At 65.9% G+C, this 57,671-nt stretch carries 41 protein-coding genes (1 of these 41 running past the window's edge); 17 read left to right on the plus strand and 24 right to left on the minus strand.

Features of this window, described 5'->3' with window-relative positions:
- Positions 1–95: 95 nt before the first annotated feature.
- The 4 genes from RMP10_RS11805 to RMP10_RS11820 all read right to left on the minus strand — a co-directional run bounded on the left by RMP10_RS11805 (position 96) and on the right by RMP10_RS11820 (position 4,892).
- A complete protein-coding gene (locus tag RMP10_RS11805; RefSeq protein WP_310570443.1) occupies positions 96–2,795 on the minus strand; it encodes a protein kinase in 2,700 nt (899 codons plus the stop codon).
- Between the two features lie 66 nt (positions 2,796–2,861).
- Positions 2,862–3,479: a peptide-methionine (S)-S-oxide reductase MsrA gene (msrA, locus tag RMP10_RS11810; protein ID WP_310570444.1), complete on the minus strand. Its 618-nt coding sequence runs from the start codon at positions 3,477–3,479 to the stop codon at positions 2,862–2,864.
- A gap of 112 nt (positions 3,480–3,591) precedes the next feature.
- A complete protein-coding gene (locus RMP10_RS11815; protein ID WP_310570445.1) occupies positions 3,592–4,173 on the minus strand; it encodes a hypothetical protein in 582 nt (193 codons plus the stop codon).
- A 110-nt stretch (positions 4,174–4,283) separates the two neighbouring features.
- Positions 4,284–4,892 (minus strand): hypothetical protein, encoded by a 609-nt coding sequence (locus tag RMP10_RS11820; protein ID WP_310570446.1) that lies wholly within the window; start codon positions 4,890–4,892, stop codon positions 4,284–4,286.
- Positions 4,893–5,007: 115 nt separating this feature from the next.
- On the opposite strand from RMP10_RS11820, the gene RMP10_RS11825 reads away from it, so the two are divergent.
- The gene (locus RMP10_RS11825; RefSeq protein ID WP_310570447.1) at positions 5,008–6,936 is read left to right on the plus strand and encodes a propionyl-CoA synthetase; all 1,929 of its coding nucleotides are present in this window, start codon (positions 5,008–5,010) and stop codon (positions 6,934–6,936) included.
- A 171-nt stretch (positions 6,937–7,107) separates the two neighbouring features.
- Here the strand turns inward: RMP10_RS11825 and RMP10_RS11830 are convergent, their stop codons facing one another.
- Positions 7,108–8,142, minus strand: coding sequence for a class 1 fructose-bisphosphatase (locus RMP10_RS11830; RefSeq protein WP_309671262.1), 1,035 nt, complete (start codon positions 8,140–8,142; stop codon positions 7,108–7,110).
- An 18-nt stretch (positions 8,143–8,160) separates the two neighbouring features.
- Here RMP10_RS11830 and RMP10_RS11835 point away from each other — a divergent pair, with 18 nt between their 5' ends.
- Positions 8,161–8,706, plus strand: a complete 546-nt coding sequence (locus tag RMP10_RS11835; RefSeq protein WP_310570448.1) for a hypothetical protein — start codon at positions 8,161–8,163, stop codon at positions 8,704–8,706.
- Here RMP10_RS11835 and ilvD read toward each other — a convergent pair.
- Genes ilvD through RMP10_RS11850 form a run of 3 tightly spaced genes read right to left on the minus strand, consistent with a single transcriptional unit; the run spans position 8,703 to position 12,161 of the window.
- On the minus strand, positions 8,703–10,406 hold the full coding sequence (gene ilvD, locus RMP10_RS11840; RefSeq protein ID WP_310570449.1) for a dihydroxy-acid dehydratase: 1,704 nt from the start codon (positions 10,404–10,406) through the stop codon (positions 8,703–8,705). The two genes, RMP10_RS11835 and ilvD, sit on opposite strands and share 4 nt — an antisense overlap.
- Positions 10,403–11,320 carry an NAD(P)-dependent oxidoreductase gene (locus RMP10_RS11845; protein WP_310570450.1) on the minus strand — a complete coding sequence of 306 codons (918 nt, stop codon included), beginning with the start codon at positions 11,318–11,320 and terminating at the stop codon, positions 10,403–10,405. Before RMP10_RS11845 ends, ilvD begins: the two co-directional genes overlap by 4 nt.
- Positions 11,313–12,161 (minus strand): SDR family oxidoreductase, encoded by an 849-nt coding sequence (locus RMP10_RS11850; protein ID WP_310570451.1) that lies wholly within the window; start codon positions 12,159–12,161, stop codon positions 11,313–11,315. The genes RMP10_RS11845 and RMP10_RS11850 overlap by 8 nt, the downstream gene beginning before the upstream one ends.
- Between RMP10_RS11850 and RMP10_RS11855 the strand changes: the two genes are divergently transcribed.
- Positions 12,160–13,410, plus strand: a complete 1,251-nt coding sequence (locus RMP10_RS11855; protein ID WP_310570452.1) for a hypothetical protein — start codon at positions 12,160–12,162, stop codon at positions 13,408–13,410. The two genes, RMP10_RS11850 and RMP10_RS11855, sit on opposite strands and share 2 nt — an antisense overlap.
- On the plus strand, positions 13,410–14,273 hold the full coding sequence (locus RMP10_RS11860; RefSeq protein ID WP_310570453.1) for an alpha/beta hydrolase: 864 nt from the start codon (positions 13,410–13,412) through the stop codon (positions 14,271–14,273). The genes RMP10_RS11855 and RMP10_RS11860 overlap by 1 nt, the downstream gene beginning before the upstream one ends.
- A gap of 89 nt (positions 14,274–14,362) precedes the next feature.
- On the opposite strand, the gene RMP10_RS11865 is transcribed toward RMP10_RS11860, so the two are convergent.
- The 7 genes from RMP10_RS11865 to RMP10_RS11895 form a co-directional block, all read right to left on the minus strand.
- On the minus strand, positions 14,363–14,512 hold the full coding sequence (locus RMP10_RS11865) for a hypothetical protein (protein ID WP_310570454.1): 150 nt from the start codon (positions 14,510–14,512) through the stop codon (positions 14,363–14,365).
- A gap of 28 nt (positions 14,513–14,540) precedes the next feature.
- Positions 14,541–15,647, minus strand: coding sequence for a proton-conducting transporter membrane subunit (locus tag RMP10_RS11870; protein ID WP_310570455.1), 1,107 nt, complete (start codon positions 15,645–15,647; stop codon positions 14,541–14,543).
- On the minus strand, positions 15,644–16,957 hold the full coding sequence (locus RMP10_RS11875; RefSeq protein ID WP_310570456.1) for a proton-conducting transporter membrane subunit: 1,314 nt from the start codon (positions 16,955–16,957) through the stop codon (positions 15,644–15,646). Before RMP10_RS11875 ends, RMP10_RS11870 begins: the two co-directional genes overlap by 4 nt.
- Complete coding sequence (locus RMP10_RS11880; protein WP_310570457.1) at positions 16,954–19,866, minus strand: DUF2309 domain-containing protein; 2,913 nt, start codon at positions 19,864–19,866, stop codon at positions 16,954–16,956. Before RMP10_RS11880 ends, RMP10_RS11875 begins: the two co-directional genes overlap by 4 nt.
- 2 nt (positions 19,867–19,868) lie before the next feature.
- Positions 19,869–21,338 carry a SulP family inorganic anion transporter gene (locus RMP10_RS11885; protein ID WP_309671251.1) on the minus strand — a complete coding sequence of 490 codons (1,470 nt, stop codon included), beginning with the start codon at positions 21,336–21,338 and terminating at the stop codon, positions 19,869–19,871.
- Positions 21,339–21,557: 219 nt separating this feature from the next.
- Positions 21,558–22,244, minus strand: coding sequence for a J domain-containing protein (locus RMP10_RS11890; protein ID WP_310570458.1), 687 nt, complete (start codon positions 22,242–22,244; stop codon positions 21,558–21,560).
- Positions 22,245–22,250: 6 nt separating this feature from the next.
- Positions 22,251–23,324: an NADH:flavin oxidoreductase/NADH oxidase gene (locus RMP10_RS11895; RefSeq protein WP_310570459.1), complete on the minus strand. Its 1,074-nt coding sequence runs from the start codon at positions 23,322–23,324 to the stop codon at positions 22,251–22,253.
- Between the two features lie 189 nt (positions 23,325–23,513).
- Between RMP10_RS11895 and RMP10_RS11900 the strand changes: the two genes are divergently transcribed.
- The gene (locus tag RMP10_RS11900; protein WP_310570460.1) at positions 23,514–24,869 is read left to right on the plus strand and encodes an amidohydrolase family protein; all 1,356 of its coding nucleotides are present in this window, start codon (positions 23,514–23,516) and stop codon (positions 24,867–24,869) included.
- A gap of 35 nt (positions 24,870–24,904) precedes the next feature.
- Here the strand turns inward: RMP10_RS11900 and RMP10_RS11905 are convergent, their stop codons facing one another.
- From RMP10_RS11905 to RMP10_RS11920, 4 genes are all read right to left on the minus strand, one after another.
- A complete protein-coding gene (locus RMP10_RS11905; RefSeq protein ID WP_310570461.1) occupies positions 24,905–25,990 on the minus strand; it encodes an SRPBCC family protein in 1,086 nt (361 codons plus the stop codon).
- Positions 25,991–25,999: 9 nt separating this feature from the next.
- A complete protein-coding gene (locus RMP10_RS11910; protein ID WP_310570462.1) occupies positions 26,000–28,477 on the minus strand; it encodes a bifunctional YncE family protein/alkaline phosphatase family protein in 2,478 nt (825 codons plus the stop codon).
- Between the two features lie 111 nt (positions 28,478–28,588).
- A complete protein-coding gene (locus tag RMP10_RS11915) occupies positions 28,589–30,241 on the minus strand; it encodes a serine hydrolase domain-containing protein (RefSeq protein ID WP_310570463.1) in 1,653 nt (550 codons plus the stop codon).
- A gap of 27 nt (positions 30,242–30,268) precedes the next feature.
- Entirely contained in the window at positions 30,269–32,350 is a 2,082-nt protein-coding gene (locus RMP10_RS11920) for a pyrroloquinoline quinone-dependent dehydrogenase (protein WP_310570464.1), read from the minus strand.
- A 61-nt stretch (positions 32,351–32,411) separates the two neighbouring features.
- Here RMP10_RS11920 and RMP10_RS11925 point away from each other — a divergent pair, with 61 nt between their 5' ends.
- The 7 genes from RMP10_RS11925 to rmuC all read left to right on the plus strand — a co-directional run bounded on the left by RMP10_RS11925 (position 32,412) and on the right by rmuC (position 47,358).
- The gene (locus RMP10_RS11925) at positions 32,412–33,638 is read left to right on the plus strand and encodes an aminoacetone oxidase family FAD-binding enzyme (RefSeq protein ID WP_310570465.1); all 1,227 of its coding nucleotides are present in this window, start codon (positions 32,412–32,414) and stop codon (positions 33,636–33,638) included.
- 195 nt (positions 33,639–33,833) lie between these two features.
- Positions 33,834–34,418 (plus strand): EVE domain-containing protein, encoded by a 585-nt coding sequence (locus RMP10_RS11930; RefSeq protein WP_310570466.1) that lies wholly within the window; start codon positions 33,834–33,836, stop codon positions 34,416–34,418.
- Positions 34,419–34,463: 45 nt separating this feature from the next.
- A complete protein-coding gene (locus RMP10_RS11935; RefSeq protein WP_310570467.1) occupies positions 34,464–37,874 on the plus strand; it encodes an amidohydrolase family protein in 3,411 nt (1,136 codons plus the stop codon).
- Between the two features lie 122 nt (positions 37,875–37,996).
- Positions 37,997–41,227, plus strand: coding sequence for an exodeoxyribonuclease V subunit gamma (locus RMP10_RS11940; protein ID WP_310570468.1), 3,231 nt, complete (start codon positions 37,997–37,999; stop codon positions 41,225–41,227).
- Positions 41,224–44,412, plus strand: a complete 3,189-nt coding sequence (locus RMP10_RS11945) for a UvrD-helicase domain-containing protein (protein ID WP_310570469.1) — start codon at positions 41,224–41,226, stop codon at positions 44,410–44,412. Before RMP10_RS11940 ends, RMP10_RS11945 begins: the two co-directional genes overlap by 4 nt.
- Positions 44,409–46,148, plus strand: coding sequence for an exodeoxyribonuclease V subunit alpha (gene recD, locus RMP10_RS11950; RefSeq protein WP_310570470.1), 1,740 nt, complete (start codon positions 44,409–44,411; stop codon positions 46,146–46,148). Before RMP10_RS11945 ends, recD begins: the two co-directional genes overlap by 4 nt.
- Positions 46,141–47,358, plus strand: a complete 1,218-nt coding sequence (gene rmuC / locus RMP10_RS11955) for a DNA recombination protein RmuC (protein ID WP_310570471.1) — start codon at positions 46,141–46,143, stop codon at positions 47,356–47,358. Before recD ends, rmuC begins: the two co-directional genes overlap by 8 nt.
- On the opposite strand, the gene RMP10_RS11960 is transcribed toward rmuC, so the two are convergent.
- The gene (locus RMP10_RS11960) at positions 47,333–48,004 is read right to left on the minus strand and encodes a hypothetical protein (RefSeq protein ID WP_310570472.1); all 672 of its coding nucleotides are present in this window, start codon (positions 48,002–48,004) and stop codon (positions 47,333–47,335) included. The genes rmuC and RMP10_RS11960 overlap by 26 nt on opposite strands.
- A 91-nt stretch (positions 48,005–48,095) precedes the next feature.
- Here RMP10_RS11960 and RMP10_RS11965 point away from each other — a divergent pair, with 91 nt between their 5' ends.
- The gene (locus tag RMP10_RS11965; protein WP_310570473.1) at positions 48,096–48,647 is read left to right on the plus strand and encodes a hypothetical protein; all 552 of its coding nucleotides are present in this window, start codon (positions 48,096–48,098) and stop codon (positions 48,645–48,647) included.
- A gap of 7 nt (positions 48,648–48,654) precedes the next feature.
- Entirely contained in the window at positions 48,655–49,221 is a 567-nt protein-coding gene (locus RMP10_RS11970) for a GNAT family N-acetyltransferase (RefSeq protein WP_310570474.1), read from the plus strand.
- Between the two features lie 15 nt (positions 49,222–49,236).
- Here RMP10_RS11970 and RMP10_RS11975 read toward each other — a convergent pair whose 3' ends face one another.
- Entirely contained in the window at positions 49,237–50,859 is a 1,623-nt protein-coding gene (locus RMP10_RS11975) for an AAA family ATPase (RefSeq protein ID WP_310570475.1), read from the minus strand.
- A gap of 159 nt (positions 50,860–51,018) precedes the next feature.
- Here RMP10_RS11975 and RMP10_RS11980 point away from each other — a divergent pair, with 159 nt between their 5' ends.
- Entirely contained in the window at positions 51,019–51,264 is a 246-nt protein-coding gene (locus RMP10_RS11980) for a CsbD family protein (RefSeq protein WP_310570476.1), read from the plus strand.
- A gap of 89 nt (positions 51,265–51,353) precedes the next feature.
- Complete coding sequence (locus tag RMP10_RS11985) at positions 51,354–51,920, plus strand: hypothetical protein (protein ID WP_310570477.1); 567 nt, start codon at positions 51,354–51,356, stop codon at positions 51,918–51,920.
- Positions 51,921–51,934: 14 nt separating this feature from the next.
- Here the strand turns inward: RMP10_RS11985 and RMP10_RS11990 are convergent, their stop codons facing one another.
- A complete protein-coding gene (locus RMP10_RS11990; protein WP_310570478.1) occupies positions 51,935–53,428 on the minus strand; it encodes an amidohydrolase in 1,494 nt (497 codons plus the stop codon).
- Positions 53,428–54,564 (minus strand): ketoacyl-ACP synthase III, encoded by a 1,137-nt coding sequence (locus tag RMP10_RS11995; RefSeq protein WP_310570479.1) that lies wholly within the window; start codon positions 54,562–54,564, stop codon positions 53,428–53,430. The genes RMP10_RS11990 and RMP10_RS11995 overlap by 1 nt, the downstream gene beginning before the upstream one ends.
- 188 nt (positions 54,565–54,752) lie before the next feature.
- Between RMP10_RS11995 and RMP10_RS12000 the strand changes: the two genes are divergently transcribed.
- Positions 54,753–56,108, plus strand: coding sequence for an alpha/beta fold hydrolase (locus tag RMP10_RS12000; protein WP_310570480.1), 1,356 nt, complete (start codon positions 54,753–54,755; stop codon positions 56,106–56,108).
- A 211-nt stretch (positions 56,109–56,319) separates the two neighbouring features.
- Here the strand turns inward: RMP10_RS12000 and RMP10_RS12005 are convergent, their stop codons facing one another.
- On the minus strand, positions 56,320–57,671 hold the 3' portion of the coding sequence (locus tag RMP10_RS12005; RefSeq protein WP_310570481.1) for a TonB-dependent receptor. It continues 1,165 nt past the right edge of the window; the window shows 1,352 of its 2,517 coding nt (coding positions 1,166–2,517); the start codon falls outside the window, past its right edge; it ends in the stop codon at positions 56,320–56,322.

The following is a 57,671-nucleotide window of genomic DNA, read 5'->3' on the forward strand; positions in this document are numbered from 1 at the left end:
GGCCCTCCACGGGGGCCCTTCGCGCTTTCACTGGGCCTGGCACGGGCTCATTGACTATCACCCACGCCCCCCCACACTGACCCCTTGAACGGCTTTCAGGATCCCGGCTGCAGGTTGAGGACGACTTCGAGGCCGAGCAGACGGAGGAGTCGTGCGGTGTCAATGAAAATCAAACTCGACCCGTCGGGCGACATCGTCCAGTTGCGGACGTAGCCGCGGTTGTAGAGCGTGCGCTCCGCGCCGAGCCGCGGTTTGCCGTCCGGTCCCGTGGAGAACGACAGCCCGACAAAGGCGCCTCGGCCGTTGTAGAAGTACAACGTGCGTCCGTCGCCGCTCCACACCGGAAGACGACCCCCGTTGCCCGACACGGCGATGCGCGAGGTCGGTGTCGGAAACGGACTCACGAACAGCTGATCGACCCCCGACGTGTTCGCGGTGTACGCCAGCCAGCGCCCGTCGGGTGAGATTGCCGGCGACTCTTCGCGCGCGGTGCTGTTGGCGTACGGCTGCACCGGTCCACCAACGCTTCGCCTGAAGACACCGATGTCGGCGCTCGTCGCACCCGCGGTGGCGGTTCCGGAAATCGCGACCCAGTCGTCGTTCATCGAGATGCCGTCTACCGACGCCCAGTTCAAAATGGCCGGCAGGTCGACGGCGCTACCGCTGCCATCCGATGGCCGCACCGAGAAGGTGGTCGGTTCGCGCGACACATAGACGATGCTGTCGTCGCGTGCGGTGAACGCCGGCGCTCTCCCGTATCCGTCACCGGTGACCGACTGCGTCACCCCCCTCGTCAAATCCTGCATCACGATGTTCCAGTTGTCGAAGCCGCTGCGCGATTGCATCGCCAGTCGCTGCCCGTCGCGTGAAAACGCCGCGCCTCCTAGCACGATCGCGCCGCTACTCGGAATGCGGATCGGCGTGTTGACGCCGTTGCGTCGCAGCGTGATGCTGGAGTTCGGCGTCCACGTGGACGTGACGCCGTCGGACTCTCTCCGGGACAGCACCAGCGTGCCGTTGGCCGCGACGGCGTACTCGGCGTGGGCGAGGATCGGCGAGCGCAGCACGTTGCCGTCGGCGATCTTCACTGCCGGTCCGGTGGTGTCACCCTTCACCGGATCGAAGGGGAAGGCCAGGAGCGCGCCTTCGCGATTCACCAGCAGACGCTTCCACGCCGGAACGTAGGCGGGTGTGGCGCCGGGCATAAGCGGCCGTGGTGTCGTCGAGCCGGTCGCGAGCCAGTACACCATCGGCACGCGCTCAAGTCCGGCGTACGCGAACAGCACGCCGTGGCCTCCCTCGACCGCCGACGGGCCAACTGGCTGCCGCTCGAGCGAGTCCGCTTTCAGAAACGTCGAGAGCTGCGACGTTTGCAGATCCGCGCTGTACATGGCGGTACCGACGGTCACGAGCACGCGATCGCCGGAGAGCCACGTGGTGCCGCTGACGAAGCCCGTGGGTAACTGGCTGACGGCGGTAGCCGCTCCGCCTCGCAGCGGCATACGGAAGAGCCGCTGATTCGCCACGTACAGCAACTGCTGCCCGTCGGGCGAGACCGACAGGGATGTCGCGCCTTCGGTGCCCGTGAGCACGGTTGACGTGAGCGAACCGAGCTCGCGAGCCACCAGTCGTTGCGGTGGTGCGCCGGCCGCCGAATCGGTCGGCGTCGGTCGTGCCTGAAAGACCAGGGTGCGTCCGTCGGGCGAGAGCACCATCATCTGCCCACAGCAGACGGCCTGCACTTCAAGCGAGTCGGGCGCCGTGACGACGAAGCGCACCGGTGTCAGGTCGGTGCGCACCGTGGTCGTACTGCCGGTGACGCTCTTGGCACCAAGCACCCCGAGTAGCGTACCGGCGGCGAGTCCGCCAACCCACGGCAGGGCGCGTCGCGCCGTCGACGAGCGGCTGCTGTGGGCCGACGCCGCACGCGCGCCACTATGGCGCCGCGCGGTACCGGCGGTATCACCGAGCGCCATCGCAAACTTCTCGGCACTCGCGTGCCGGTCGGCCGGCAATTTCTCGAGCGCCGTCGCCACCGCCTCCCACACGTGCTCCGGCACGCTCTTTCTAAGCTCGGTGACCGGGACGGGATCCGTCGCCAGAACCTTGGCCACGATCGCCTGCATGGTGGGACCGGTGAATGGCGGCTCGCCAGCGAGCATCTCATACGTGACGACACCCAGTGCAAAGACGTCCGCCCGCGCATCGACGGTCTTCTCACCCATCGCCTGCTCGGGAGCCATGTATTGTGGCGTACCGAGGGAAAGGCCGGTCTGCGTCATGCGCTGCCCGCCCGCCTCCGACACCGCGAGTGCAATGCCGAAGTCGGCCACCATCGGTCGCCCGTCGTGCAGCAGAATATTTTCGGGCTTCACATCACGATGCACGATGCCGCGCTTGTGCGCGTAGTCGAGTGCACCAGCCACATCCTGTGCGATGCGGACGGCGTCGGCGATCGGCAACTGGCGTTCGCGATCAAGTCGTGCGCGCAGCGTCTCGCCATCCACGAACGGCATGACGTAGAACACCAGGCCATCCGCACTGCCCGAGTCGAACAGCGGCAGAATGTGCGGGTGCTGTAACCCTGCGGTGAGCGCGATTTCCTTGAGAAACCGCTCGGTGCCGAGCACCGCCGACAGCTCGGGATGCAGCACCTTGATGGCGACCCGCCGGTGGTGCCGCTCGTCTTGCGCCAGATACACCGTGGCCATGCCGCCGGCACCGAGCTCGCGCTCGAGGCGATAGCGTCCGGCCAGCGCCGTGGTCAGGCGCGCGCGTACGTCGGACGGGTTCACGGAGTCGGGGCTGGAGACGTCACCACTCCAAAGTACGGCTCCGCCCCGAGAATGCGCGAGCGTGCCCTACTTGCCCTGCGTCTTCTCCCACCGCGCCGGGTACCGCTTCTTCAGCGCGTCGATCTTGGGGAGGTCGTTATACACGATGTACGGCTGATCCGTGTGGCTGTACAGGTAATTCTGATGGTACGACTCGGCGTCGTAAAACTTGGACAGCGCCGCCAGTTGCGTCACGATCGGGCGAGGGAATGCCTTCGCCTGGGTGAGCTGCGCGATGACGGTCGTTGCGGTCTTCTGCTGCTCGGCGTTCGTGAAGAAGATCGCCGAACGATACTGCGTGCCGACATCAGGGCCCTGACGGTTGAGCTCCGTGGGGTTATGCGCCACGGTGAAGAACACGGCCAGCAAGGTTTCGTACGATACCACGGCCGGATCGAAGGTGACCTTCACGGCTTCGGCATGTCCGGTGCGACCGCTGCTCACCGTCTCGTAGTCGGGGTTCACCACGGTGCCGCCGGCGTAGCCCGACACCACCGACTTCACCCCCTTCACGTGCTCAAACACCGCTTCGACGCCCCAGAAACAGCCACCGGCAAAGACCGCCGTCTGCAGCGTCGCCGCGCGCGCAGTCGAGGTGATCGATACCGTGGAAAGCAGTACCGCGGCAATGAGTGCACGAACCATGTCACGTCTCCCGAAAGGAATACCCGCGTAGCGCGTAGCGCGTAGCGCGGACCGCCCCGACTCCAGCAAGCAGGCTGCAGAAGATAGCCGGAATCGGGGCGGGAAGTTCCCGTTAGCGGCGCCGGCCACCGCCGCGCGGTCCGCCGACGATGATGGGTACGCCCACGAAGCCGGTGTAGAACGGGCGGAAACCGAGTCCACCGTATAGCCCGCCGTAGCCGTAGCCACCGCCGAACATGAACGGGTCGAAGTACGGATAACCGCGGGCGTAGGCGTTGCGGTCATCCTTGGTCGTCGCGGCGACTTCGAGTGGTGCCACCAAAACCGACGCGTTGCCCTGTACGTCCTTGCAGGCACGCTTCTCCTTCTCGGCCTTGGCCACCAGCTTGCCGCCGATCCAGAGTTCGAGTGGTTCCTTGGCCTTCGATTCAAGTTCGACCAGCTCGCGCGCGCCGAGCGTGAGCTTGGTGTGTTCTATGCCCTTCTCGACGGCGTACTCGAGATCCACCGGCTTCGTGCCATCGTTGCGGATCACGAAGCGGTCTTCGCACAGCTGCCCGAAGGTAAGGTGCACGGCATCGTCGATCGCGGTGCGCGACACCACGGCAATCTGCGCCGATGCGCGTGAGGAATCGGTGAGTGACCCAAGGGCGAGCGCAAGCAGCGCCGTCCATCGTGTGGAGTGGTGCGTCATGATGCCTCTCTATGTGATGTGTCGAGATAACCGTGGGCGCGGGGATGTCGTCGCGCGACGGAGGCTCAGTGAGAGAGACACGCGCCGTGTTGCGCTACCCTATATCGCCTCTACGTCGACGCGTTGCGGTCGGCAGCGTCTTGCCGGCGTTGTGCTTCCTGCCAATCCACGACCGGCGCCACGCCGCGATCGTCGAGCGACAAACTCGCCATCGCGCGCTCCACTACCGACGCGCCGAGTTCCGCCGGCAACGCCTGTCCGAACGCCAGCTCGGCACGACGACAGAGTCGCTCTTCACGTGGCAGCTCGGCTTCCGTGCGATACACGCCCATCGCGTGCACGCGCGCATGTACGCCTTCGTGCAGAATCGACGAGGCGACGGGCGCTGCCGTGATATCGCGGCGCGCGAGAAACGTGAGCTCGGTGATGATCACGTTGTCCTGCGGAATGAACGCGCCGCGGCAGGCGAATCGCTCTACGCGGATACCGCGGATGTCGCGCCGCAGATGCGCGAGGCGCCACGGTTGATACGTGCCGATGAGGGCGAGTGACTCATCGAGTCGCGCCAGCACGTCAGCGGTGGCGATGTCGGAGCGCGTGTTGATCACTTCGACGGGCACGCCGTGCAACGTGGTGCGCACCGTCTTCGGTGCCGACGTGCTCTCACCGGCGGCCGGTGCCCCGAACATCGCAGCGAGTCGATCGAAGAATCCGGACATGACGGACAAGTATGGGGGAGAATTACTCTGGCGCGCGACCACGGGAGCAGTAATCGTTCATCAACTGCCGATGCGTTTCATACCCCCTCGCCCGCGAAATGGCTGAGACCGCACTGTGACCGACTCCCTGAGCGCGTACGATCTCGCCTACGCGGCCGCACAGGCTAGTCCTGAGGAGTTCTGGGGCCAGGCGGCGATGGCGCTGCACTGGGACACCCCGTGGGAGCGCGTGCTTGACGACCGGGCGGCTCCGCTGTACCGCTGGTTCAGCGGCGGGCAGATGAACACCTGCTACAACGCCATCGACCGCCACGTGCTGAACGGTCGTGGCGCGCAGGCGGCGGTGATCTACGACAGCCCGGTCACCGGCACGAAGCGCACGATCAGCTACGCCGAGTTGCAGAACGAAGTCGCGCGATTCGCCGGCGTCCTGCGTTCGCTTGGCGTGGAGCAGGGGGATCGCGTGATCATCTACATGCCGATGACGCCCGAGACGCTGATCGGGATGTACGCCTGCGCGCGCATCGGCGCCGTACACTCGGTGGTGTTCGGCGGCTTCGCGCCGCACGAGCTGGCGGTCCGCATTGACGACGCGCAGCCCAAGGTGGTGCTCACGGCCAGCTGCGGCATCGAGGTGCAGCGCATCGTACCCTACAAGCCGCTGCTCGATCAAGCGCTCCAGCTGGCCGCGCACAAGCCGGCGCATTGCGTGGTGTTGCAGCGCGAGGTACATCGCTGTGATCTCACGGCCGGTCGCGATATCGATTGGGCGGAGGCCATGACCACGGCTGCGGCGGTGCCGTGTGTGCCGGTGCTGGCCACCGACCCGTTGTACATCCTGTATACGTCGGGCACGACCGGTCAGCCCAAGGGTGTGGTGCGCGACAACGGTGGACACGCCGTGGCGTTGCTGTGGACGATGAAGCACGTGTACAACGTGGGACCGGGCGAGGTATTCTGGGCGGCGTCGGACTTCGGCTGGGCGGTGGGCCATTCGTACATCGTGTATGCGCCATTGCTGGCCGGGTGCACCACCGTCGTACACGAAGGAAAGCCGGTGGGAACGCCCGACGCCGGCGGCTTCTGGCGGGTGATTCAGGAGCACGACGTGCGTGTGCTGTTCACGGCACCGACGGCGTTCCGTGCCATAAAACGCGAAGATCCCACCGGTCTGTTCTACGCGAAGTACGATGTGTCGTGCTTGCGGGCGTTGTTCCTGGCGGGCGAGCGTCTCGATCCCGACACGTATCACTGGGCGCGCGCGCTGCTGCAAACGCCGGTGGTCGATCACTGGTGGCAAACGGAAACCGGCTGGCCGGTGGCGGCCAACTGCCTTGGACTCACCAGCTTCCCAGTGAAGCCCGGCTCGCCTACCAAGCCGGTGCCGGGCTACACTGTCGAGATTCTCGACGAAGATGGGCACGTGCTGCCATCGAACAAGGAAGGTGCGGTGGTGATCAAACTGCCGCTGCCGCCCGGCACGCTGCCTACGCTCTGGCGCAGCGATGCTCGATACATCGACACCTATCTCGCGCGCTATCCCGGCTACTACCTCACCGGCGACGGCGGCTATATCGACGAGGACGGCTACCTGTTCATCATGGGCCGGGTGGATGACATCATCATCGTGGCGGGCCATAACCTTTCCACGGGCTCGATGGAGCAGGCACTGTCGAGCCACCCGGATGTGGCCGAATGCGCGGTGGTCGGCGTGCGCGACGCGCTCAAGACCCAACTGCCAGTGGGACTCGTGGTACTCAAAGCCGGTGTGGCACGCCCGGTGGCCGAGCTGGCGGCGGAACTCGTGCAACTGGTGCGCGATCAGGTGGGGCCGGTAGCCAACCTGAAGCAGGTGTTGGTGGTGTCACGCCTGCCGAAAACGCGCTCGGGTAAGGTGCTGCGCAAGACCATGCGCGCGATCGCCGATGGTGATGCGTGGACAATGCCCCCCACGATCGATGAACCGGCCACGCTCGAGGAGATCGCGGCGGCGTTCGTTACGATCGGGCTCGCGCGGGCGAATCAGACATCGATTGGCGGGTAGAGTAGAGACCGCAAAAGCAAAAGCAACGGCCACAGCGGGAACACGGAGGGGACGGAATTCACCGATGTCACAGATAAACCAAATGCGCGTTTCAGCTTATCTGCGATATCTGCGTCATCCGCCGACTCCGTGTTCCCGCTGTTGCTGTGGCGGTGGCTGTCGCCGTTGCCGTTACTCGCCGATCGTTACGTCGGGCGTTTCGCGATGGTACTGCTCAATACGCTCCACTTCTTCACTGGCGCCGAATACGAAGCCGCTGCGTTGGTGCAACCCCGTCGGCTGTTCGTCCATCATGCGACGCTCACCGGTGCTGGCCATTCCGCCAGCCTGCTCGATCAGGAAGGCGATCGGATTGCATTCGTACAGGAGCCGCAGGCGACCGTGCCTGGTGTGCGCCCGCGTGTCGCACGGATACAGGAACACCCCGCCGCGCATGAGGATGCGATGCGATTCCGCCACCAGCGACGCGATCCAGCGCATGTTGAAGTCCGCACCGCGAGGTCCTGATACGCCGGCCAGGCATTCGTCCACGTATCGCTTGACGGCGGGCTCCCAGAATCGGCTGTTCGACGCGTTGATGGCGAACTCGCGTGCCGACGGCCCTACCCGCAGATGCGCGTGACTGAGCACCCATTCACTCAGATCCGGATCGAGGGTAAAGGCATGTGTACCGCGTCCGATCGTGAGCACGAGCATGGTGCTGGGACCGTACACGGCATAGCCGGCGCAGACTTGCGCGGTGCCTGGTTGCAGGAAGTCGTCGAGGACTGCGTGAGCGCCTGGTCTGGGCGCGCGTAACACCGAGAAGATGCTGCCCACCGACATGTTCACATCGATGTTCGATGATCCGTCGAGCGGATCGAAGAGCAATAGATACTTGCCGCGCGGATAGTGCGACGGGATCGCATACGGAAGCTCGAGTTCCTCCGACGCCATGCCAGCCAGGTGTCCGCCCCACTCGGTGGCGCGCAGAAAAATCTCGTTGCTGGCGAGGTCGAGCGGCTTCTGCTCCTCACCGTGCACGTTGTGCGAGCCGGTACCCCCGATGTCACCCTGGAGCGCGCCGTGTGCCACCCGACGCGCGATCGCTTTGCACGCGAGGGCGATATCGGCCAGCAGGGCGTCGAAATCGCCGGTTGCCTCGGGAGCGCGGCGCCGCTCCTCGATCAGAAACTGCGCGAGCGTGGCACGTCCGGCGACGGGCATGGTATTAAACTCCACAGAGTGACACGAGCCGCGCCGTGCGGCGCTGGTGAAGGTGCCGCGTATACTAGCACCGCTTCCGGCGGTGCGGAGGTGATCGACTCGATGGTGATTGCTGCCCTGCTGACGTTGATGCTCGCGCGACCCGTTGCTGACACGGCGCCCTGTGCGGTGGCCGCGCGCTTCTTGCGCGACGAACGGCACATGATCGCTGAGGTCGAGGTCGACACGATCGACGACTGGCGCACGAGAAAGAAGGTACCCGGGTGTCGCATCACCGCCGCCGGCGGCACAGAGATCGGCGTGGGCAGGGAGGCGGTCCGCTTCTACGAGCTGCTGCGTGCGGCAAAGTGGGTGCGCACTCCAGAGCCGCGCGATTCCCCGAACGAGGGATCGCTGCGCTTTCGGTGGGAGCAGGCAGACTGCCTGTTCAACATCAACGCCGAGGCGCTGTTGGGAACGGATGCCGAGCAGCGGGTGAACGACACACTCCAGGTGCCGGCGGGGCAGACGCGCTATCAGATCTTCGTCATGTGCATGCCCGCCATGCCGCCGGCACCGCGCTAGCCGTCCGTCGGCCACTCCACCGCGCCGGAGTGTGTGACCGCGCCGAGATGCGCGGGGCCGACTAGGCGGGTGTACTTCTCCAGCACCCCGCCGAGTCTCACCGGAACGGCCACCGGCAGCGCTGCCAGTCGCACGGCCATTTCGGCGTCGCTGAGCTCCACCGCAATACGGCGCGCCTCAGGACGCGCGTCGATCGAGATGATATCGCCGTCGCGCAGCAGGGCGATCGGGCCTCTATCGGCCGCTTCCGGCCCCGCATGGCCTATGCACAGGCCGCGCGTGGCGCCGCTGAAGCGGCCATCGGTGAGGAGCGCCACGTCGGCGCCCATGCCCTGGCCGTAGATCAGTGCGGTGATGCCGAGCATCTCGCGCATGCCGGGGCCGCCCCGCGGGCCCTCGTTGCGGATCACCAGCACGTCGCCGCGCGCGTAGCGCTGGTCGCGCACTGCCGCCTGGGCCTGCTCCTCCGATTCGAACACCCGCGCCGGGCCGCGATGCACCAGCGCGGTGAGTCCCGCGGTCTTGAGCAGCGCGCCGTCGGGGCAGAGGTTGCCCGTCAGCATGGTCACGCCGCCGTCGGCGGAGCGCGCATTCGCCACCGTGCGCACCACGTCGCCATCGGGCAGCGCGACGCCTTCGAGTTCCTGCGCCAGCGTACGCCCCGTGTACGTGAGACAGTCGCCGTGCATCGCCCCCGCCTCGAGTAGGGCGCGCATGACCACGCCGGCACCGCCCACGTGGTAGAGGTCGCGCGCCAGAAACCGGCCGCCCGGTTGCAGGTCGGCAATCAGTGGCGTGCGCGCAAAGACCACGGCCACGTCGTCCAGATGGAAGCGGATTCCGGCCTCGTGGGCGATGGCCGGCAGATGCAACGCGGCGTTGGTGGAGCCGCCGGTGGCCGATACCACCGCGCACGCATTCTCGAGTGAGGCGCGCGTGACGATATCACGCGGCAGCGGACCATCACCCATTACGGCGCGCATCAGCGCCACACCGGCGCGTCGCATGAGTGGCGCGCGCTCGCTGTACACGGCGGGAATCATGCTCGAACCGATGGGTGCCAGGCCCAGCGCCTCCGACACCATACCCATCGTGTTCGCGGTGAACTGACCGGCGCAGGACCCCGCCGTGGGCAGGCACGCATGCGTGATCTCGTGCAAGTCGTCGGGTGTCGCCTCGTTGGCGAGCACCTTGCCGATCATCTCGTACGTCTCGCCGATGTTCGTGTCGCGTCCGCGGAAATGTCCCGGTAGCGCCGCACCCCCATGCACGAACACACCGGGCACGTTACAGCGCACGATGCCCATCATGAGGCCGGGCAAATTCTTGTCGCAGCCGCCGATGGCGAAGATGCCGTCCCACTGATGCCCGCGGGTCGACGCCTCAACACTATCGGCGATGATCTCGCGCGAGACCAGCGAAAAACGCATGCCGCTGTGCGCGATCGACAGCCCGTCGGACACCGATGCCACGGGACATTCGTGCGGCATGCCGCCCGCGGCGTAGATGCCGGTCTTGGCGTGCAACGCCTGGTCGCGCAGGAGCATGTTGCACGGGCTCATCTCGCCGCCGGTGTGAAACACGCCGATGTGCGGTCGCGCGATTTCATCGTCGTCATGCCCGAGCGCCTGCAGAAACGCCCGGGTGGGTGCGCGCAGCATGCCCTCGTGGATATTGGCCGAGCGGAAGCGCTTGGTCATGCGGAGCCGCCCGCGGTGGCGCGCGTGAGGAACAGCGTCACGACCCGCGACACATCGGGATCGGCCCCGATGCTCGCGGTGCGGCTGGCTTCCAGCATCACCTCCGACGCGCGCGTGGCCATCGGCGCGTAGGCGCCGCATTCGCCGGCCAGTCGCACCACCTGATCGATGTCCTTGCGAAACGTGCCCAGTCCCCCGATGCGCGGCGTGTCCACGCCGGCCGCCATACGCGGTCCGAAAATCTGCAGCGGGAGTGAGTCGGCGAAGCCACCGGCCAACGCACCAGGCAACCGCGTGGCATCGATGCCGGACTTGCTCGCGAACGCCAGCATCTCGGCGATCGTCACGAGATTGCAGGCCACGATCATCTGGTTGCAGCTCTTGGCGAGTTGACCGGCGCCATGTCCGCCCATGTGCGTCACGCGCTGCGACAGCGCCTCGAACACCGGGGCCGCGCGCGCGATGTCGTCGGCCTCGCCGCCAGCGAACACGATCAGCTTGCCGGCGCGCGCCAAGGGCAGGCCGCCCGAGACCGGCGCATCGATCCAGCGCGCGCCGCACGCGCTGTCGAGTCGTTCGGCCATGTCGCGCGTGGTATCGGGCGCGATGCTCGACAAGTCGATCAGCAGTTGACCGCGGCGCATCACGGCGTCGATGCCATGCTGGCCGAACACCACCTCGTGTACGGCCGTCGTGTTGGTGAGACACAAGCACACGACGTCGCACGATTGGGCCAGCGCCCGCGGCGACTCAGCCAGCGTCGCGCCGAATGCCACCAGCGGCGTGGCCTTGTCGATCGTGCGGTTCCACACCGACACCGACAGGCCGCACTCGAGCAACCGCTCCACCATCGGCGTCCCGATGAGCCCCGTGCCGACAAACCCGATGCGCGGACGCGCCGCTGTCTCAGGCATACAGGTGCAACCCGTTGTCCATGCGAATCACTTCGCCGGTGATGCCGGGGGCGCCGGCCACCAGGAAATACGCCAGCGCTGCCACTTCATTCACCTCGAGCAACCGCGGCAAGGCCTGCGTGATCAAATACTTCTCCTCCACCGCCTTCAGTTGCTCACCGTCGAGCACGCGACTGGGCAATCCACCGCTCACGTAGCCCGGGGCGATCGCGTTCACCCGAATGTGCGGCGCGAGGGCGCGGGCCAGCGACAGCGTGAGCGTACTCACGGCGCCCTTCGACGCCGCATACGCCACACTCGAGCCCAGTCCCGCCGTACCGGCGATACTCGAGAGATTCACCACGGCGCCACGTCCCGACTCGCGCAGTAGATCGCGACAGGCGCGGATCATGCGAAAGGTGCCGGTGAGATTCACATCGTAGGTGCGCGCAAACTCGCTCTCCGGCAACGCGTCGAGATCGGTGTGCGGAATGAAGCGCGTCGTGCCGGCGCAGTTCACCAGTGCATCGGTGCGCCCGAAGCGCTCGCGCATCGTGGAGGCGGCGGCATGACAGCTGTCGTCGCTGGTGACGTTGAGCAGCACGACCTCGGCCCGCGCCCCAAGCGTCGTGCACTCGGTCGCCACCGCGTCGGCCCCGGCGCGGGTGTCATCGTCGAGCGTACAGATGCCGACGTCCCAGCCGTGGCTGGCGAAGGTGCGGGCGCAGGCAGCGCCGATACCGGTCGCCGCACCGGTGATGAGGCAGACAGGTCTTGCGGGGGAGGTCATGCGGGAGAGCTTACCGGTGGGGAGGGGAATCGTCCACTCACCCGGCAGGCAATTCTCTGGAGAGTCGTGCATGCGGCGTACGTGGCGTTGGACACTACTGACGGTATTGACCGGTGCCGTCGGCGTGGCTGGGCTTGCGGCCTTCACGCAGCCGCCACGTCCTGCGTCATTCCTGTACGTCTGGACGGGCGATGCGGACAAAGCGAGCTCGGACTTTCTGGCCGTGATCGATGTGCGACGCGGGTCGGCCACCTATGGGCAGGTCATCTCCACGGTGCCAGTCGGCGCGAAAGGCACCGGGCCGCACCACACGGAACATCAGGTGGAGCGCGACGGCATCCTGTTCGCCAACGGCTTCGGCGCCGGACGCACCTTTCGTTTCGACGTGACACAGGCGGCGTCCCCGAAACTGCTTGGCTCGTTCACGAACGTCGGTGATTACAGCTTCCCGCACTCGTTTGTGCAACTCGCCGGCGGCCATCTGTTGAGCACGTTTCAGGGACACGGGACCACGAACACGCCGCCCGGCGGGTTGGTGGAGCTCGATCGAAAGGGTCGGTTGGTGCGCGCCACCAGCGCGCGTGCCACCGGCTTCGATACGCTCGACATGCGCCCTTACAGCCTGACGGTGCTACCGGCCATCGATCGCGTCGTGTCGACCAGTACGGACATGCTGGCCGACCACGGGGCGCATCTGCAGATCTGGCGTCTCTCCGACCTCGCGTTGCTGCATACGATCCCGCTGCCGAAAACCGCGGGAGGAGACGGGCATCAGCATGAAGGGGCCCCGACGGCGAAGTACAACGAGCAACACCATCTGTTTCCGGGTGAACCGCGCACGCTGGCCGACGGCAAAACGGTGTTGCTGGCTACGTTCACCTGTGGCTTCTATCGCGTGAGTGCGATCGACTCGCCGACGCCGGCGATCGACTTCGTGAAGGCGTTCGGCGGCTTGGATTGCGCGGTGCCGGTGCTGGTGGGCAACACGTGGGTGCAGACGATTCCCGATGAACACGCCGTCGTATCCCTCAGCGTGAGCGACCCGATGCATCCACGTGAACTCTCGCGCGTGACCTTCGACAGCACCTTCCGCCCGCACTGGATGGCGTTCGATGCGCCGTCGGGACGATTGGTGGTGAACGATGGCGAGTCACAGTTGCAGCTCGTCACGATGAGTGCCATCGGAGCGCTCGTCATCGACTCAGCGTTTCGCGAGCGCGGGGCGCAGCGCCCCGGCGTGCGCTTCGACCGTGCCACGTGGCCGCACGGTGCAACCGGGCCGGCGAAGGCGCACGGGAGTGTGTTCTCGCGAGGGCGCTAGTGCATATCCATCCCGAGATGACGCATGGATATGCGCAGGCCAACGGCGTGCGGCTGCACTACGTGGAGCAGGGAAGCGGACCGTTGGTGATCCTGCTGCATGGGTTCCCCGATTTCTGGTATAGCTGGCGTGACCAGTTGCCTGCACTCGCGGCGGCCGGCTATCGCGCGGTCGCCCCCGACCTGCGCGGCTACAACGAGAGCGAGCGGCCGCTGGGCATCGAGGCGTACTCCATCGACGTGCTCGCCGCCGACGTGGCCGCGCTCATTCACGCGCTGGGCGCCGAGCGCGCTACGGTCGTGGGGCACGATTGGGGAGGACTGGTGGCGTGGCACGTGGCCATGCATCACCCCGAGGTCGTGTCGTCGCTGGTGATCATGAACGCGCCGCACCCGCTCGCCTTTCGTCGCGAACTCAAGGGCAATTGGGCACAGAAGCGGCGCTCGTGGTACATCGGGTTCTTTCAGCTGCCGTGGCTGCCCGAGGCGATGCTGGCGATGGGCAACCGGTGGCTGTTGCGTCGCGTGCTGCGTCGCGGTGGTCCCGCGCACAACGACGCGGAGCTCGACGCCTACCTCGCGGCCTTTGCGGGACAGGGCGCGATGACGGCGGCGCTCAACTACTATCGCGCGCTGTTTCGCATTCGGTCGAAGCGACCGGTCACGATTCAGGCGCCCACGCTGCTCATTTGGGGGCTGCGCGATCGTTTTCTGCTGCCGGCGCTGGCGGAAGGCACTGAGGCGTGGGTGCCTAAGCTCGAGCGCCACGAGGAGCCGCGCGCCCGGCATTGGGTGCAGCATGACGCCGCAGCGTCGGTCAACGCGCAACTGCTGGCGTTCCTGTCGCACCACGCGGCAACGTAGCGACACACATTCAATTACCGGGAGCCAATCGCGCGATCCTCTTTACGAGGCACCGAGTTTCTCCATGTCCCCGACACGCCGAGACGTTCTCACATCGGGCGCTGCGGCGCACCGGTGGTGGCGGCGGACGCGGTGGTGGTGGTGGCGGCGGCATCAAGCTCGTGGGTGGCTCCAAGAGCACCGAGGAACTGATCGCGGGATGTCGCGCGCGGCCCCGGTGATTGCCTCTCGACGTTCATCGGGGTCGTGTCGTGTACACTGGCAGTGTCACGCTGGCGTCACACTGAGGAAGGCATCGGCCGGCGTGAGCAGCAGACCCGGCATGAAACCCAGCACCAGCAGCAACACGAGCAGCGTGGCGGCCACCACGCGCTCGCGGGTGAGCAAGTCGGGGGCGATCGATGGCGTACCACGCCCGAGAAACGTCTTCGCGTAGCCGGTGAGCGTGGCGACGGCGAGAAAGGCGCTGGCGAGAATCATGGCCACGGTGCTGAACGGACTTTCCATCCAGAGCGTGTGCAGCAGGAGATCGTCGGCCACGAAACCGGCCATGCCGGGTAAGCCCACACCGGCGCCGCCAAACAGCGCAAAGGCCGCGGCTAACACCGGGAACGCGACCACGCGTCCACCCGGGCCGCTGAAGGACACCGGACCGACGCGCGATTCGAGCGCGCTCGTCATGATGCCGATGCCGCCCAGCGCGAGACCCATGGTGACCGTCACGAGCAGAGCGGCGGCAAATCCGCCGTAGCTGGCGGTACCGATGGCGGCGAGCACCATGCCGCCGTGCATGGTCGTGGTGCCGCGATAGAAGCCGCGCAGGTCCTTCTGGACGAGCGTGATCAGTGCCGCCACAATGGCCGCGATGGCACCGCCGCGAATCAGCCACGGCGCCAGCGTCATCGCAGCGGCGTGATGATCGACGAAACGCAGATGCACGAACACCAGCGCAATGGTCGACGCCAGCTGCTGGGTTTGCACCACCGGTGCCCGATCACAGAGCTGCGCCACACCGACATGCAGCGGCATGGCACCGGTCCGCATGGCGATCGCCAGGCACGAGAGCACGAGCGCGATCGTGAGATGGCCAAGGTGCACACTGACTGCGGCGGCGGCCGTGAGACCTCCCGTGGTCAGCAGCATGAGCGCGCCGGTGCGCGTGAGATGCCACGCCCCCGCCGCGTGAATGAGCGCGCCGCCCGCGACGGCCGCATAGGCGACGGCGCCGTGTCCGGCGAAGAAGGCGATCGACTGCGTGGCAATGAGGGCCACCAGTGGCCAGAGCGGGCGCCGTCCTTGCTGGGCCAGCAGTGGCGCCGCCAACAACACGAGACAGAACACCAGGGCTTCCCAAGGAGCCGAGAACGGCGTCATGCGTCGGCACCCGAATCGATCGAGAGCGCGCGACGGAAGCGTTGGTCGGCCCGGTCGAGCAGACGCGCCATGTCCAGCATCGGCGCCAGCATGGCATCGGTGAGATCATCGAGGCGCAACCGATGCAGCGACGCCGCGTAGACGCGTACGGCCAGCCTGGGCGACCGTCGCTCGAGCCAGCTCGGCCCGCGATGGGCGTGCCCCAGGCGATGGCTGTCATGGATCATGTTCGGCGCCTTTAGGTACTGCCCCAGCCGTAAGAAGGCGTGACAGACGAGGTGGGCGAGTGCCAGCGTGGTCCAGCCCATCCCGATCTCAGCCAGGATCAACCCGACCTGCGCCAGCGTGGCGTGAGCCAATGCCCCCTTGGCGTCGGTGTGCACGCGTACCACAGCCGCGGCATAGACCGCGGTCGAGAGTCCGACGATCACCGCCATGGTGCGCGCAATCGGTGACACGTCCAGCACCGGCCAGACGCGCAACAGCAGGAACAACCCGGCGTGAATCGACACGGCGCCGTAGAACAGCGCACTCGACGGCGTGGGCCCTTCCATCGCGCGCGGCAGCCAGCCGGAGAAGGGCAGCTGCGCCGACTTGCCCATCGCCGATAAGAGGAACAGCAGCGCGATCGCCGTGGACTGCATCGCGGGAAGCGCGGCCGCACTGCCTAAGGCGGAAAAGCGCGCTGATCCCAGCGCTTCGAACGTCATCACCGTCGCGATAAGCAGACCGGCGTCGGAGAACCGATACGTTGCGAAGGCGCGCAGCGAGGAGCGCACGGGTTCGTCGCGCTCGTGGAAGAAGCCAATGAAGAATGCCGACGAAATGCCGATCAGCTCCCAGCCCGCGAAAAACAGCTCCAGGGCGCCCGCCAGCGCCACGAGCTGCGTGCCGGTCGCGAAGAGGCCGAGCAGCGTAAAGAAGCGCGTGTAGCCAGGCTCTTTGTGCAGATACGTGCGCGAGAAGCGCGCCACGAGCGCGGTGAGCACCGAGGCGAACAGCGAAATGGTGGTCGAGATGCGATCGACCAGCAGCACGGCAGGAATACGAAAATCGCGGATGCGCAGCCAGTCGCCGAATTCGATGTCGCCGGTAACCGGCGCACCGATCAGCCCCAGGTACCCCGCCAGCACCACCGCGCCGGCGCCGATCGACACGAGGAGTCCACTGTGCACCACCGTCGTCACGAACCGTTCACTCGTCGCGCGTCGCCAGAGCAGGACGCGCGTCCCGATCAGCAGCACACTGACGAGCGGGGCCAGAATCGCGAGCGCCAGCGCGATACGCACGACAAACACGGAGTCCGTCATGCCGATTGGTGGAGACGGGGACCGACCGCGGAGAGCGGCAAGGCGCTGCGTACCAACGCCGGCGGCAGATGGGCGCGACTCTGCAGGTGCCACTCTGGTGAGCGTTCGACCACCGGCAGCAGCATGGGTTGCGGGTGGTACGGCACGAACCCGCCGTCTTGAAAGAGCGACATGGCACCCGTCTCCGGATGCATGGCCACCAGCTGAATCCACTGCTTCGTCACCAACTCGGCCACCTCAGCCTGGCGCGAGGCGACAGTCAGCAGGGACTCCGGCGACGCATCCACGATGAGCAGCAGACGCATCGGCTCGTGGATCTCGACCATCTGCCGCGGCAGTCCGGTGCGGAGATCGCTCTGATGGCCGTTCATCACGCCGATGAGCCCCGTGACATTGTGCGGGAGCTTTGTACCGCAGCCGAACGTCTCGTTGTCCACCGACGAGAAGTAATACTCAAGACTGATGCCGGCACCCACCGGACCGACGGCAGCGAGAATGCGCTCGAGCACTTTGTCGTTCTCGTCGACGCCAGGGTCGTAGCTCACCAGAAAGGCGCGGCGATCGAGGTGCAGTCCGCGGGTGAGATGCCGCCGACCCACGATGCAGATGGCATTCGTGCAGTGACCATACTCAGGTCGTGGCTGCGCGAGATGCGATGAGCGCGCCTCCACATGCAACAGCGCCGCCTCTGGCGTGAGATTGAGTGGCGCGTCATCGAACCGACGGCTGCGTTCCAGCGCATCCTCGCGCCGCGCGATCTCGAGGGCACCGTACACTTCTTCGAAAGCCGGCACCAACGTTGGGGGCAACGTCTCGAGATCGTAGTAGCGCACGCTATCGCTGGCGGTGTCGTGCAGCGCACCGACGAACCAGGTGTCGGTGGGAATGGCGATGCCACGTCGGCGTACGCCGTCGCGGACGTCGGGACGATTCGCCATATCAGCGAAGACGCGCGCATTCGCGCCGCCGCGCCGTCCGCCACAGGCACCGCAGTCGTGCGCTGACTCGTGCGGGTTGTTCAGACTGGTCGAGCCGTGACCCAGGAACACGACGATGGGCGCGAAGTCGCGCACGAGGCCGAGGTTTGTCAGGACGGCCGTCACCCGGTCGATCGACTCGTCCAGCGAGAAGCCGATCGGTTTGCCTCCGTCGACAATGCGCGCGCTGTCATCCACGCGGAACGCCGAAAGCCTGGTGGTGGGCACCGGCGCCAGCCGCGACACCAGCCGCTGTCCCCACTGCAATGACGAACGTGGTGCGGCCACACGAGCCAGCGTTTTCAGTCCCGACAGCGGACCAAGCAGAAAGGAGAGGCCGGCACCGCCGCTGAGCGTGCGCGAGGCCACCGCCGCGCGGCGTTCCCAGCCTAGCCAGCGATCGCGTATCCGCTGGCGCACTTCGTGTCGCTCAAGGGCGGTGTATACGGGCTGTTCATGCACTTCATGCGCGGGGGTGACCACCACGGGACAGTGGGCCGCCACCGCGTGATCGTCGAGTCCCATGTAGTCGATCGCGACGCCGAAGAAGCCCGCCGTGCCGAATGTGATGTAGCCGGCATGCTGCTCTTCGAGCGCACGACGGATCGACTCTTCGCGCTCGTCGATGCAGAACACGAACTGTCCCCGCGGCCGCTCGCCGCTAGGCGCATCGTCCGGAAGGGCGCGTCGCGCGGCGACCGCGTCAAGAATCACCGTGCGATAGGACCGCTCGTACGCCTCCTGAAAGATCTGGCGGCGCGCGATGTCGGTGCAGGCCACACACTCCGACCAGAGCGTCGAGAGGGACTGGTCGGTGAGCGCGTGCACAGCCGATGCATCGAGGCCCGCCGTGCCGGCAAGCGTACAGAGCAACGAAGCATCGAGGACGGCATCGCGCGCCGGTAACGGCGGGGAAAGCCGCCGCAACGCCGACCACGCGTGCGGGAGACCTGCGGCCTTGCACACCCGCGCGATGGCCCGATGCTCGAGCAGCAGTCGTACCGCGAGAAACTCCTCGAGCGACACGGCGGCGTCATCGGTGTGTTCTTCCGGATGGCGCTGCAGGCGTGCAAACATGCCGGTCCAGCCGGGAAGTGCGACGGCTGTGGCCAGCAAAAACGGCTCAACGGCATCGCCATCGACGCCGAGCTGCGTGAGCAGGCGGCGAATCACCGATGCCGGCGACTCGTTGCTGCTGAACACCGTACGCATGTCGTCGTCGACACCGCGACAGGCCCGCGGCGGTGACGCGCCGTCGGCGTAGCCCGCTGAGACCGCGCGGAGAAATCCCTTCTCGCGATTCGGCGCGCTGACCTGCGCCTGTCCCTGATCGAGAAAGCCCGACGACAGTCGAATCAGTTCGCCGTGTACGGCCACGTCAGTGTCGGAATGGCCGAGCGCCATCAGGATGTCCCGATGGCGCTCGCGTTTCCGTGTATCTGTCGGTGTGAGACGCGGTCCGCGCGACACGCGTTCGATGCACGCCGCCCAGAGAGCCGGGTCGCGACTCGGCGCGGCCGTGCCCGACCGCAGGAGGTACGCGAGCGCCGGCGCGTCGTCGCTGTCGGCGTCGGTGAGTGAGAGCTGTGTCCACAGCTCGTCGCGCGACAGTCCAGGCAACACGGTGTCGTGCGCGCGTGCGCCCAGTGCACGGCCGATTTCGTGGCGCACATCCGACTCTGCCACGCGTCCCACGGCGAGCGCGGCGCGGAACTCGCGCAGGCTCAAGTACGGTCGCGCGCCGAGTACTTCGGCCCCCGCCTGCACTCCTTCGTGGAACGGGAGATGCTGAAAGGCGTGCAGCGTGTTGTGGTGAATGAAGACCCCGATCGGTCCCTGATCGGGGAGTATACCGTGAGCCGCGGCAAGAGCGCGCGAAACTGGATCGGCCTCGTGTGCGTCGGCAGAGCCGTGATGCGCCGAGGCCGACATGATCAGTGACCGCCGCCGGCGGAGGTGTTCGAGAGATCGATGCCGCGTACCGTCACCGTGATATTGCGATGGTGCGCGTCTTCGATGAAGGTGGCGAGCACTTCCTTCACGTCATGGTCGATATACTCGCCGGAGCCGTCGATGACGACCGATTCCCCGTCGTCCACTTCGTCGAGCGTGGTTACGATGCCCGGCTTCGACACGAAGGTGCCGTCTCGACGGAAACGCAGCTGCCAGACGCCCGCGTCGTCCTTCTCGGCGACCACCGCGCGCTTCGAGTTCTCGTACAGTACGAAGGCGATGCCGACGAAGATGCCGAGGATCACACCCTTGAGCAGGTCGAGCGCGAGAACCGCCGCGATGGTGAGCGCGAACGGCAACAGCTGTGTCATGCCCAGCTTCACCTGGGTGGTGAAGAGCGCCGGCTTGCAGAGGTTCAGGCCGACCTGAATCAGCACGGCCGCCAGGCAGGCCAGCGGAATGCGATTCAGCAACGGACCGGCGAAGAGCACGGCACCAAGCAGCAGGAGACCGTGCACCAGCGCGGAGAACCGCTCGCGTCCTCCAGCCGCCACGTTGGCGCCGCTCCGCACGATCACGGCCGTCACGGGCAAACCACCCAGGAAGCCAGACACCGCGTTGGCAGCGCCCTGAGCCAGCAGCTCGCGATCGGGCGGGCTGTGACGCTTGAGCGGATCAAGGCGATCGATGGCCTGCAGCGACAGCAGTGTTTCGATACTGGCGACCACGGCGATCGTGGCACCGGCGATCCACGCGGTCGGATTCATGAACGCGGCCCACTCCGGTCGCGGCAGTGCGCTGTAGAGCGCCCCGACGCCGCCCAATGGGACATTCACGAAATGACGCGCATCGAGCGCGAAGGTGGGTGAGCCGGCGAATGCCACCGCCAGACCACTGGCCACGAGCACGACGACCAGTGCCGGCGAAATCAGCTTGAGCTTCGCGAGCGGCGTGTGCTTCCATCCATACAGAATGGCCAGCGAGACAAGCGCAATCGTGACCGGGCCCAAGTGGTACTGCGTCAGCATCGTCGACAGCCCACCAGCGGAGCCGACCGCAACGGGCAACTGCTTGAGAATGATCGTGATGCCGATCGCGGCGAGCATGCCCTTGATGACCGACGAAGGCACCAGCGCCGCGAAGCGCCCGGCGCGTATCACCCCCAACAGAACCTGCAGCGCGCCGGCGATCATCACCGCGGTCAGGAACGGATTCACCCCTCCGAGATTCTGCACCTCCACCAGCACGATGGAAGTGAGACCGGCCGCCGGTCCCGTCACGGAGAGTGCCGAGCGACTGATCCACGGAACGACCAGACCACCAACGATGCCGGCAATCAGGCCGGAAATGGGAGGGACGCCACAGGCGATCGCGATACCGAGGCAGAGCGGTACTGCGACGAGGAAGACAACGAATCCAGCCACGCTGTCTTCTTTGACGTGGCCGAACATGGACGGATGATGATGCATTGGCGTCGATCAGGGGCGGGGGCGTGATGCGAACGTAAAGAGAACCTACGTATCGGTCACCCCAATGCCCAGCGATTTGCTCGGACTTGGAAAATGTGGGCCTCTCGTGCTGAAGCGTTTCGTCCCAACGTCCCACGGTTGCTCCGTTCGTCCTCTCTTCCGCACTGGCCGACGCGTCGGGGTGACGTCCGCGCCGTGTCGTCAGGCGATGGCCGACACGAAGCCGCCGGTCGACTCGGCAAACAGGGCGCTTGCGAGCGACGCATGGACGGTGAACACCGCGTCGAGCCGCCGGCAGCCGACCACCGTTGCCACGACATCGAACGAGCGGCCGACGATACGCACGACGCGATGTCGCGGCAGCTCGAGGCCGCTGTACACACTGATGCCATCGAGCGAGAGATCGCGCATCCGCACATCGATCGCGTCGGATTGCCAGTCGACGTGCATGATGGCCCAGTCGGACTTGCTGACGCGCGGAATGCCCCGTCGATCCATCGGCTTTGCGCGCGGACCGGTGACGCGTACGGGCGCGAGCGGGGCGTGACAGCGCGCGCAACGCGTGTTCCGCTCGACTTGCATTGGCAGTCCGAGGTGGCACATGAGACACGCGTGGGCGGGCGGTGCAGGGCGTGCAGCGGGCGCCGCGTTGGCGGTGCCTTGCCGCCAAGCGGCGCGGGTAGCGCGATGGGCATCGTAGGCGGCGCGCTTGGCCGGATTCGACAACACCGCGTACGCGTCGTTCAGCAGCACGGCCTCGGACTCATTGCCGCCCACATCTGGATGACGGGTGGCGATCAGCGCCCGATACGCGGCCTTGATGACTTCGGGCGGCGCATCCGGTTGCACATGCAGCAGGCGATAGTGATTGCGTCGATTGGTCGTCATGGTGGTCTATCGGGGCCGCGCGCGCTCGTACTGCGGCGGCCAGGTGATGCTGGCGCCGAGTGCGTGGGCGGCGAGCAGCGGCCAACGCGGATTGCGGAGCAGTTCACGAGCGAGGAACACCATATCGGCACTGCCGTCCGCGACGATCTGTTCGGCTTGGGTCGCGTCGGTGATCAATCCCACTGCGGCCGTGGGCAGTTTGGATTCCGCGCGGATGCGCCGTGCGAACGGGACCTGGTAGCCGGGCCCGATCGTAATCTGCTGGTGTGCGGCGAGGCCGCCGGATGAACAGTCGAGCAGGTCGACACCGCGGGCGTGCAGCTGCGTGGCAAGCTGTACGGATTCCTCGACGTTCCAGCCGCCCTCGGCCCAGTCGGTGGCGGAGATGCGCACGATCAGGGGCAGCTCGTCGGGCCATACCGCACGCACCGCATCGGTCACTTCGAGCGTGAGGCGAATGCGGTTCTCGAACGATCCACCGTAGTGGTCGGTGCGCGTGTTGGCGATCGGGGACAGGAACTCGTGCAGCAGATAGCCGTGCGCGGCGTGTAGTTCGATGATCTGAAACCCGGCCTCGAAGGCTCGCCGCGCGGCCGCGCGAAAAGAGGCAATCACGTGCGCAATGCCCTCGAGTGAGAGCTCGTGCGGCGACGGATAATTGGGCGCGAACGGCACCGCGCTGGGAGCCATGACGTTGTCCCATCCACCCTCTGCCACCGCCACCGCGCCACCCGGCTGCTCCCACGGGCGACGGGTGCTGGCCTTTCGCCCGGCGTGCGCGAGCTGAATGCCCATCACGGTGCCCTGCGCGCGGCAGAAGTCGGTAATGCGCCGCAGCATCGGGATGTGCGCGTCATCCCAGATGCCCAGATCCTGTGGACTGATGCGCCCTTCGGGCGTGACCGCTGCCGCTTCGGTGATCACGAGTCCGGCGCCTCCGGTGGCAAACGCACCGAGGTGAACGAGATGCCAGTCGGTAGCGAAGCCGTTGTCGCTGGAATACTGGCACATCGGCGACACGCCGACGCGATTGCGTAACGTGAGCGAGCGGAGCGTGAGCGGGGAGAAGAGAGCGGACATGCGTGGAAGCTAGAGAGAGCGGTACGCGACTCGAGAACATAATGTGCTCGCCACGGCGCCAGCGAGTATCGCCGGGCTGCGGCGTAGCCGTAGCGGAGGATTTCACGCCGCAGCATACTGGCAAGGACGGCGTGTCCGAGCCTTCGTGACCACGCCGCGGTGCTGCCCAGCCCTCCCACCCCACAGGCCATGATCCGTCCTCACGCACTCCGTGCCGTTGCTGCGCTTGCGCTGGCGGCCTTCCCGCTCAGCGCGTTTCCGCTTAGGGCGCAGCAGGCCGCTGCCGTGGCGAGTACGGCGCCGATCATCGCGATCAAAGCGGGCCGGCTCATCGATCCGGCCACCGGAACGGTCGCGCTGAATCAGATTATCCTGGTCCAGAACCGCCATTTTCTGGCGGTCGGACCCTCGGTCGCCATCCCCAAGGATGCGCAGGTGATCGACCTGTCGTTGCTGACCGTGTTACCGGGCCTCGTGGATGCGCACAACCACCTGGCGCTCACGTACAAGGACGTGCCGGAGCGCAACAGCTACTACATCACGACCATTCTCGACGACACGCCGCTCCGCGCGATTCAGGCCGTCTCCAACGGCATTCAGATGCTGTCGTCCGGATTCACGATTGTCCGTGACATGGGCAACAACGGCAAGTACGCTGATATCGCACTCCGCCGAGGGATTGAGCAGGGCCTCGTGCCCGGTCCGACCATCATTCCGTCGGGACTCATCATCAGCGGGATGGGCGGTCAGTTTTCTCCCAATCCTGAGATGGCCTTCGATCGGAAGATTGTGTACCCCGAGTATCTGGAAGCCGACACGCCGGACGAAATTGTCAAAGCGGTTCGGCAGAACGCATTGGTCGGTGCGCGGGTGATCAAGATCTGCGTGGACTGCAAGCTGTGGGGATACTCCACCGACGAGATCAAGCTGGTGATCCGTGAAGCGGCGAAGGCCGGTCTCAAGGTCGAGGGGCACGTGCAGTCCGTGGCCGGTGCACATCGTGCCGTCGATGCCGGGATCTGGTCGATTGCTCACGATAACGGCATGAACGACACGATTCACAAGATCATGGCGGAGAAGCGGATCTTTCGCGCGGGCACCGAGACGCCGCTCTCACTGGTTGGACACACCACCGAGGCGCGCTACGCGCAAACGGTGTTGATGCTGCGCAATGCGTGGGAGAACAAGGTACCGATCACCTTCTCCACCGATGCCGACTACTACGTGCCGGGCAAAACGCGTGGCGAGGTGGCCATCGAGTTCGTCGAGACGTGGAAGGCCGCCCGCATTCCGGCGCCTGACATTCTTCGCGCCATGACGACCACTGGCTATGAGGTGAGTGAGACGACGACCACGCGCGGCCCCATCAAGCCCGGCATGTGGGCCGACCTGATCGCGGTACCCGGTAACCCGCTCCAGTCCATTGATGCGCTACGCAACGTGAAGTTCGTGCTTAAGAACGGGATGGTGTTCAAGAAGGACGGCGTGATGACACCGGAGGCCTTCTTCAACGGTGGCCCGGTGAACGGCGTCAACGCGCGGTAACGACCGTGCACGGGGGCGCACCGAGCGGCGCTGATTCAGGTCAGGAACTCGTGTAGCAGCGAGTGGAAATGGTGCACCCCGTTCTCGTGGCGTGCCGAGTAGCGGCCGCGGTCGTACACGCGCGAGCGGAGATTGCGCTGCACCGTCTCGCAGATCTCGATGTCCTCGTCCTGCACTTCGGCGCTGAACGCCATCAGCTTGGTCCAGGCCGGATCGGTGGCAGCGTTCGCTGGCGGATTGGTGGCGTACCAGTCGAACACCACCTTGCAGCGATCGTGACCCATGGGAATCACCACGTTCGACTGCATCTGCCCGAGATACACGTTCAGCATGATGTTCGGAAACATCCACACGTACACGGCTTCCGGCGTATCGGTCGTGGACGGGTCGTAGATGCGATCCGGATTGCCGCCGTGCACCGGGCGCAATGGCGCATGCTGAATGGAGAAGTACCGGTGTGGCTCCACGCGGTAGTTGTCCATGTCGAGCTCCTTGTGCAGGCCGGGGTGCACGACCGGGACGTGATAGCCTTCAAGGAAGTTGTCCACGTACACCTTCCAGTTACACGCGATGTCCCAGCTGCGCGATGTCACGTACTGCATGTTCTCGCAACCGAAGGCCTGCACGCGCTGAGGAATGTCTTCCATCATGTCCACGAGCGGTGGCGCTTTGCCGTCGAGATTCGCGAACACCAGCGGCCCCCATGTGGTGACCTTGACCGGCACCAGCTGCATCTCGGCCGGGCGGAACGACTCCACGCCTTCCATCCCCGGCGCGCGCTGCAGCGTGCCGTCAAGGCCGTACGTCCAGCCGTGATACCGGCACTGCAGCGTGTTCCGCTTCCCGCAGCCGTGTGCCACCGGACCGGCACGATGCAGGCACACGTTATGGAAGCCGCGCAGGGTGTCGCCGTCGCGCAGCACCACGATGCTGTCGTTGCCGACCTGCGCGGTCAGGAACTGTCCGTGCTCGGCCAACTGATCGACGCGTCCTACGAGCTGCCAGCTGTGCGCGAAGACGCGCTCCATCTCGAGCTCGAGGTACACCGGATCGTTGTACAAGCGCGCCGGGATGGTCGCAGCACGCTCGATGTTGGGATCGAAGGGGAAGACGAGAGCCATGCTTGGAAGCTACCAGCTTCGGAGCACTTCCGCGGCCGACATCCGAGTTGGACCGGGGTAGGGGCGGCTGGGTCCCTTGATGCTCCGCCACAAGATCCGATTGAACAGATCTTCCTCCGCCACGTCCTCGTAGCGAAGATCGAGCTGCCGCGACTCGTCGGCGCCGCGGCCACGCGAGGGGTTCCGGTCGGCCAGCGACACGGACGGCGTCAGCGCCCGATAGGGTCGCGCGTCTGGTGACGTGCGCCAGATCTCACGGAGCGGCCGTCCATAGTGGTCGAAAGGGGATAGCGCATCCAATCCGAGAATCGACTCCATGGTCGCGATCACGTCGGTCGTGTTCACGAATCGGCGATGTAGCCCCTCGCGCGCCCACGGCGAGATGACGAGCAACACCGAGCGGTGCGAATCCACGTGATCGGGGCCGGACTGCGCGTCGTCCTCGAGCACGAACACCGCTGTCTTCTCCCAGAAGGCGGTGTTGGAGAGTGCTTCAATCATGCGGCCGAGCGCCAAGTCGTTGTCTGCCATGTACGCCTGCGGCGTCGGCTTGCCGGCCGATGCCCCCGACGTGTGATCGTTCGGAAGGCGGACGATCTGCAGTCGCGGCATCTCACCAGCGGCGGCGAATCCCCGCAATTCAGAAATCCAGACATCCGCTCGACGCTGATCGGTAATGTCCAGATCGTATCCCGGAAAGGCGCGGCTGGTGTTGGCGCGCAGGAACGGCTTGAGGCCGCGATAGCCGGCCGGCGCCGCGCCGGTCGCCCCCTCAGGCGCCACGAACTCACCAAAATTCCGGAAGGTGATCCCCTTTCGCTGGGCCAGGTCCCAGAGGTACCCGTTCGCCGGTTCGGCGACGTCGTCATCGCCGTCGTCCATCGGCACGCGACCGCGATTAGCGCCCTCGTAGTCGTAGCTGCGACCGCGCGATGAATAGTTCGACGGCACCGTCTTCTGCGTGTAGTCGGTGGTGTATGCCGCCATGCTCCAGTTGTGTCCGTCGGCGCTGACTTCGGCGTTCACGAAGAAGCGATCGAACAGCCCGAAACGTTCGGCGAGCGCATGATGATTCGGCGAATTCGAACGCGGGAAGAACACAAGGCTCGTGTCCCCGTCGCCCTGCGGCAGGTCACCCAGCACCTGGTCGTATGTGCGGTTCTCCTTGATCACGTAGATCACGTGCGTGACGGGCGGCATGCCGGCTCCCGTGGCCCGATTATCCCAGTGATTGGCGCGCGCGACGCGGGCCGAGAGTGGCGCGAGCCGGCTGCCACCAAGATCGGCCACGGCGAGACGTGTAAGCGTGCCGTTGATCTGTCCGGCGGTATAGTTCACGGCTCTCGCGGCGGCGTCGGTCGCGCCCGGCTGAGGCAGTCGGGGGTTAGGTCCCGTGCCGCGTCCCTTGGCGTCGATCACGTGCAGGGTGTCACCGAAAAGCGCGACGGCCACCGGATACCACCCCACCGGCGCACGTCCGAGCAGGGAGTCCTTCACGCCGGTGCCCCGGCCCGCCGTGCCCGCGCTGAGCGCGAACACCGCGACGGCGTTGTTGTCGCCTTCCGCAACGTAGAGCGTGGTCCCGTCACCCGAGAGCTGCAGTCCCATCGGGGTACTGCCTTGACCCAGATTGGCCGGTGTTGGGTCGTGCAGTGTGCTGACCACCGTGCGGCGACGTGTGTCGATCACGCTGATAGCGTCGGTTGACGCGGAGACGGCGAACAATCGCTCCCCATTCGCGGACAACAGCAGGGTCGACGGATGACGTTCCACGGGAATGCGCGTCTCGTCCACGAGACCGTCCGGATGCTCGCGGAACACGTGCACATCGCGGGTTCCCCAGCTGGACACGAAGACGTCACCGTTCGCCGCGGCCACCACCGCATAGGGATAGCGCCCCGCTGCTATGCGCTGAATCACGGCGCCGGATGCCAGGTCAACAACGGCCACCGAGTCGGCCAGATTCTCAGCAACATAGAGACGTCGTCCGTCTCGGCTCACGGCGAGTCCGGCCGGGTAGCTGGTGCCGGACGATCGAGGATTGCGCTTCACGCGGATAGTGAGCGAATCCTTTCGTGCGAGTCGCTTGCCGTTCCAGCCGTAGCGATAGACCGCATCCGTGTTTCCTCCCGATGCGAACAGCGTGCGTCCGTCGGGCGAGAACGCGAGTCCGATAAACGCGGCCGTCTGCTCGGCGGTCTGCACGACGGCACCCGTGCGCCGGTCAACCACCTGGACGCCCTGCTGCCGCCAGCCGTTGAGGAGCAACAGCAAATGCGCTGAGTCCGGCGACGCGACGACGGCGAGCGGAAAATTACCCACGTCGGACCTGGCGCCAGCAGGGTCGAGCACAGCGCCGGTCGGAAGTCGAGGCGGTTCTGCGGCGTTGGTCGGTGCCGTGTCGGAGGAGGCCGGCGTACACGCAGTATAGGCGAAGACCGCGGCGCTGATGCCGACGGCGCGCGCGAGAAAGTCAGAGTATCCCATGCCCTGAGAATGCGCGGCACCGGCGGTGCCGACGAGAGGGGGAGGCCTGGTGTGACGACATTGATGCGAAAGCGACCCTCAACGCGTTGACCTGAATCGGCAGCGGACGCGCTATCGAACGCGCGTGGACACGAAGTCCCAGGCGCGCGCACTGCCGAAGTGCATGGCGGTGACGCGCCCCTGCTTGTCGCGGACAAACCAAATGGTCTCGTCACCGTCGCCGAAGGCATCGCGATAGGACGCCGACAGCGTGTCGCTCACGCCGACCCGCGGGCTGATCGTGAGTCGGGCACCCGCCGAGCTCACGGTGAACGTGACGCCGATCTCTTCGTTCCGGTACCGTCCGGCAATGCCGGCCAGCTCTGCCGCGCTCGGCGTCCACCGCTCCGCAGCCATGAAGGCGTGTACCACGGTGTCGCCGTCGGATGTTGGGACGCGCAGCGTGACCGGCTTGCCGCTGGCGTCGGTGGTGAATTGCACCCGCGACCCGCCAAGCTGATAGCCGCCGCTTCGCAACGCGAGGAAGGCGGTACCGCCGTCGCGACGCAGGCGGCCGCGCGCGGTGTCGAGTACGGTGACGGTGTTGGTGCGCGTATCGCGATAGACGCCGGCCAGCTTGGCGACGGCGGCGATGTTGGTGGGGACGGTATCCGCGGCGGCGGCGCGCGGAAGTCCCGGCACCATGGCGTCCACGATGGCATGCGTGAGACCAGTGGCGCCGGCACCCGACACGTTGCACATGACCGCGATCGACAGGTCGTTCTTTTCGGGGTAGCGCGCGAGATACGTGCCGTAGCCCGCGGTGGAGCCGCTGTGGGAGATTTCGCGCAGGCCGCGATAGCTGTTGACCGTCAGCCCGAGTGCGTAGGCGATCTCCACGCCGCTGGTAAGCGTCATGCGACGCGTGAGCGAGTCAACGACGCCCGCGCCCAGCGTCTTCTTTGTGAGATGATCGTTCCACCGCAACCAGTCGTTCACGGTGGTCAGCAGTCCGCCGGCGGCGATCACGTTGTCGTTGGGCATGTCGATGTGAAACCCATCGGCCTGCCGCGAGTACGCTTGGGCGAGTCCCGGTACGATGCGCGTGAAATCGTCGCGCCACTGCGTGTTCGTCATGCCGAGCGGCACGAAGATGCGCTGTGTGGTGAACTGCGCGAAGGGCATGCCGCTCACACGCTCGACCACGGTGCGCAGCAGCAGAAAGCCGGAATTCGTGTACGAGTAGTAGTCGCCCACCGGGTAGTTCAGCGCCGTCTGGTGCGTGACCAGCTCGAACACGTCACTCTGGGTGTGTACCCGCGTGCCGCGGGGCCATCCTTGCCACGCGACCAGGTTGCTCCACTCGCGCAGGCCGCTCGTGTGCGTGAGCAGGTTGCGGAAGGTGATGGTGCGGCCATACACCGGCAGCTCGGGCAACACGGTGCGCGCGTCGTCGTCGAGTTTGAGCTTCCCGTCACTCACGAGCAGCATCACGGCCGCGGCTGTGAACTGCTTCGCCACTGACCCCGACTCGAGAATGGTGCCGGGGAGAATCGGGCGTGCGCCGGCCAGATCGGCCATGCCGTACCCGCGCGTCAGCAAGACCTTGCCACCCTGCGCGATACCAACGGCGCACCCAGGCGTGTGCGTCGAGTTCCAGGCCGCGAAGACCTTGTCGGTCACGTCCGCCAACTCAGCCGACTGTGCCTGGGCAGCCGAGGGAGCGGTCGCGAGCAGGAGCGCCAGAACGGCTGGCGCCCCACCGGGAGCGAAGCGAGAAGTCATGCGCCGAATGTACGGCGCACTTTGCCGTCAGGGCAACGCGAAGGCGACGTAGGTGCCCCCACTTGGCGCACCGTTCTTGCCGCCACCACAGGCGATCACGAGATACTGCTTGCCGTTTACCATGTACGTGCTCGGCGTGGCATTGCCGGCGGCCGGTAGCTTTGCCTCCCACAGCAGACGGCCGTTGCTCTTGTCGTAGGCGCGGATTTTGTTGTCGTACGTGGTGGCCGCAATGATCAGCAGGCCGTTCTCGGTCACGATGGCGCCGCCGTAGTTGTCGGTGCCGGTGTTCTTGATGCCCTTGGCGGCCAGCTTCGGATATTCACCGAAGGGGATCGACCACTTGATCGTGCCGGCGTTCAGGTCGATCGCGTTGAGCGTGCCCCAGGGCGGCTTGATGCCCGGGTACCCTTCGTGATCGAGGAAGATGTCGAAGAACGCCGTGCGGTACGGGAGCATGTACGGGGTGGTGCCTACGAGTGCGGCCGAGTTGTCTTTGCCCGTGAGTAGGTAGTTCACGATGTCGTTCACGGCGCCGCCCTCGAGTGCGGTGCCGAAGGCCGGCATGCGACCGGTGCCTTCGCGGATGATCGTGGCGAGCTGCTCCTTCGATCGGCGCTTGGCGATGTCGATGAGCGTTGGGCCGGCCGCCGAGCCTTGCAGCTTCTCACCGTGACAGCCGGCGCAGTTCGCCGCGTACAGGGACTTATCGCTGCGCGGCACGAGCTTGAGCAACCACGCCATCTCGTTCGAGTTCACGTACAGCAACCCCGTGGTCGGGTCGAACGCAGGCCCACCCCATTCGCCGCCGCCGTCCACGCCAGGGTACACAATCGTCCCTCGTGTGTTGGGGGCGTCGTAGGGATGCGTGGTCTTGTATTCGTTGAACGTCTTGAGCGCGGCGGCGCGCGCGGCGGGTGTGCGATTGGTGAGATCGTTGCGCGTGAGCTGCTGGCGCGCGAACGGGGCCGGCATCGTGGGAAAGAACTGCGTTGAGGCCGGCTTGTCGTCGCCCAGTGCAATGCCTGGCATTTTCTGCTCTTCCACGGGGAACAGCGGCGTACCCTTCTCGCGCTCGAACAGCCAGGTGTGTCCCGTCTTCGTGATCTGCGCGACGGCGTCGATCTTCCGACCACCGCGCGTGATCGTCACCAAGGCCGGTGCCGCGGGCAGATCGCGATCCCAGAGATCGTGCTTCAGCACCTGATAGTGCCACACGTACTTGCCGGTGCGCGCGTCGAGGGCGAGCACGCTGTTGGCGTAGAGGTTGTCGCCCAGCCGGTTCGCGCCGTAGAAGTCGTACGACGCCGAGCCGGTGGCAGCGAACACCATGGCCCGCTTGGTGTCGATGGTGACGCCGGCCCATGCGTTGGCGCCGCCGGCGATCTTCCAGGCATCGGGGGGCCACGTTTCGTAGCCCGGTTCACCGGGATGCGGAATGGTGTGAAAGCTCCAGCGCAGCTTACCGGTGTTGATGTCGAAGGCTCGAATGTCACCCGGCGCGCTGGGCAGCGCTTCCGGTACCGAGCTGCCGATGATGAGCAGATCCTCGAACACCACACCCGGCGTGCTGGCGCTTACCGACAGCCCTTCCACGGGGCGGCCAAGGCCCTGACGCAGGTCGACCCAGCCGCTGTCGCCGAAGGTCTTGATGGGGCGCCCGGTTTTGCGGTCGAGCGCGTACAGCCGGTTGCGGTAGTTGAAGATCACGCGATCGCCGGTTACGACCACGCCGCGATGGCGAAAGCGCGAGGCGGGTGGCGCGCCATTGTTCGGATCGAAGCGCCAGATCGGCACGCCGGTGGCGGCGTTGAGCGCGATCACATGCAGCTTGGGCGTCGTGGTGTACATCACGCCATCGATCACGATCGGATTGGCCTGCATTTCCGAGCCGGTGAACTGGTCTTTCGTGTCGTACGTCCACGCCACCTTGAGCTGCTTCACGTTGGCCGGCGAGATCTGGCTCAGCGTGGTGTAGTGCGTGTGATCCTCGCTGCCGCCGTACACGGGCCAGTCGGCGGAGCGCCCGGTCGTCTGGGCCTGCAGCGTGGTCGCGGCAAGGAGAAGCGGAATCAGGGCACGGGACATGAGGCGCTGGGCAGAGGACATGGTGTGAGAATGCGCTAGCTTACCTGTTGAACAGCGGTTCCTCAACAGGCGTGGAGTGCGTATGCGGCGGGTGATTGTGATCGGGGCAGGGGCGGCCGGGTCAATGGCGGCGATCTTCGCGGCGTCCGAAGGCGCGGATACGCTGCTGATCGAGGGAACGCGTGATGGCGGTCGCAAGATCCTGATCAGCGGTGGCGGTCGCTGTAACGTACTCCCGTCGCGGGTGGACGAGTCACGCTTCGTGACGGATTCCTCACCGAATCTGCTCAAGAAGATCGTGCGCGCCTGGCCGCTGGCCCAACAACGCGCCTTCTTCGAAGACACGCTGAGCATCCCCCTCGAGGAAGAGACCGAATCGCTCAAGCTCTTCCCCGCGTCGCACAAGGCACGCGACGTGCGCGACGGCCTGCTGGATTATGCGCGCAAGGTCGGCGTCCGCCTGCGCATGGAATCGCGCGTGGTGGATATCTCGCCGGTGAACGGGAGCTGGGAAGTGACCGTCGACGACGGCACGGTGCTCAAGGCCGACGCCGTGATCGTGGCTACCGGCGGTCTCTCCGTACCGAACACGGGCAGCGACGGGGCAGGGCTCAACATGCTCAAAGCGCTCGGCCACACCATGCACCCCACCTACGCCGCCCTCACGCCGCTCACCACCACCGACGCGGCGTTCAACGGCCTCTCGGGCATTTCCCTCACGGTGTCGCTCACGGCCAAGAGCGCGCTGCAGCAGGCCACCTGGCGCGGCGGATTCCTGTTCACGCACCACGGCTACAGCGGCCCCTCGGTACTGAACGTGTCGCACGTCGCGGTGCGCGCCCGCGCCGGACATGCACCGACCGCCAAGGTGCATGTGCAGTGGGCCGCACTGGGCGAAAAGGAATGGGAAGAGGCGCTCAAGCCGCACGGCGCGCGTACGGTCACGGGCGCGCTGCGGGCTGAAATGCCCGACCGCCTCGCGGCGGCGCTGTTGGCCAAGGCCAACGTGGAGCCCACCCGCCCGCTCACCGAATTGCGGCGCGATGAACGCTTGCGACTCATCGACATCCTCGTGCGCGGCGATCTGCCGTGGCAGGGCGACGAGGGCTACAAAAAGGCCGAAGTGATGGGCGGTGGTGTGGCGTTGAGTGAAATCGATCCGCGCACCATGGAGAGCCGCCGACACAAGGGACTTTTTCTGTGCGGCGAAGTGCTCGACGCGTTCGGCCCGATCGGTGGCTACAACTTCCTGTGGGCTTGGGCCACGGGGCGGAGCGCGGGGACGGGGGCGGCTGCTGCCAGCGCGTGATTCCCGGCCGAACAGCAACAGCGGGAACACGGATGAACAGCAGGATGGCACCGATCACACCGATAAGCCGTCCAGCCTGTGCTTCAGGCGATCGCGGACTGCTCGCTTTTGCTTATCTGTGCCATCGGTGATATCCCTTGAGATCCGTGTTCCCGCTGTTGCTGTCGTCGTTGCTAGCCCCACACCGTGGTCCTGATGCCCGCTAAGAAATCCGCCGCCAAGAAGGCGCCCGCTAAGAAAGCGGCGCCCAAGTCGATGCCATACGAGAAGGGCGCCTGGGCCGCCGCCTTTTCGGCACGCGCGCCGGGCGAGAAGCGGTATTGGCTGATCAAGAGCGAGCCTGATGTCTTCTCGTTCGATGACCTGCTGGCGGCACCCAAGCAGACCACCTGCTGGGACAGCGTGCGCAACTCGAGTGCGCGCAACTTCCTGCGCGACGGCATGAAGAAGGGCGATCTGGCGTTCTACTATCACTCGAACGCCGAGCCGTCGGCGATCGTGGGCATTTGCGAAGTGGTGCGTGAAGGCTATCCCGATCACACGGCGCTCGATCCGTCGCACGACTACTACGACGCGGAGTCGATTGCCGAGACGCCCACGTGGTTCATGGTCGACGTCACGGCGGTGAAGAAGTTGGCCACTCCCGTGAGGTTGCCGGAGATCAAGAACAGTGCGGCGCTGAGCGAGATGTCGCTGGTGAAGGTCGGTCGACTCTCGGTGGTACCGGTGCGGCCCAACGAGTGGGAGACGGTGATTGCGATGAGCGAAGGACGCTCGTAAGGCAGGACGTTCGTCACGTTGTTACACCCGATTCGGAGGCTCCTGATGTCCCGTCTGCCCTGGCGATTCGGCGCGCTGTGCGCTGCCGCGATCGCTACCACCACCCCGTTCGTCGCACAGGGACAAAGCGCCGCCCCTCGCGCCGGTGCACGAGCTCCTGAAAAGCCGCTGCCACTCGAAGTCGGCCGCACCTTCTCGCTCGATACGCGCGAAGGCACGTGGCTCTCGCTCGATGTGAGCCCCGACGGTGCCACGATCGCCTTCGACATGCTCGGCGACATCTACACGATGCCGTTCGCCGGTGGTGACGCCACACGCATCACCAGCGGGATGGCGTTCGATGCGCAGCCGCGTTTCAGCCCCGATGGCACGTCGATCGTGTTCATCTCCGATCGCGAAGGCGCCGACAACGTGCACGTGGTGGACCTCGCCACGAAGACGGTGAAGGCCATTACGCGCGGCAAGACGAACGTGTATCTGTCGGCCGAGTGGTCGCCCGATGGCAAGTACATCGTGGCCAGCAAGGGTGGATTCCGCGGTGGACTTCCTACGCTGTGGATGTATCACGCCGACGGTGGCAACGGCATGTCGCTGTATACGGCACCGCCGAACGCCGCGCCGGGCACCGCCGTGCAGCAGGCTGGTGCCGCCTTCAGCGCCGACGGCAAGTCGATCTGGTACACGCAGCGCACCGGTGCCTGGAACTACAACGCGCAGTTTCCGCAGTATCAGATTTATGTTTACAATCGCGACACCGGTGAGCGCGAAGCGCAGTCGTCACGCTACGGATCGGCGGTGCGCCCCACGCTCAGTCCCGACGGTAAGTGGCTCGTGTACGGCTCACGCTACGAAGACAAGACCGGGCTGCGGGTGCGCGAGCTCGCGACCGGCGAAGAGCGCTGGCTGGCGTATCCGACGCAGCGCGACGAGATGGAATCGCGCGCGCCACTGGACGCGCTCCCGGGCATGAGCTTCACGCCGGACTCGAAGGAGCTGATCGCAAGCTACGCCAACAAGATCTGGCGCGTGGCGATCGACGGCAGCGGACAAGTGGAGATCCCGTTTCGCGTGCAGTCCACGGTCGAGGCCGGACCGGAACTCGCGTTCAAGTATCCGATCTCTGACAGCGCGCAGTTCACGGTGCGACAGATTCGCGACGCCGTGCCGAGTCCCGATGGAAAGCAGCTCGCCTTCATCGCGCTTGAGAAGCTGTACGTGATGGACTACCCGGCCGGCACGCCGCGTCGTGTGTCCACGTTGAACACGATCGAGTCGGAGCCCGCGTGGTCCCCCGACGGCAAGTCGCTGGCCTGGGTCACATGGTCCAACGACGGCGGACGTCTGTACAAGGCCGCCGTATCGCCGCGGGCCGCGGCCCCGGTGTTGCTGAGCAAAGTGGTGGGGACGCTGCGTCAGCCGGCCTGGTCGCCGAACGGCACGCGCATCGTGCTCACGCAAACCGCCGCGCAAGGTCGTCGTGACCAGACCGGCGTGACCGCGCCCACCAACATCGTGTGGTATCCCGCGTCGCCCGCTGCGGTCGGTGGCAGTGAGCCCACGCTGATCGCGCGGGCGGCCGGACGCAGCGTGCCGCACTTCTCGAAGGACACCTCGCGCATCTACCTGTCGTCCAACGCGAACGGACTCGTGTCGATTCGTTGGGATGGCAGCGACGAACAGCGGCACCTGCGCGTGACCGGACCCGCTGCCGGCGGCAACGTGGACGATCACGATGTGAACCCGTCGGAACTCATGTTGCAGCGCGACGCCGAGGAGCCGAATACTCCGGGACCGTCAGCGACGCTCACGCTGATGTCGCCCAGCGGCGACGTGGCGCTGGCGCAGATCAATCAGGATTTCTACACGGTGGTCGTGCCGCCGCGTGGCACGCAGCCGTCGGTGAGTGTGGCCGATCCGAACACCGCCGCCGTGCCGGTGAAGCGACTCACCGATATCGGTGGGCAGTTCCCGGCGTGGAGCAGCAACGGGAAGCGCGTGCACTGGTCGATCGGCAACGCGCACGTGGTGTACGATCTCGACTCGGCGGCGGTGCGTGACGCCGCGATCGCCGCGTCGCGCCGTGATTCCACTGTGGCCGATAGCCTCCGTCCGCGTCTGTATGCGCCCGCCGAGAAGCGTGTGCTGGTGCAGGCCACGCGCGACATCCCTCGGGGGACCGTGGTGCTGCGCAACGCGCGCATGATCACCATGAAGGGTGACGAAATCATCGCCCGTGGTGACCTCGTCATCACGAACAATCGCATCACGGCCGTCGGGGCCACCGGCAGCGTGACCGTGCCCGCCGGTGCGACCGAAATGGACCTCGCCGGCGCGACCGTGATCCCCGGCTTCGTCGACACACACGCGCATTTGCGGGCCGAACGCGGCACCATTCACGAGTCGCAGCCGTGGGCGTATCTGGCGAATCTCGCGTACGGCGTGACCACCACGCGCGATCCGCAAACCGCCACGACCGATGTGCTGACCTATCAGGACATGGTCGACGCCGGACAGGCAATCGGACCGCGCATCTACTCCACGGGCCCCGGCATCTTCGATCGCGATCTCATCCGCGATCAGGAGCATGCGCGCAGCATTCTCAAGCGTTACAGCAGCTACTACGACACCAAGACGATCAAGATGTACGTGGCTGGTGTGCGTCAGACGCGGCAGTGGATCATCAAGGCGGCGCGCGAGCAGCAGCTTATGCCGACGACCGAAGGCTCACTCGACGTGAAGCTCAATCTGAGCGAGACGATCGACGGCTATCCCGGCCTCGAACACTCGATGGGCATCGTACCGCTCGGGGGCGACGTCACGAAGTTCATGGCGTGGTCGAATCGCACGTATACCCCCACGCTGCTGGTGAACTACGGTGGACCGTGGGGCGAGAACTACTTTTACACGAAGGAGAATCCGTACGGCGACCCGAAGCTTCAGCGCTTCACCGCGTACGAGGAGCTGGCGCTCAAGACGCGTCGTCGCATGGCGTCGATGCCCGGCGGCGGTACGGCCGGCGGCTGGTTCCGCGATGAGGAGTACATCTTCCCGCAGCTTGCCACCGAAGCCACGAAGATTCTCCGCGCTGGTGGACGACTCGGCATCGGCAGTCACGGGCAGCTGCAGGGCCTCGGCTACCACTGGGAGCTGTGGGCCATGGCGTCGGGCGGGATGACGCCGATGGAAGCGCTGCGCACCGCCACGGCGATGGGCGCGCAGGCGATCGGATTGCAGGGCGATGTGGGCTCGATCGAAGTCGGCAAGCTCGCCGACCTCGTGGTGCTCGACGCCGATCCGTTGGCCGACCTGCGGAATACCGGCAAGATCAAGTTCGTCATGAAGAACGGCCGGATGTACGACGGCAATACGCTGGCCGAGACGTATCCGACCAAGCGCGAGGGGCCGGTGGTCCCCAACCGTCCGATCGCGCCGGCCACGAAGGCGGGTTCGAAGTAGTCGCGAAGTAGTCGCCGCGGGTCCGAACGACATTGTCAGACCCTGAGACTATCCTGGAGTCATGCACCTTTCCGCATGACTCCAGGACGTCGACGGGCTCTTCACACGTTAGAATCCCAATCATGAATGTGTATATCGCCCCGCGACTGGGCGTGCTGCGCGATCACTTGATCGCGCGACTGCAGGCGGCTCCATTGCCGCCGCGCGACACCGAGATCATCGTCGTGCAGAGCCAAGGCATGCGCCAATGGCTCACCTTGGCGCTGGCCGACGCGCTGGGCTGCGCCGGATCGGTGGAGCTCCCGTTCCCCGCGAGGTTTGTGCACTCGCTGGCCGAGTCGCTGGGGATGTCGGGGCAAGCCGGCGAAGGGTTCTCGCGAGAGGCGATGACGTGGCGCGTGGATGCGTTGCTGCGCGACATCGACCTGCGCGATCCACGCTACGTCGCGCTGTCACGATATCTGAGCGACGGCGATGACCGCATGCGCTTCGGACTCGCCGCGCGCGTGGCCTCGCGCTTCGACGACTATCAGCTGTTCCGGCACGATCTGCTCGAGGCGTGGGAGCGCGGCGAGCATCGGCTCGATTCGCCGCATGAGATCTGGCAGGCGGCGCTGTGGCGCGAACTCTGCCGCGAGGGCGCGGAGCATGGTGCGCACCGGCTCACGCAACTGCTGTCGCTGATCAATGGCGCGGAGCCGGGATCACTGTCGCTGCCATCGCGTGTGTCGGTGTTCGGCATCAGCTCGCTGCCCCCTCGCGTGATCGAGCTGCTGACGGCGGTCGCGCGTCACACAGAGGTCGCGGTGTATGCAGCGCTGCTGCCCGATCACGCCGCCACGCCCACCGCGCTTCCGCCGATGGCGCATCCGCTCTCCGCGGCCTTCGGTGCGCAGGGACAGGCGTTGCAACGACGGCTGGTGTCGCAGGGCGCGACGATCACCCCGCTGCATGACGCGTCGGCCAGCGCTCCCGAATCGTTGCTTGCGCGGATGCAGCGCGAGCTGACCACCGGTAGCGATGGGGCGGCTCCGCTGGAGCTCGACGCAGCCGACGCGTCGCTCCGCGTGCACGCGGCACACGGCAAGCTGCGCGAGCTCGAGATCATCCGCGATCAGATCGGTGATGCGTTCATGGCCGACCGCTCGCTCAAGCCGCACGATGTGTTGCTCCTCGTGCCCGACATCAGCGAATGGGCGCCGCTCGTGCAGTCGGTATTCAGTGCGAACGACGGATCGGTGCACGTGCCCTTCTCCGTGGCCGATCGACGCCGTCGCGACGAATCGGTGGCGACCGCGGTGCTGCGGCTGCTGTCGCTCGAGGGCGGACGCCTCACGCATTCCGAAGTGTTCGGCGTGCTGGAGCAGCCCGCGATCTACACCGCGGCAGGCCTCGACGACGGCCAGGTGGAGTATCTCGTGCGCACGACGCGTGATGCCAATGTGCGCTGGGGCTACGACGACGAGGCCCTCGAGCGCCTCGCATTGCCGGCGGCCGACATGCCCACGTGGCGAACGGGCCTCGACCGGTTGTTGCTCGGGCAGATGGCGGGTGCCGTGCCGGAGCTGGTGCTGGGCGCGCTCCCGCAAGCTGGTGATACCGTTGGTGACCCTGCGGCCGTGGCCGCGCTGTCGCAGTGGATCGATGCGCTTGCCGTCACGCTGCAGTCATGGCGGCAAACGCGGACGATCGCCGAGTGGACGACCGAACTCTCCGTGTTCGTCGGCGACATCGTGCAGCCGACGAGCGCGGAGGAGCGCGAGGGCCTCAATACCGTCCGTGCCGTCATTCAGACACTCGCCGCGACCGCTGAACTTGCAGCGTACGACGCATTGGTGCCGTTCAGCGTCGTGCGCGACTGGTTGGAGCAGGAGCTTTCCGACGACAGTTTCGGCTCGGGTTTTCTCAGCGGTCGACTCACGGTCGCGGCGCTCAAGCCGATGCGCAGTGTGCCGTTCAAGGTGATTGCGGTGGCCGGGCTCGATGATGCGGCGTTCCCGCGACGCGATCGTCGGCCGGCATTCGATCTGTTGTCGTGCGAGTCGCGCGAGGGCGATCGCAATTTGCGAGATGATGATCGTCAGCTCTTTCTCGATTTGCTGCTGGCCGCCGAGTCGCGCGTGGTGCTTACGTACAGCGGGAACGATCCTCGCGATAACGCCGTGCGGGCGCCGTCCATTGTGATCGACGAATTGCTCGACCATCTCGACCGTCGCACCAATGGGAGCGCGCGGGCCACATTGGTGCTGCGGCACCCGCTGCAAGCGTTCAGTGATCGCTACGTCAGCGCCGTCGACCCGCGGCTGTTCACCTTCTCGCCGCTGGCTGGCAGAACGTCGGCCGGCACCGCGGTGCCGGGGCTGCCCTTCTTCGTGGACACGGTCCCCGATCTGGTGAACGACGAGCTGGCCGAGATCGCGTTGCGCAATCTCACCAGCTTCTGGAGTAATCCGTCGCAGTGGTTCTGCGAGCAGGTGCTGCGCTTGCGTCTTCCCAACGCCGGTGCCATCGACGCGGCGGATAGCGAACTGCATTGGCTGAGTTCGATGAAGCAGGGCGGCGTGCGCGCCGACATCTTGCGCGCGGTCATCGCCGGTCGAACGGATACGTCCGCGCTGCCGCGGGCGATGGTGGCGGTCGGTACGCTGCCACCGGGCCAGCTCGGTACCTCGTGGTTTGCCCGACTGGAGGGTGAGGCGAGACCGGTGCTTGACGCGTTGCCGACAGGTGTACGTGGCAGCGCCGCGCTGACCGTGATCGGCACCGACTGGCGCATCACCGGCGCCGTGGATGGTGTCATCGACAGCACCAGATACGTCGTGCGCACCGGCAGCTTCTCGGCGAAGCATCGCATCACGGCGTGGGTCGAGCATGTCGTCATGTGCGCGGCCAAGCAGCAGGGCGCCGATGTACCGGGAACGACGGTGTTGATCTACCCGGACAGCAAGAAGGAGAAGGCGGTCATCGAATCGCTCGAGGTCGTTCCCCACGCCGCGGAGATTCTCGACGACTGGATCGGGGCGATGCACGCCGCACGTCGCGCCCCGCTGCCGTTCTTTCCGATCGCCGCGGAAGCGTATCGCGCGGCGGTGGCGCACAACGCGAAGCATGCGGCGAATCCGCAGTCTCGCGCCAAGGTACAGACGCCGCTGAAGAAGGCCGAGGTTGCGTTCGCAGGAAGTAATTTCGGCGCCGCGGGCGACGAGGCCGACCCGTATCTGCAGCTGTGTTTCCGCGATGCGCTGTCGTTCGACGACAATATCGAAGAGTTCGTGCGGCTCACGCGGATGCTCTTCGAGCCGTCCCTGTCCGCGGTTTGGGAAGAGGCCGTCGCGGCGGGAGACGCGTCGTGACGTCGCTCATGCAACCCTTCCATGCGCTCCGCGTCGCCCTCGATCCGGGTATCACGCTGGTCGAGGCCAGTGCAGGCACGGGAAAGACGTTTGCCATCACGCGATTGGTGCTGCGCCTCCTGCTCGAGCGAAAGGTCGACCATCTGGGCGAGATCCTCCTGGTCACCTTCACCGAGAAGGCCACGCAGGAGCTGATCGGACGTATCCGTGCCGTGCTGCGCGACGCCGATCGCGTCTGGTCAGACACGCCGCCAGCGCGCGATGCCGGTAACGACGACTTGTTCGTATTGCGCGACCTGCATGGTGAGGCCGGTGGCCCGATCGTGCGCTCGGCCCTCGCCGCCCTCGACGACCTTGGCGTCTCCACGATTCACGGCTTCTGCCACCGGGTGCTGACCGAGAGCGCGCTCGAGAGCCGCGTGCATTTCGGCGGCACCTTTCTGGAAGACGACACGGAGATCCTGCAGCGGCTCACGCAGGACTGGATTCGACGTCGGGTGCTGCATGACGAAGCCTCGGCGGCCCTCATCGCCGACAGTGGCGAAGATCCGCAGGGCTGGATCAGGAATCTGGTGCGGCCCTACATGCGGCACCCCCGCACCTCGATCGATGCGGCTCCCGATGCGGCGCCGCAACTGCTGCGCGACTTCGTACTCTCGGTGTCGAAGGCCTTTGAACTGGAGAAGCATTCGCGCCACCTCATGGGTTTCGACGACCTGCTGCGTCGGCTGCACGACATTCTCGTGTCGGAAGGACCGCACGGAGTGCTGGCCTCGCGAATCCGTGAGCGCTTTCGGGTAGCGCTCATTGATGAGTTTCAGGATACCGACCCGACGCAGTTCCCCATCTTCTCGACGGCATTTGCTGGTTGTCCGCTGTTCCTGATCGGCGACCCGAAGCAGTCGATCTTCGCCTTCCGCAACGCCGATGTGCGCGCCTATCTCAAGGCCGCCGCGAACATTGCGCAGCGCTACACCCTGCTCACGAACTTCCGCAGCACCGATGCGATGGTGCGCGCCGTGACGCAGCTGTTCGGCAACAATCGCGAACCGTTCGCCTGCAGTCCTGATCTCATCGGCGTGCCACAGGTCACGGCGGCGAATCAGGTGCGCGTGCCCGATGCCCTGTTGCACGATGACAAGTGTGCGCTCGAGTGGATGTGGGTAGGCGAGGCGTACAACACTTCGAAGAACGGCATCTCCAAGGAACGCGGCACGTCGATCGCCATTCGCGGCGTGACCGTGGAAATTCGCCGGCTCACCACTGCCGGTGTCGGCGCCGGTGCGATGGCCGTACTCGTGCGCACCAACGCGGAAGCGCAGGAGGTCAAAGCGTCGCTCGATGCGGCCGGCATTCCTTCGGTGGTGGGCGCCAACCAGGATGTGCTGGCCAGCGAAGAAGCCCACGAACTGGTGTGTCTGGCCGAAGCGATCGCCTCGCCTCGTGACGGCGTAGCGGTTCGGGCGGCTATGGCGACGCGTCTCTGGGGCTGCGATGCGAACGCCGTGGCCGACACGCTGCGCAACGATGGCACTGGCTCGTGGAATGGCATTCTCGATCAGCTGGTTCGCGCCCGAACCATGTGGCTGCGGCACGGCGGTGCCACCGCGCTGGCCTGGCTGCTGAACGAGTGCGGGGCAACTGCACGGCTATTGTCGATCCAGGGCGGCGAGCGACGTGTCACGAACCTGCGCCACGTACTCGAGATACTTCAGGAGGCGGATGCGCTCTCCCCGCTCATGCCCGACGCCGTGCTGGGGTGGGTATCGAACGAGCGGGCGTCGGGGATCACCCCCGAGCGCCGGGAAATGCGTCTGGAAAGTGACGTCGACGCCGTGCAGATCCTTACCATCCACAAAGCGAAGGGACTGCAGTGGCCGGTGGTGTTCTGCCCCACGCTGTGGAACAGTCGGTCGTTCGCGCAGAAGGCGATGGGCGTGCCGTACTCGCTCACGCCACTCGACGACGGGATGGTGCTCGATATCGGTTCCGCGATGCAGGCGCAGCGCAGCGAACAGAAAGAGCTCGAACAGCTTGGCGAAGATCTGCGACTCGCCTACGTGGCGCTGACCCGGGCCGAGTCACGCTGTTACGTGACCTGGGGCAACTTCTCCGACGCGGCGACCTCGTCGATCGGCTGGCTGGTGCAGGGCGGAGGCGAGACGATAGACCGAGACGCCATCGACGCCCTGGTGGCGGCGAATACGGATACGATGGCGATGGCCGACGTGGTCCTCGAGATGCCGACTACGCCAGTGTCATCCACACGCGCCACGGCCGCGGTGCGCGCGCCATTGCAGTTCAAGACGGCTGCGGGGCAGCTGGCTATCTGGCGCAGCAGCAGCTTCACGATGCTTACGCGCAATGTGGCACACGTGGATAGCCGCGACGTCGACGATGTGCTGTTACCCGACGAGGTGCGTCGCACCGCTGTGCAGGTGTCCGGCTTTCGAGGCGTGCCGGCCGGCGCCGATATCGGCAACGTGCTGCATGGCCTGTTCGAGCACACCGACTTCACGAATCCCGACGCGACCACCGACGCCGACGTGCAAGACGCGCTGCGCGCCTACGGAGTGGCGATCCCGCGCGATGGCCGGTGGACGCCTGCCCACATTCGCGAGATGATGGCGATGGTGTGTCGCGCCGCGATGCCCGGTATGGACTTCGCACTCACGTCCGTACCGCACGAGGCCACCCTGCGAGAATGGCGCTTCTCCATGCCGGTGCGCGATTTTTCGATCGGGGCTGTCGCCGACGCACTGGCCGAACATGGCTCCGACCACGCGCGCGAGTATGCGCCAATGTTGCGACGACTGCGCGACGATCAGTTCCGCGGCTATCTCACCGGCTCCATCGACCTTGCCTTCGAGCACGATGGGCGGTGGCATATTCTCGACTGGAAGTCGAACTGGTTGGGGGCGAATGACGCCGACTATGCCGCCGACGCGCTGGGCCACGCGATGTACGCTTCGCATTACACGCTGCAGTATCACGTGTACCTGGTGGCACTGCACCGTCACCTCACGGCGCGGCAGCCGGGGTATGACGCGCGCCACCATTGGGGGCCCGTGACGTATGCGTTCCTGCGTGGGATTGCTCCCGCCGGACCGAACGGCTGGTTCACTGATGCGCCGACGCCCGAGCTGCTGTACGCGCTCGACCGCGCCTTTGGAGGCACGCCATGAGTGAAGGGCTCCGCCTTGCAGCATTCTTCGATGCGGCCGTCGCACTATATCTGCTCTCCACCAGCGACCGTGTCCTCGGCGAACTCACCCTGCGACGGGCCGGCGTGCCTGACGCGGCGGCGGTGCCGATCGCGGTAGCGGTGGCGCTCTTGGCGCGTGCGCGCGACGACGGCCACAGCGCGCTCTCGCTGAGCGACCTCGCGGCCGAAGCCACCGAACTTGCTCGTGAGCTTGCCGCGAAGGTCAACGTCGAGGACTACTGTGCGCAGATCCGCGAGCGCGATGCCGCCTGGTGGCGCACGATGCTGGAAGCGGTGCCTTCGGTCGTGCAGGTCGCGAACAGCCTCGTCGCATCGCCGCTGGTACTGCACGGCTCGCTGCTGCAGTTCCGACGGTACTTCGACGCCGAACAGCGTATCGCGGCGCGCATTCACGCCTCGTTGAGCCAAAACGAGCCGACCTTTCGCGTGATCACCGGCGGTCCGGGCACGGGCAAGACCACGCGTATTGCGAACCTGCTCGTTGAAACGCTCGATCGTGACCCCGAACTGCGTGTCGCGCTGGCGGCGCCGACCGGCAAGGCGGCGGCCCGCCTCTCCGAGTCGATCCGACTGCGCCTCGACGACGCGAAGGCCTCGCCCGAGGTGCGCGCGCGGGTGCCGCGGAGCGCACGCACGGTGCACCGCTTGCTGGGCTACCAGCCCGATCGTGATCGCTTCTGGTCGCGCGCCGGTACTCCGTTGCCGTATGACCTCGTGATTCTCGATGAAGCCAGCATGGTGGACGTGCTGCTCATGGATGCGCTGGTGGCCGCCCTCCCAGCGCACGCCACGCTGCTGCTCGTGGGTGATCAGGATCAGCTGGCCAGCGTGGAAGCGGGTGATGTGTTGGGGGCGATCTGCCGGGTCGCGCATGATCTTGGCGCAGGCAACGCACTCCACGACAGCGTAGATCGGCTCACGCGCAGCTATCGGTTCGAAGCACACCCCGCCATTGGCGATGCGGCAGCCGCGATGCTCGCCGGCGACGTTGCCGCGCTCGGCGCCGTCGTGCACGACACCGAACGACCCGATGTGCGCTGGGCCCCGGCGCCGAACGATCGGGCCGAGCTGTTGGCGCTGCTCGTGCCGCATCTAAAAGCCTGCCTTGAGGCCGCCACGCCAGCCGCCGCCCTCACGGCCCTCGATGGATTCCGCGTACTCTGCGCCGAGCGTGAAGGCACGTGGGGCGTGGCCGGTATCAACGCCCAGGTCGAGCACTGGCTGCGCAGTCAGGGGACCGTCATCACCGAGCGTTGGTATCATCGGCGGCCGGTCATGGTGATGGCGAACGACTACGGCACGCAGGTGTTCAACGGCGACGTGGGCGTGGCCTGGGAAGCCGATGGTGAAATGCTCGTGCACTTCCCGGCCCCCGAGGGAGCCACGCGCGCCATTCAGCCAGCGCGGTTACCCGAAACGCAGACGGCGTGGGCCATGACCGTGCACAAGGCGCAGGGGTCGGAGTTCACGAACGTGATCGTGATACTGCCGGCCAAGGGCAGTCGTGTTCTGGGACGCGAGCTGCTGTACACCGCCGTCACGCGCGCCCGAAGCAACGTGCTGATCGTGGGCGACGAGTCGGTGATGCGATCGGCGGTGTCGCGCACCGTGCGACGGGGCAGTGGCTTCGAGGCCCTGTTGCGCGAGGCGATTGGGCGCCAATCGATGCGGCGCGAGGGCGTGGCCCATGGGTGATCCGATTGCCCTGCTCACGCTGGTGTGCGCGGCACTGGCCGTCGTGCTGCTGCTGGTGAGTCTCTTCCGCACGAAGGCCGTCGCCGATCCCGAAGGCGCGCGCCGTGAACTCCGCGAGGAGTTGCGCAGCGCGCGCGATGAAGCGCGAGCATCGGCGCGCGAGCTACGCGAAGAAGTCACCAAATCCATCGACGCCACGCAGGCCTCACTCGACCGCGTGCGCGGTACGCTCGATCAGCGCGTGCGCGAGTTGCAGGAAGGGAACGAGCGTAAGCTCGATGAAATGCGCCGGACCGTCGACGAAAAGCTGCATGACACGCTAGAGAAGCGGCTAGGCGAATCGTTCAAACTCGTCAGCGATCGTCTCGACACGGTGCACAAGGGACTCGGCGAGATGCAGCATCTCGCCACCGGTGTGGGCGATCTCAAACGTGTGCTCACCAACGTCAAGGCGCGCGGCACGTGGGCCGAGGTGCAGCTCGGCGCCATTCTGGAGCAGGTGCTCACACCGGAGCAGTACGATAAGAACGTGTGCATCCGCCCGGACACCGCCGAGCGGGTGGAGTTCGCGGTGCGGTTGCCGGGACCACTCGATGATCCGGCCAGCTGTGTGTGGCTGCCTATCGACTCCAAGTTTCCGCAGGAAGATTGGCTGCGGCTGCAGGACGCGTCAGATCAGGGCGACGTGGCCGCGGTGCAGGCGGCCAGTGACGCGCTCATTCGCACGGTGCGCGGGTCGGCCAAGGAGATTCACGACAAGTACGTGCATCCGCCGGCCAGCACCGACTTCGCGATCATGTTTCTGGCCACCGAAGGACTGTTCGCCGAGGTGCTGCGTCACCCGTCGCTGGTGAGCGATCTGCAGCAGCAATATCGCGTGGTGGTGGCGGGCCCGACCACGCTGGCGGCGATTCTCACCAGCTTGCGTATGGGCTTTCAGACGCTCGTGGTCGAGCAGCGTGCGGCTGAAGTGTGGCGTGTGCTCGGCGCGGTGAAAACCGAATTCGGCAAATTCGGTGATGTGCTCGACAAGGTGCAACGTCAGCTCAACACGGCCAGTCGCACGATCGAGGAAACCGGTCAGCGCAGCCGCGCGATGGAGAAGAAGCTGCGCTCAGCCGAGCGGCTGCCGGAGGCGGAAGCGGCGATGGTGCTGGAGTTGCCGGTCGGCGATACGACCGTCGCTACCGACGCTTTTCCCCTACAATGAGCTCGTGCGCCGCGCCTTTCTTGCCATGGGCCCGGCTCTGCTCAGTGGTCACCGTGAGTCCGTTGCGTCGCAGCGCTTTCGCAAAGGCGGGATCGGCGTCGGCCGACCAGTAGATCACGCGTCCACCGGGACGCAGGGCGGCGATCGCCGACTGTATGCCGCTGTCGACATACAGTTTGGCGTTGCCGGTGGTGGTCAACGACTCGGCGCCGTTGTCGACATCGAGCATGATCGCGTCGAACATGCCCGGATGCGCGCGCAGCAGCGGCAGCACGTCGCCATGGCGGATATCCACCCGCGGATCGTCCATCGCCGTGCCGGAGAGGGCGTACTCGGGATTCCGGTTCCAGGCGATGACCTCGGGCACGATCTCGGCGACCATCACCTGCGCGTCGGGGCCGAGTCGCTCGAGCGCCGCGCGCATCGTGAAGCCGAAGCCGAGTCCACCCACGAGCACGCGTACCCCCGGCTGATCGGCCAGACCGCGGCAGGCGAGTTCTGCCAGTTGCACTTCCGACTGTGATCGGCGCGTCGACATCAGCTCGATCCCGTCGATGCGCAGCAGGTACGCGCCGTCGTGGCGATACAGCGTGAGCACCGTGCCGTCGGGCGCGGCGGCATCGGCGAGGCGTTCGTATGGCTTCACGGAGGACTTGCTGGCGCAGGGTGAGCAATCGAGCTTGCAGAGGCGTTGTATCGACAGCGAAGTGTATCACCGATCCCCCGTCCGGTCAGTAATGTCACGTCCGATCGACAATTCCTACGTGGTGCCCGGTACGGCGCTGCTGGCCGGTGAGTATCCGGGCATGCGCTTCGGTACGCCGCACGGTATTCGGGACGCGAAGTTGCGGCAGTTCCTCGATACGGGCGTCACGGCGTTCGTGGATCTCACACATCCCGACGATCCGCTCGATCTCTACATCGGGCGGCTCCGTGAGCTCGCGGCCGAACGCGGAGTGGAAGTCGTGCACGACTACCTCTCCATCGTCGACATGGACGTGTGCGATGACGTCTTCATGCGACGCGTGCTCGACACCATCGACCAACGCCTCGCGCAGGGGCATCGCGTGTACGTGCACTGCTGGGGCGGGGTTGGGCGCACGGGGATGACGGTGGGGTGCTGGCTCGTGCGCAACGGACGCAGCGGAGAAGAGGCGCTCGACGACGTCAAATCGCTGTTCGCCACCATGTCGCCCGCCAAGGTGGCATACTTCGGTCCAGACGGCTCGCCGCAGACCGCCGCGCAACGCGCGGTGGTACGGGCGTGGGCTGAACCATCGACGGAGTGATCGCGTGATGAACCAGACGCCCGTGACGCTGCACGCCATCTCGGTGGCCGACCTGGAGACCGTGGCCGCGCTGCATTGTGCCAGCTGGCGCAGTGCCTATCGCGGCATTCTTTCTGATGCCTATCTCGACGGCGACCTGTTCACCGAGCGCCTCGAAGCGTGGCATCTCAAGCTGGCGATGATGACCGACCGGCAGTTCGGCTGGCTCGCTCGGCACGATGGCGAGCCGGTCGGCTTTGCATTCGCGTCGCTCGATGACGACCTGACGTGGGGCACGCTGCTGGACAACCTGCATCTGCTGCCGTCTCACCAGGGGATGGGGATTGGTCGCAGTGTGCTTGCCGCCGTCGCGAAAGTTGCGCACGCGCACGCCTCGCATCCGGGACTTTTTCTTTGGTGCTACGACCAGAATACGAGCGCCCGTGCGTTTTACGAACATCTGGGCGCTACGGCGGTCGAGCAAAACCGCTTCGACGCGCCCGACGGACAGTCGGTGCCAGACTGGCGTTACGCTTGGCGCACGCTCGACCGGCTGCTGCCGGCGACGGAGCCTGGACAGCCAGAACTCGCATAGTCTGGACTGGCGGAACTACGCCATTTGCGCCATGAACTCGACGACGCGCTGATCGCAACGCACATCGCCGGCGCCGATGGGTGATTCGAGTGTCATCCCTTCCATCGTGCGACAACGGCTGAGCGCAACGTACGTCTGCCCGGCTGAGAACGCGCCGCGGCCCAGATGCACGTGCACGCGATCGAACGTCAGTCCCTGACTCTTGTGAATCGTGACCGCCCAGGCGAGTTGCAGCGGCATCTGCTTGTAGCGGCCGACCACCTTCTGTCGAATTTCGTCGGCCTCGTCGTCGTACCAGTACTCGAGCTGCTGCCACTCCTGTGCGTCGACCGTCACGATAGCACCGCTGTCGAGCTTCACGATCGCCCCGGTGGCGCTGATGGCCTGCACTTCGCCCAGTGAACCGTTCACCCAGTTCTCTTCGGGGTCGTTCTTCACGAACATCACGCGCGCGCCGCGCTTGAGCACGAGCGGATCGGGGGCTGGATCCTGTTTGAAGGTGCCCGTACCGACTTGCGATCCAAAGGTGCCGCTGCGTTCGGCCGAAAACGCGGCCGGCGCGTCGTCGAGGGCGTCGAGCCGCCGTTGATTCACCCGCTCGGCGTCGAGACGGCGCGCGGTGAGAATGATCGTCTCGTCGAGTTCGTCGTCGGTAGACCGTGCAATGCGCGTATGCAGCAGCCGATAGTCGTCGCCGCTGGGTGTGGCGATCCGCACGCGATCAAGCAGCGCGATCCACACGGGATCACGCTGGCGATACACCGTGCGGAATTCGACGGTGGAGAGCGGCGCGTACTTGAACACCGCCGCGTCGAAGAAATGCGGTGTGTCGTACCACAGGTCGCCGAAGGCGCCCGCCTGCTCCTTCGACACGATCGGCGGCAGCTGAAATGGATCGCCGAACATCACGACGCGCGCGCCGCCGAAGGGCAGGTCATTCCTCTTCGCCATGCGCATCGCGACATCGATGCCGTCAACCACGTCGGCGCGCACCATCGAAATTTCGTCGATGATCAGCATGTCGAGCTTGCGCGCCACCTGCAGCCACTTGCCGCCCTGAATGTCGCGTGCGGTGAGCGGTTTGAGCGGGAAGCGGAAGAACGAGTGGATCGTCTGACCACCCGCATTGAGCGCCGCGAGCCCGGTGGGTGCGAGCACGACGCACGTGTTGCCCTGTGCGGCCGCCAGCTGTCGCAGTACGGTGCTTTTTCCGGTGCCGGCGCGCCCGGTCACGAACAGCGGTCGCGGGTCGCGCACGTCGAGCCGGTCATACAACTCGGCGAGCTCGGCGCTACCACCGCTTTCGGCGACGGCCATGCGTCGCGCCGCCCGCACCGTCGTGCGCGCCGTGGGCGCCTTCTCCGGCGGCAGCGTAGCCAGATAGGCGCGATACTTGTCGAAGGCCGACTGACAGCGATCCTGCTCGCGTACGCGCTCCAGCTTGGTGCGCACGGCGTCGCGCACGAACTTGCGGAGCTCGTTACGCTCGAGGCTATAGAATTGCGCGAAGCCGTCGCCCGGCCGCTTCTCGTCGAACACCAGCAGATCCCCGTCACGCGTGAAGCGCAGCAGGTGGAGACCGGCGTCGGTGTGCAGCGGTTCGGTAGGTGCCGAGGGAGCGGGTGGCAGAGACGACATACTGCAAAATAGTCGGTTGCCAGGACGTGATACCCCGCACGTTTCTACCGGCTGGCACGGTGAATGCCTCGTCATGTGCCGGGCGCAATCGGTGCCCGATTGCTGGTCAACGCGCAGGCGAACTGTGCCGCCGCCAGCCGCCATTCAGCGGAGGATGTCATGACGGATAAGAAACGGACCGATGATCTCGACCTGAACGAGGAAGGCATGGTCAACCGCGCCAAGGGTGCCGCGGAAGAGGCCAAAGGCCGCGCCCGTAACGCGTTGGGTGGACTGACCGGCGACGGTGGCCAGCAGCTCAAGGGCATGGGCGAGGAACTCAAGGGCAAGGCGCAGCAGACATTGGGCAAGGCGCAGCAGAAGCTCGATGACGTGCTCGACGGGGACGATCGCAAGGCGCCGTAACGGGTGTATCGAGCATCGGGGCGTCTGCGCTGACAGTGCGCTGACGCCCCGTTGTTTTATTGGCGGTTCCCCAGCACCGAGGAACTCCCATGGCAATGATTGAACTGCCAGACGACAAGCCCGTCCGACACCCCGAGTACGTCTACATGGACTACGCTCGGCACCTGTCCGGACGGCTCCGTCGCACCATCACCGGACCGATGTGGCACGGTCCCTCCCTGCGCGAGGCGCTGGACGGCATCAACGCCGCCGACGCCGTCGAGCGCCCCATTCGCAGCATGCAAACCATCTGGGAGATCGTGCTGCATGTCACCGCGCGGGCCGAGCGGGCGCGGCTGCGCATGGACGGTCTGGCCCTCGACGAGCCGACGCCGGAAGAGGACTGGCCTCGCATTCCGATCCCGTGCACCGCCGCGGCCTGGGAATACTCTCAGGCCCAGATGGCGACTGCCTATCGCTCGATGGCCGTGCGCGTCTGCGAAGTGATGTCGTCAGGATTTCTCAAGGTCGTCGAGAAGCAGAGTTACAACATCGCCACCATGTCTGATGGCGTGGCCGAACATGGTGCGTATCACGCGGGGCAGATCGTATTGCTGCGCAAGGAGATTCACTCGCGCCGACCGAATGGTGCGCACGTCACCGACCTGTTGTGGTGACGTGCGCACACGGCCTATTTGCTCGCCGCCGGCACGCTGCCTTTGCGGTAGTCGAGCGCCGGCTTCTGGGTTCCAAGGACGGTGCTGTACGTGAAGCTCGCGCCGCGCCGCGTGTCGAGCTCCGCCTTCGCCGCGGCAATCGTGGCCGGCGTCGCGAACAGCTCGGCGCCCGTCAACGCCATCGTCTTCGCAGCCACCATCATGCCCTTCGCGCCGATACTCATGCCACCGGCGGCGACCGCCTGCCAGGAATGGGCGGCCGTGCCCGGCACCCACGTGGCCGCCGACAGCTGCACTGTCGGCACCACCCAACTCACGTCACCCACGTCGGTGGACGCGGAGCCGGCCGCGCCAATGGTGAGCGGCTTGATCAGCGCCGTGTTCGTGAGCGGCTGGGGCATGAACTGCGCAGACTTCTGCAGCTGCTCGGCGAATGCGCGTTCCGCCGGTGTGAGGGTGTAACCACCAACCCGCTCGAGCATGCGCTGCTGCACCTTGGCCAGCGTTTCATTCGGCAGCAGCGAATACACCGAACCGGTGAGCTGCAAGTCGTAGGTCGTACCGGTACCCATGGCGGCACCCTTGGCGGCGTTCACGACGCGTGACCAGACGTCGTTCACGACCTTCATGTCCACGTGGCGCACGTAGTAGTACACCTCGGCTTCGTCGGGCACCACATTGGGCGCGCGCCCGCCATCGGTGATGACGTAGTGAATGCGCGTGCCGTCGGGGATATGCTCGCGCAGATAGTTCGTCATCACGTTCATCACTTCCACGCCGTCGAGGGCGGAACGACCGCGCTCCGGCGCTGCCGCCGCGTGCGCGCTGATGCCCTTGAAGTGAAACTTGCCGCTGATGTTGGCCATCGTACGCTCACCGGTGATCGAGTTCTCGTCACCCGGATGCCACGCGATGACCGCATCGACGTCGTTGAACACACCGTCACGCACCATGTACACTTTGCCCGATCCGCCTTCTTCAGCCGGCGTACCGATCATGCGCAGCGTGCCCCTCACGTTGTTCGCCTGCATCCAGTGCTTCAGCGCAATCGCCGCCGCCGTACTGGCCGTGCCGAACAGGTGATGCCCGCAGCCATGACCGGGACCTCCGGCAATAAGCGGATTGCGCGTCGGCGCAGCGTCCTGCGAGAGGCCGGGCAACGCGTCGAACTCGCCCAACAGCGCGATGACCGGCTTGCCGCTGCCATACTCGGCCACGAAGGCCGTGGGCTCACCAGCTACACCCGCGGTGATTGTGAAGCCCGCCGTCTTGAGTTCAGACTGCAGGAGCGCCGTGCTCTTCACCTCCATAAAGCCGACTTCGGCGAAGCCCCAGATCTGCTTGGCGACACCGGCGTAGTGGTCGGCCTTCGCGTCGAGCGCGGTCAGCATCGCGGCCGTGTTCGGCGCGCCGACGGCACCCTTCCCCTTTTGCGCGGAGACGGACGTCGCGGCACCGTGGAAGAGCAGAACGGCGACGGCGGTGGAAGCACAGCGGCGGAGCGCCATCAGACCGTCCTCGATTCAGCGAACACGGGCTCCATGAGTCCCCGCAGGGACCGGCCGTGCGGATCCTGCTTGGCCCGGATCTCATTGACGAGTTCGAGCGCGGTCTGTTCGCAGGGCGGCATCACGATCGCGGATTCGCCAAGCGGTGTGGTCCGCTGTCCCCAGCGCACGAGAAGGGCACCGAAGGTGAGCCCACCGCCGAATCCGGGCATCAGCAGCAGGCTGCCGGGCTTCACGCGGCCTTCCTTGAGCGCATCGACCAGGCTCACGGGTACGGTGGCCGCGCTCATGTTGCCGTACTTGTGCACGGTGACCATCACGCGATCCATCCCGATTCCGGTGTACTTCGCCACGGCTTCGATAATGCGCAGATTGGCCTGGTGCGGCACGACCAGGTCGATGTCGTCGGCCGAGACGTTCGCTTCGCGCAGCACGCGCGCGGCCGCTTCACTCATGCCATGCACGGCCCGCTTGAAGATGACCTGTCCATCGAAGTCCCACAGTGTGTCGCCGAGCGAGACATCACGGTTGGCGTAACCGCAGCCGATACCGCGCACCCGCAAGCTCTGACGCGCCTCGGCATCACACCCCAGCACCGTCCCGATCACGCCTTCTTCGTTGTCGGTCGCTTGCAACACCACGGCCGCCGCGCCGTCGCCGAAGAGCACCGCCACGTTGCGATTGCTCCAATCCATGTAGCGGCTGATGAGCTCCACTCCGATCACGATCGCGTTACGCACCACGCCGGTCTGGATCATGGCCGTGGCGGTGGAGAGGCCGTAGAGGAAGCTGGTGCAGGCGGTGTTCACGTCCATCGCCGCGGCACGCGTGGCGCCGAGGGCGATCTGCACGCCGGAGGCGCTGTTGGGCACCGCTTCCTCGTTACTGCAGCCACCGTAGATGATGAGATCTACTTCACCCGCTTCGAGCCCGGCGCAGGCGAGGGCGCGGGCCGACGCGATGGTGGCCATCTCGATCGCCGAGATGTGCGACACGCGGCGTTCCTTCATGCCGGTGCGCTGCGTGATCCATTCGTCGGAGGTCTCGAGAAACGTCGAGAGATCGTCGTTGGTCAGGATGGCGGGGGGAAGCGCTTCACCCCAGCCGGTGATTGCGGCATGGCGCGCTGGCGTCATAGCACGGGTAGGTAAGACGTTCGTAATGGGCGGCGGCGGCGGCGGCGGCGTCGAGCGCACGTAGGAGGGAGGCGAGCCGACGGACTGATCGTTGAACGCTAGGGTCGGGCGGGGTGCGCCACAAGAACAGTGAGTAACGGATTTTCGATTTTGGCGACGCTTTGGCGGCACGGAAATACATTTTCGACATGTCCACCCTACTGCTTTCCCGACATCGCTCGTCGTTGCCCCGCCGCGCTCTGGCAGCGGTGGTCACGGCGGCCCTCCTCCCCGCGACCGCGGTGGCCCAGGCGCCGGTGGTCTTCGTGCACGGCAACGGTGACCACGCCGGTCTGTGGGATAGCGTGATCTGGCGATTCGAGTCGAACGGCTATCCGTCGTCGCGTCTGTTCGCGGTCGATCTCCCCAACCCGTCGGCGTCGAGCACGCTCACCGCGGCGGAGCTCAATCGCTCGACTCCCGAAGATCAAACGGCGGCGCTGGCTGCGTTCGTGACCCGCGTGCTGCTCACGACGGGGGCGAGCAAGGTCGTCCTTGTGGGGAGTTCGCGCGGCGGTATGACCATTCGCAACTACGTACGCTACGGTGGCGGCGCGGCGCACGTTTCGCACGTGATCACGGGAGGCACACCGAACCATGGCGTGTTTGCCATTCCTACCGTTCAGCCTGACGGCGAGTTCAACGGCGTCGGTCCGTATCTGCGCGCGCTCAATCGCGGTAGTGAGGTGGTGCCCGGCGTGAAGTTTCTCGCGCTCCGCTCGGATTCGCTCGACAAGTATGCGCAGGCCGACGGCGCGGGGCTCGGCATGAAGGGCACGGCCACCAACGTGGACGCCACAGGGCCGGCGTTGCGCGGCGCGCTGAACGTGGTACTGCCCGGCACGGATCATCGCGAAGTCGCCTTTGGACCCGCTGCCTTTCGCGCGCAATACCGATTCATCACGGGGCGCGCGCCGACTCAGATGGACATTGTTTCCGACACGGTCGCGGTGCTCGAGGGGATGATCAGCGGCAACGTGACCGCGAGTCCCACCAACCTGCCGCTGGCGAATGCCGTGATCACGGTGCATGCGGTCGACGCGGCCACCGGCCAGCGCATCGGCGGGCCGGCGTACCGGGGCGTTACATCGCACACGGGACGATGGGGCCCGCTCCGCGCCTCACCGACCGCCCGCTACGAATTCGAGGTGGTGAGTCCGGATAGCGCGGTGATCCTGCACGTATTCCGCATGCCGTTCCCGCGCTCGAGCCGCGTGGTGAACTTCCGGCTTCCCGCACCACCGGCGTCGCGCCCAGACAGTGTGAGCGTACTGATTGCGCGTCCGCGCGGCTATCTGGGACTGGGGCGCGATACCGTGGAGTTCGACGGCACGCGCGCCCTCGGCATTCCGCCCGGTGTCCCAACCGTAGACCGCGCCATCCGCTGGTTCGGCGCGCGCGAACCGATCACGGTACGCACGCGCGTGAACGGCGAAACGATCGTGGTGCGCACGCAGCCGGGAGACAAACGTCGATTGGTGTCGGCGGAATTTCAGCGGGAGTAGGAGCGGCGGCTGATTGAACGGCAACGGCAACTGCAACAGCGGGAGCACGGATGGAAACGCGATGTCACCGATTGCACCGATAAGCAAACAGCGCTTGATGTTGTCGATCAAAAGCTGTTCATCGCAGTTCGCTTATCGGTGTGATCTGCGCAATCCCTCCGTATCCGTGTTCCCGCTGTTGCTTTTGCCGTAGCCGATGCTGGACTCGAGCTTAGAACCGCCGCGAAACCTGCACCGTCACGAAGCGCGGTGCACCGGCGATGAACGTCGGGATGCCGAACGCGCCGCCGGTGTTGCCGGCGTCGATGATGTACTGCTGATCGAACAGATTGCGCGCCACGATCGTGAGCTCGGTGCGATCGTCGGGCAGGCGCAGTCCTGCACGCACGTTGAAGAGTAGCTGACCTTTTTCCGAGATGGCGGGCAGGTTGGTGTCCTCGAAGAACACCTTGCCCCGGTACGTGGTGTTCGGCGAGACGTACAGCTGACCGAATCGACGCTTTGTGGCATCCAGAGAAAGGCCGGCCGAGTAGCTGTGCATCGGCGTGAGCCGGAAGCGGTTGCCGGCGCGCGCCTGCTTGTTGCCATTGGCATCGGTGCTGTCGAACTTCGCGTCGGTGTATCCCACGGTGGCGAACACCGACGTCTGCGCGTTGAGCTGCCCGCGCACGCTGCCTTCGAAGCCCCATGCCTTTGCGCGGCCGCCGTCGAGCGTCTCGTTCACCAGCCCACCCGGAGTGAGACGTGTGATCGACGTTTGAAAGTTGTTGTAGCGGTAAGAGAAAGCGCTCACGTCGAACTGCGCGCGTCCACCGGCCAACTGCCCCTTGAGGCCGCCTTCGGTGCTGAGCACGGTCTCTTCGTTCAGCGTGCGCACGGCGGATGCGTTCACCACGACGACATTCGGACGGCGTCCCTTGGAGAACGAGGCATAGCCCATGAAGTCGCGGCCGAGATCAAAATTCGCAATCGCGCGACCCACGACCGAGCGGAATACGCCCGTGCCTTCCTTCCGGCCATTGGTCGGGGCGAACAGGTTGTTCGGCGCCGCGCCAAGCAACGCGCCGAGCGAGCCGCGCGTCGCGCTGTTCTGTACTTCGTACGCGTTCTCGACCTGTTCGTAGGTGCCGCGCATGCCGGCGGTCAGGCTGAGGCGTGACACTGTATACGTTGCATCGGCAAACACCTCGGCCGCGGTCGTCTGACCGAAGTTCTGGTACTGTTCCGTGTGCGATGTCTTGAACGGCAGTCCCGTCGACGGATTGTTGACGATGCTCAGGTTGGCGGTGCCGTTCGCATTCACGATCGGCTGTCCAGCGAGCAGCGCGAAGAGACTGCGCTCATCGGTGTTGAACGGCACGCGCTGGCTGCCACGCTCCCAGAATCCGCTCGCGCCGGCGAAGCCGGTGAGCTTGCCGCCGCGATCGTACGCGAAGCGCAGTTCCTGGCTCGCCTGACTGCCTTCCGCGACTTCGCGGAATTGCAGCACTGGCGCCAGCGTGCCGTCGGCGTCGAAGGCTTCGTCGCTGTAGAAGCGGCGACCGGCCGAGATGCTGGTGAGCG

Source organism: Gemmatimonas sp. (assembly GCF_031426495.1).
Classification (GTDB): Bacteria; Gemmatimonadota; Gemmatimonadetes; order Gemmatimonadales; family Gemmatimonadaceae; genus Gemmatimonas.

What these genes read in the sequence shown, in the direction of transcription:
- RMP10_RS11935 (WP_310570467.1), top strand. Translation starts at nt 34,464, where the DNA reads ATGTCCCGTCTGCCCTGGCGATTCGGCGCGCTGTGCGCTGCCGCGATC.
- RMP10_RS11890 (WP_310570458.1), bottom strand. Translation starts at nt 22,244, where the DNA reads ATGACGACCAATCGACGCAATCACTATCGCCTGCTGCATGTGCAACCG.
- RMP10_RS11920 (WP_310570464.1), bottom strand. Translation starts at nt 32,350, where the DNA reads ATGTCCTCTGCCCAGCGCCTCATGTCCCGTGCCCTGATTCCGCTTCTC.
- RMP10_RS11865 (WP_310570454.1), bottom strand. Translation starts at nt 14,512, where the DNA reads ATGAACGTCGAGAGGCAATCACCGGGGCCGCGCGCGACATCCCGCGAT.
- RMP10_RS11930 (WP_310570466.1), top strand. Translation starts at nt 33,834, where the DNA reads ATGCCCGCTAAGAAATCCGCCGCCAAGAAGGCGCCCGCTAAGAAAGCG.
- RMP10_RS12000 (WP_310570480.1), top strand. Translation starts at nt 54,753, where the DNA reads ATGTCCACCCTACTGCTTTCCCGACATCGCTCGTCGTTGCCCCGCCGC.
- RMP10_RS11900 (WP_310570460.1), top strand. Translation starts at nt 23,514, where the DNA reads ATGATCCGTCCTCACGCACTCCGTGCCGTTGCTGCGCTTGCGCTGGCG.
- RMP10_RS11995 (WP_310570479.1), bottom strand. Translation starts at nt 54,564, where the DNA reads ATGACGCCAGCGCGCCATGCCGCAATCACCGGCTGGGGTGAAGCGCTT.
- RMP10_RS11875 (WP_310570456.1), bottom strand. Translation starts at nt 16,957, where the DNA reads ATGACGGACTCCGTGTTTGTCGTGCGTATCGCGCTGGCGCTCGCGATT.
- RMP10_RS11830 (WP_309671262.1), bottom strand. Translation starts at nt 8,142, where the DNA reads ATGCCCGTCGCCGGACGTGCCACGCTCGCGCAGTTTCTGATCGAGGAG.
- RMP10_RS11970 (WP_310570474.1), top strand. Translation starts at nt 48,655, where the DNA reads ATGAACCAGACGCCCGTGACGCTGCACGCCATCTCGGTGGCCGACCTG.
- RMP10_RS11815 (WP_310570445.1), bottom strand. Translation starts at nt 4,173, where the DNA reads ATGACGCACCACTCCACACGATGGACGGCGCTGCTTGCGCTCGCCCTT.
- RMP10_RS11915 (WP_310570463.1), bottom strand. Translation starts at nt 30,241, where the DNA reads ATGACTTCTCGCTTCGCTCCCGGTGGGGCGCCAGCCGTTCTGGCGCTC.
- RMP10_RS11880 (WP_310570457.1), bottom strand. Translation starts at nt 19,866, where the DNA reads ATGTCGGCCTCGGCGCATCACGGCTCTGCCGACGCACACGAGGCCGAT.
- msrA (WP_310570444.1), bottom strand. Translation starts at nt 3,479, where the DNA reads ATGGTTCGTGCACTCATTGCCGCGGTACTGCTTTCCACGGTATCGATC.
- recD (WP_310570470.1), top strand. Translation starts at nt 44,409, where the DNA reads ATGAGTGAAGGGCTCCGCCTTGCAGCATTCTTCGATGCGGCCGTCGCA.
- RMP10_RS11820 (WP_310570446.1), bottom strand. Translation starts at nt 4,892, where the DNA reads ATGTCCGGATTCTTCGATCGACTCGCTGCGATGTTCGGGGCACCGGCC.
- RMP10_RS11990 (WP_310570478.1), bottom strand. Translation starts at nt 53,428, where the DNA reads ATGGCGCTCCGCCGCTGTGCTTCCACCGCCGTCGCCGTTCTGCTCTTC.
- RMP10_RS11965 (WP_310570473.1), top strand. Translation starts at nt 48,096, where the DNA reads ATGTCACGTCCGATCGACAATTCCTACGTGGTGCCCGGTACGGCGCTG.
- rmuC (WP_310570471.1), top strand. Translation starts at nt 46,141, where the DNA reads ATGGGTGATCCGATTGCCCTGCTCACGCTGGTGTGCGCGGCACTGGCC.
- RMP10_RS11870 (WP_310570455.1), bottom strand. Translation starts at nt 15,647, where the DNA reads ATGACGCCGTTCTCGGCTCCTTGGGAAGCCCTGGTGTTCTGTCTCGTG.
- ilvD (WP_310570449.1), bottom strand. Translation starts at nt 10,406, where the DNA reads ATGACCAAGCGCTTCCGCTCGGCCAATATCCACGAGGGCATGCTGCGC.
- RMP10_RS11975 (WP_310570475.1), bottom strand. Translation starts at nt 50,859, where the DNA reads ATGTCGTCTCTGCCACCCGCTCCCTCGGCACCTACCGAACCGCTGCAC.
- RMP10_RS11940 (WP_310570468.1), top strand. Translation starts at nt 37,997, where the DNA reads ATGAATGTGTATATCGCCCCGCGACTGGGCGTGCTGCGCGATCACTTG.
- RMP10_RS11850 (WP_310570451.1), bottom strand. Translation starts at nt 12,161, where the DNA reads ATGCACGACTCTCCAGAGAATTGCCTGCCGGGTGAGTGGACGATTCCC.
- RMP10_RS11980 (WP_310570476.1), top strand. Translation starts at nt 51,019, where the DNA reads ATGACGGATAAGAAACGGACCGATGATCTCGACCTGAACGAGGAAGGC.
- RMP10_RS11910 (WP_310570462.1), bottom strand. Translation starts at nt 28,477, where the DNA reads ATGGGATACTCTGACTTTCTCGCGCGCGCCGTCGGCATCAGCGCCGCG.
- RMP10_RS11845 (WP_310570450.1), bottom strand. Translation starts at nt 11,320, where the DNA reads ATGCCTGAGACAGCGGCGCGTCCGCGCATCGGGTTTGTCGGCACGGGG.
- RMP10_RS11855 (WP_310570452.1), top strand. Translation starts at nt 12,160, where the DNA reads ATGCGGCGTACGTGGCGTTGGACACTACTGACGGTATTGACCGGTGCC.
- RMP10_RS11885 (WP_309671251.1), bottom strand. Translation starts at nt 21,338, where the DNA reads ATGTTCGGCCACGTCAAAGAAGACAGCGTGGCTGGATTCGTTGTCTTC.
- RMP10_RS11895 (WP_310570459.1), bottom strand. Translation starts at nt 23,324, where the DNA reads ATGTCCGCTCTCTTCTCCCCGCTCACGCTCCGCTCGCTCACGTTACGC.
- RMP10_RS11905 (WP_310570461.1), bottom strand. Translation starts at nt 25,990, where the DNA reads ATGGCTCTCGTCTTCCCCTTCGATCCCAACATCGAGCGTGCTGCGACC.
- RMP10_RS11985 (WP_310570477.1), top strand. Translation starts at nt 51,354, where the DNA reads ATGGCAATGATTGAACTGCCAGACGACAAGCCCGTCCGACACCCCGAG.
- RMP10_RS11925 (WP_310570465.1), top strand. Translation starts at nt 32,412, where the DNA reads ATGCGGCGGGTGATTGTGATCGGGGCAGGGGCGGCCGGGTCAATGGCG.